This is a genomic window from Psychrobacter sp. H7-1 (assembly GCF_904846585.1).
Classification (GTDB): Bacteria; Pseudomonadota; Gammaproteobacteria; order Pseudomonadales; family Moraxellaceae; genus Psychrobacter; species Psychrobacter raelei.
The window spans coordinates 1-57,671 of the sequence record NZ_CAJHBH010000011.1 but is presented as its reverse complement, the minus strand read 5'-3'; the positions used below and the strand labels follow the sequence as shown (position 1 = coordinate 57,671).

At 45.9% G+C, this 57,671-nt stretch carries 50 protein-coding genes and 2 tRNA genes (1 of these 52 running past the window's edge); 22 read left to right on the top strand and 30 right to left on the bottom strand.

Annotation, left to right across the window (positions count from 1 at the left end; all coding sequences use genetic code 11):
• From glp to JMX92_RS05435, 8 genes are all read right to left on the bottom strand, one after another.
• On the bottom strand, window positions 1–640 hold the beginning of the coding sequence (glp, locus tag JMX92_RS05470; RefSeq protein ID WP_201544376.1) for a gephyrin-like molybdotransferase Glp. 671 nt of this gene lie to the left of the window's left edge; only the first 640 of its 1,311 coding nucleotides appear in the window; it begins with the start codon at window positions 638–640; its stop codon lies beyond the left edge, outside the window.
• Window positions 641–706: 66 nt separating this feature from the next.
• A complete protein-coding gene (torD, locus tag JMX92_RS05465; RefSeq protein ID WP_201544375.1) occupies window positions 707–1,372 on the bottom strand; it encodes a molecular chaperone TorD in 666 nt (221 codons plus the stop codon).
• Between the two features lie 120 nt (window positions 1,373–1,492).
• On the bottom strand, window positions 1,493–4,015 hold the full coding sequence (gene torA, locus JMX92_RS05460) for a trimethylamine-N-oxide reductase TorA (protein ID WP_201544373.1): 2,523 nt from the start codon (window positions 4,013–4,015) through the stop codon (window positions 1,493–1,495).
• A gap of 56 nt (window positions 4,016–4,071) precedes the next feature.
• Window positions 4,072–5,307 carry a pentaheme c-type cytochrome TorC gene (gene torC / locus JMX92_RS05455; protein WP_201544371.1) on the bottom strand — a complete coding sequence of 412 codons (1,236 nt, stop codon included), beginning with the start codon at window positions 5,305–5,307 and terminating at the stop codon, window positions 4,072–4,074.
• 154 nt (window positions 5,308–5,461) lie between these two features.
• Complete coding sequence (locus JMX92_RS05450; RefSeq protein ID WP_083757354.1) at window positions 5,462–5,614, bottom strand: periplasmic nitrate reductase, NapE protein; 153 nt, start codon at window positions 5,612–5,614, stop codon at window positions 5,462–5,464.
• 588 nt (window positions 5,615–6,202) lie between these two features.
• Entirely contained in the window at window positions 6,203–7,171 is a 969-nt protein-coding gene (locus tag JMX92_RS05445; protein ID WP_227523112.1) for an IS4 family transposase, read from the bottom strand.
• Window positions 7,172–7,743: 572 nt separating this feature from the next.
• A tRNA-Gly gene (locus JMX92_RS05440) sits at window positions 7,744–7,819 on the bottom strand.
• A 136-nt stretch (window positions 7,820–7,955) separates the two neighbouring features.
• Window positions 7,956–8,031: transfer RNA gene (locus JMX92_RS05435), tRNA-Gly, on the bottom strand.
• A gap of 285 nt (window positions 8,032–8,316) precedes the next feature.
• On the opposite strand from JMX92_RS05435, the gene JMX92_RS05430 reads away from it, so the two are divergent.
• The 6 genes from JMX92_RS05430 to JMX92_RS05405 all read left to right on the top strand — a co-directional run bounded on the left by JMX92_RS05430 (window position 8,317) and on the right by JMX92_RS05405 (window position 12,872).
• The gene (locus JMX92_RS05430) at window positions 8,317–9,120 is read left to right on the top strand and encodes a M48 family metallopeptidase (protein WP_011959505.1); all 804 of its coding nucleotides are present in this window, start codon (window positions 8,317–8,319) and stop codon (window positions 9,118–9,120) included.
• Between the two features lie 221 nt (window positions 9,121–9,341).
• Window positions 9,342–9,674 carry a BolA family protein gene (locus JMX92_RS05425; protein WP_201544369.1) on the top strand — a complete coding sequence of 111 codons (333 nt, stop codon included), beginning with the start codon at window positions 9,342–9,344 and terminating at the stop codon, window positions 9,672–9,674.
• A gap of 64 nt (window positions 9,675–9,738) precedes the next feature.
• The gene (locus tag JMX92_RS05420) at window positions 9,739–10,098 is read left to right on the top strand and encodes a SirB2 family protein (protein WP_011959503.1); all 360 of its coding nucleotides are present in this window, start codon (window positions 9,739–9,741) and stop codon (window positions 10,096–10,098) included.
• Window positions 10,099–10,168: 70 nt separating this feature from the next.
• Window positions 10,169–10,579, top strand: a complete 411-nt coding sequence (locus JMX92_RS05415) for a hypothetical protein (RefSeq protein WP_110815960.1) — start codon at window positions 10,169–10,171, stop codon at window positions 10,577–10,579.
• A 72-nt stretch (window positions 10,580–10,651) separates the two neighbouring features.
• Window positions 10,652–11,977, top strand: a complete 1,326-nt coding sequence (gene fabF / locus JMX92_RS05410; protein ID WP_201544367.1) for a beta-ketoacyl-ACP synthase II — start codon at window positions 10,652–10,654, stop codon at window positions 11,975–11,977.
• Between the two features lie 73 nt (window positions 11,978–12,050).
• Window positions 12,051–12,872: a hypothetical protein gene (locus JMX92_RS05405; protein WP_201544365.1), complete on the top strand. Its 822-nt coding sequence runs from the start codon at window positions 12,051–12,053 to the stop codon at window positions 12,870–12,872.
• A gap of 72 nt (window positions 12,873–12,944) precedes the next feature.
• Here the strand turns inward: JMX92_RS05405 and uvrC are convergent, their stop codons facing one another.
• From uvrC to rpsP, 6 genes are all read right to left on the bottom strand, one after another.
• Window positions 12,945–14,789, bottom strand: a complete 1,845-nt coding sequence (gene uvrC, locus JMX92_RS05400) for an excinuclease ABC subunit UvrC (protein WP_110815958.1) — start codon at window positions 14,787–14,789, stop codon at window positions 12,945–12,947.
• A gap of 143 nt (window positions 14,790–14,932) precedes the next feature.
• Entirely contained in the window at window positions 14,933–16,447 is a 1,515-nt protein-coding gene (locus JMX92_RS05395; RefSeq protein WP_011959497.1) for a DUF3360 family protein, read from the bottom strand.
• Window positions 16,448–16,734: 287 nt separating this feature from the next.
• On the bottom strand, window positions 16,735–17,151 hold the full coding sequence (rplS, locus tag JMX92_RS05390; protein ID WP_011959496.1) for a 50S ribosomal protein L19: 417 nt from the start codon (window positions 17,149–17,151) through the stop codon (window positions 16,735–16,737).
• 273 nt (window positions 17,152–17,424) lie between these two features.
• The gene (trmD, locus tag JMX92_RS05385) at window positions 17,425–18,186 is read right to left on the bottom strand and encodes a tRNA (guanosine(37)-N1)-methyltransferase TrmD (RefSeq protein WP_011959495.1); all 762 of its coding nucleotides are present in this window, start codon (window positions 18,184–18,186) and stop codon (window positions 17,425–17,427) included.
• Between the two features lie 90 nt (window positions 18,187–18,276).
• Window positions 18,277–18,807, bottom strand: a complete 531-nt coding sequence (gene rimM / locus JMX92_RS05380; protein ID WP_011959494.1) for a ribosome maturation factor RimM — start codon at window positions 18,805–18,807, stop codon at window positions 18,277–18,279.
• 88 nt (window positions 18,808–18,895) lie between these two features.
• Window positions 18,896–19,159, bottom strand: a complete 264-nt coding sequence (gene rpsP / locus JMX92_RS05375; protein ID WP_011959493.1) for a 30S ribosomal protein S16 — start codon at window positions 19,157–19,159, stop codon at window positions 18,896–18,898.
• Between the two features lie 121 nt (window positions 19,160–19,280).
• Here rpsP and JMX92_RS05370 point away from each other — a divergent pair, with 121 nt between their 5' ends.
• Window positions 19,281–20,741 carry an ATP-binding protein gene (locus JMX92_RS05370; RefSeq protein WP_155586727.1) on the top strand — a complete coding sequence of 487 codons (1,461 nt, stop codon included), beginning with the start codon at window positions 19,281–19,283 and terminating at the stop codon, window positions 20,739–20,741.
• Between the two features lie 56 nt (window positions 20,742–20,797).
• Here the strand turns inward: JMX92_RS05370 and JMX92_RS05365 are convergent, their stop codons facing one another.
• The 12 genes from JMX92_RS05365 to JMX92_RS05310 form a co-directional block, all read right to left on the bottom strand.
• On the bottom strand, window positions 20,798–22,489 hold the full coding sequence (locus JMX92_RS05365; RefSeq protein ID WP_155586728.1) for an ATP-binding protein: 1,692 nt from the start codon (window positions 22,487–22,489) through the stop codon (window positions 20,798–20,800).
• Between the two features lie 489 nt (window positions 22,490–22,978).
• Window positions 22,979–23,695 carry a response regulator gene (locus JMX92_RS05360; protein WP_110815954.1) on the bottom strand — a complete coding sequence of 239 codons (717 nt, stop codon included), beginning with the start codon at window positions 23,693–23,695 and terminating at the stop codon, window positions 22,979–22,981.
• A 340-nt stretch (window positions 23,696–24,035) separates the two neighbouring features.
• Window positions 24,036–24,452 (bottom strand): F0F1 ATP synthase subunit epsilon, encoded by a 417-nt coding sequence (locus JMX92_RS05355; protein WP_011959487.1) that lies wholly within the window; start codon window positions 24,450–24,452, stop codon window positions 24,036–24,038.
• 130 nt (window positions 24,453–24,582) lie between these two features.
• Window positions 24,583–26,010 carry a F0F1 ATP synthase subunit beta gene (gene atpD / locus JMX92_RS05350; protein WP_011959486.1) on the bottom strand — a complete coding sequence of 476 codons (1,428 nt, stop codon included), beginning with the start codon at window positions 26,008–26,010 and terminating at the stop codon, window positions 24,583–24,585.
• Window positions 26,011–26,048: 38 nt separating this feature from the next.
• Window positions 26,049–26,930: a F0F1 ATP synthase subunit gamma gene (gene atpG, locus JMX92_RS05345; RefSeq protein WP_011959485.1), complete on the bottom strand. Its 882-nt coding sequence runs from the start codon at window positions 26,928–26,930 to the stop codon at window positions 26,049–26,051.
• A 95-nt stretch (window positions 26,931–27,025) separates the two neighbouring features.
• Entirely contained in the window at window positions 27,026–28,570 is a 1,545-nt protein-coding gene (gene atpA, locus JMX92_RS05340; protein ID WP_011959484.1) for a F0F1 ATP synthase subunit alpha, read from the bottom strand.
• A 163-nt stretch (window positions 28,571–28,733) separates the two neighbouring features.
• Window positions 28,734–29,363: a F0F1 ATP synthase subunit delta gene (locus JMX92_RS05335; RefSeq protein WP_201544363.1), complete on the bottom strand. Its 630-nt coding sequence runs from the start codon at window positions 29,361–29,363 to the stop codon at window positions 28,734–28,736.
• 214 nt (window positions 29,364–29,577) lie between these two features.
• Complete coding sequence (locus tag JMX92_RS05330) at window positions 29,578–30,048, bottom strand: F0F1 ATP synthase subunit B (RefSeq protein WP_011959482.1); 471 nt, start codon at window positions 30,046–30,048, stop codon at window positions 29,578–29,580.
• Between the two features lie 104 nt (window positions 30,049–30,152).
• Entirely contained in the window at window positions 30,153–30,398 is a 246-nt protein-coding gene (atpE, locus tag JMX92_RS05325; RefSeq protein WP_007394515.1) for a F0F1 ATP synthase subunit C, read from the bottom strand.
• A 34-nt stretch (window positions 30,399–30,432) separates the two neighbouring features.
• A complete protein-coding gene (gene atpB / locus JMX92_RS05320; protein WP_011959481.1) occupies window positions 30,433–31,299 on the bottom strand; it encodes a F0F1 ATP synthase subunit A in 867 nt (288 codons plus the stop codon).
• Window positions 31,300–31,654: 355 nt separating this feature from the next.
• Window positions 31,655–32,104 carry an ATP synthase subunit I gene (locus JMX92_RS05315; protein WP_227675274.1) on the bottom strand — a complete coding sequence of 150 codons (450 nt, stop codon included), beginning with the start codon at window positions 32,102–32,104 and terminating at the stop codon, window positions 31,655–31,657.
• 154 nt (window positions 32,105–32,258) lie between these two features.
• On the bottom strand, window positions 32,259–33,236 hold the full coding sequence (locus JMX92_RS05310; RefSeq protein ID WP_201544361.1) for a metal ABC transporter substrate-binding protein: 978 nt from the start codon (window positions 33,234–33,236) through the stop codon (window positions 32,259–32,261).
• Between the two features lie 206 nt (window positions 33,237–33,442).
• Here JMX92_RS05310 and JMX92_RS05305 point away from each other — a divergent pair, with 206 nt between their 5' ends.
• The 6 genes from JMX92_RS05305 (at window position 33,443) to gluQRS (ending at window position 38,513) form a co-directional block, all read left to right on the top strand.
• The gene (locus JMX92_RS05305) at window positions 33,443–34,021 is read left to right on the top strand and encodes a transcriptional repressor (protein WP_227535356.1); all 579 of its coding nucleotides are present in this window, start codon (window positions 33,443–33,445) and stop codon (window positions 34,019–34,021) included.
• Between the two features lie 117 nt (window positions 34,022–34,138).
• A complete protein-coding gene (locus JMX92_RS05300) occupies window positions 34,139–34,972 on the top strand; it encodes a metal ABC transporter ATP-binding protein (protein WP_201544394.1) in 834 nt (277 codons plus the stop codon).
• 113 nt (window positions 34,973–35,085) lie between these two features.
• Window positions 35,086–35,880, top strand: coding sequence for a metal ABC transporter permease (locus JMX92_RS05295; RefSeq protein WP_011959476.1), 795 nt, complete (start codon window positions 35,086–35,088; stop codon window positions 35,878–35,880).
• 39 nt (window positions 35,881–35,919) lie between these two features.
• The gene (locus tag JMX92_RS05290) at window positions 35,920–36,942 is read left to right on the top strand and encodes a metallophosphoesterase (protein ID WP_201544360.1); all 1,023 of its coding nucleotides are present in this window, start codon (window positions 35,920–35,922) and stop codon (window positions 36,940–36,942) included.
• Window positions 36,943–37,105: 163 nt separating this feature from the next.
• Complete coding sequence (dksA, locus tag JMX92_RS05285) at window positions 37,106–37,540, top strand: RNA polymerase-binding protein DksA (RefSeq protein WP_011959474.1); 435 nt, start codon at window positions 37,106–37,108, stop codon at window positions 37,538–37,540.
• 31 nt (window positions 37,541–37,571) lie between these two features.
• Window positions 37,572–38,513, top strand: coding sequence for a tRNA glutamyl-Q(34) synthetase GluQRS (gluQRS, locus tag JMX92_RS05280; protein WP_201544358.1), 942 nt, complete (start codon window positions 37,572–37,574; stop codon window positions 38,511–38,513).
• Between the two features lie 206 nt (window positions 38,514–38,719).
• On the opposite strand, the gene ftsW is transcribed toward gluQRS, so the two are convergent.
• Both ftsW and murD read right to left on the bottom strand, forming a co-directional pair.
• Window positions 38,720–39,928 carry a putative lipid II flippase FtsW gene (gene ftsW, locus JMX92_RS05275; protein ID WP_110815947.1) on the bottom strand — a complete coding sequence of 403 codons (1,209 nt, stop codon included), beginning with the start codon at window positions 39,926–39,928 and terminating at the stop codon, window positions 38,720–38,722.
• 121 nt (window positions 39,929–40,049) lie between these two features.
• Entirely contained in the window at window positions 40,050–41,612 is a 1,563-nt protein-coding gene (gene murD, locus JMX92_RS05270) for a UDP-N-acetylmuramoyl-L-alanine--D-glutamate ligase (RefSeq protein WP_227675272.1), read from the bottom strand.
• A gap of 574 nt (window positions 41,613–42,186) precedes the next feature.
• On the opposite strand from murD, the gene JMX92_RS05265 reads away from it, so the two are divergent.
• The 4 genes from JMX92_RS05265 (at window position 42,187) to JMX92_RS05250 (ending at window position 46,793) form a co-directional block, all read left to right on the top strand.
• On the top strand, window positions 42,187–43,689 hold the full coding sequence (locus JMX92_RS05265; protein WP_110815946.1) for a SulP family inorganic anion transporter: 1,503 nt from the start codon (window positions 42,187–42,189) through the stop codon (window positions 43,687–43,689).
• Between the two features lie 156 nt (window positions 43,690–43,845).
• Entirely contained in the window at window positions 43,846–44,706 is an 861-nt protein-coding gene (locus tag JMX92_RS05260) for a universal stress protein (protein ID WP_201544354.1), read from the top strand.
• 386 nt (window positions 44,707–45,092) lie between these two features.
• On the top strand, window positions 45,093–45,431 hold the full coding sequence (locus JMX92_RS05255; RefSeq protein ID WP_007394533.1) for a P-II family nitrogen regulator: 339 nt from the start codon (window positions 45,093–45,095) through the stop codon (window positions 45,429–45,431).
• 108 nt (window positions 45,432–45,539) lie between these two features.
• Window positions 45,540–46,793: an ammonium transporter gene (locus JMX92_RS05250; protein ID WP_201544352.1), complete on the top strand. Its 1,254-nt coding sequence runs from the start codon at window positions 45,540–45,542 to the stop codon at window positions 46,791–46,793.
• A 144-nt stretch (window positions 46,794–46,937) separates the two neighbouring features.
• On the opposite strand, the gene JMX92_RS05245 is transcribed toward JMX92_RS05250, so the two are convergent.
• Window positions 46,938–47,414: a YcgN family cysteine cluster protein gene (locus JMX92_RS05245; RefSeq protein ID WP_011959466.1), complete on the bottom strand. Its 477-nt coding sequence runs from the start codon at window positions 47,412–47,414 to the stop codon at window positions 46,938–46,940.
• A gap of 269 nt (window positions 47,415–47,683) precedes the next feature.
• Between JMX92_RS05245 and JMX92_RS05240 the strand changes: the two genes are divergently transcribed.
• The 4 genes from JMX92_RS05240 to JMX92_RS05225 all read left to right on the top strand — a co-directional run bounded on the left by JMX92_RS05240 (window position 47,684) and on the right by JMX92_RS05225 (window position 52,522).
• Window positions 47,684–48,424: a dienelactone hydrolase family protein gene (locus JMX92_RS05240; protein ID WP_201544350.1), complete on the top strand. Its 741-nt coding sequence runs from the start codon at window positions 47,684–47,686 to the stop codon at window positions 48,422–48,424.
• Between the two features lie 222 nt (window positions 48,425–48,646).
• A complete protein-coding gene (gene ylqF / locus JMX92_RS05235) occupies window positions 48,647–49,618 on the top strand; it encodes a ribosome biogenesis GTPase YlqF (protein ID WP_201544348.1) in 972 nt (323 codons plus the stop codon).
• A 129-nt stretch (window positions 49,619–49,747) separates the two neighbouring features.
• Window positions 49,748–51,022, top strand: coding sequence for an A/G-specific adenine glycosylase (mutY, locus tag JMX92_RS05230; protein WP_201544347.1), 1,275 nt, complete (start codon window positions 49,748–49,750; stop codon window positions 51,020–51,022).
• 162 nt (window positions 51,023–51,184) lie between these two features.
• Entirely contained in the window at window positions 51,185–52,522 is a 1,338-nt protein-coding gene (locus JMX92_RS05225) for a lytic murein transglycosylase (protein ID WP_201544346.1), read from the top strand.
• 153 nt (window positions 52,523–52,675) lie between these two features.
• Here the strand turns inward: JMX92_RS05225 and JMX92_RS05220 are convergent, their stop codons facing one another.
• Complete coding sequence (locus JMX92_RS05220) at window positions 52,676–53,569, bottom strand: acyl-CoA thioesterase (RefSeq protein WP_011959461.1); 894 nt, start codon at window positions 53,567–53,569, stop codon at window positions 52,676–52,678.
• 587 nt (window positions 53,570–54,156) lie between these two features.
• On the opposite strand from JMX92_RS05220, the gene plsB reads away from it, so the two are divergent.
• Window positions 54,157–57,009: a glycerol-3-phosphate 1-O-acyltransferase PlsB gene (plsB, locus tag JMX92_RS05215; RefSeq protein ID WP_227675271.1), complete on the top strand. Its 2,853-nt coding sequence runs from the start codon at window positions 54,157–54,159 to the stop codon at window positions 57,007–57,009.
• Window positions 57,010–57,671 lie beyond the last annotated feature (662 nt).

Below are 57,671 nucleotides of genomic sequence, written 5' to 3'. Positions count from 1 at the left end.
CGACCGCGACCAGCTCATCTCCTGTGGCTAAGATACCCACCGTCAGCGGCTGATACACCTCGACTTGGGCCACGCCCAAATTGGCAAGTAAGCTAATATCAGCAGGGTTCAAGCGTTTGCCAGCGTGCAGCACCACCTCACCGGATTCAATCTCCTCGCCTTGGCGGCGGATATTATTGCCGGCCACCGCCGTTTTGGTGAGCTGAATCTGATAGCTTTGGGATTTATCAATGCCGTCTTTGATAGCCGCAAAATTGGTGTTCTCTTGCATCACCACGGTATCACAGTCGCTGGGCACGACGGCTCCGGTAAAAATACGCACGCCTTGGCCTGGCTGTAATTGTATCTCACTAGTTACACTACTGCCGCTAAAAGGTGCGCCAGCTTGTGACTCGCCCACAATCTCAATGTAACTGCCCGCGTCAAGAGTACTGCCACCGGCAAGCGCATAGCCGTCCATGGCCGATAAATTCTGACGCGGCACATCAAAGGGCGAGATGATATCGGTCGCTAAAATATGATGCTGACTGGCCAATAGATCACGGCGCTCAGTGGTGCGCTGCGTCAAGCTTGAATCGGTTTGATTGTAACTATTAATACGCTTAGTAATGGCAGCTTGTAGCTCAGCAACAGTGATCATAAATACGCTCTCTTTGATTAATCGGGTTATTCACAGGCTTAATAAGTCCTAACATCATACCCCATTCTACTCGGCCTCGGCCATGTCTTCCAAGGCTTGTCTGTCTTCTTGTACAAAATGCAGCAGCAAGTCAATGATGGCGGGATACACTTGGGTTTTTACCCGAATGTGTTGGCAACGCGCCGCAAACTTAGGCAGCCAGCTGAGCAAAGCATCCTCTAAAAAATGCTGTTGCTGTACAGCCATCTCGATGAGGTTCGCCTGCTCATCGACGCTGCTTTTAATCCACAGGTTCATCACTTGCAAATAAATACTTAAATGATCTTTGGGCTCACGAAACTCAGGGTGTAGGTCGAGCTTATGACTGGCCAAAAACTCACTCATTTGCTGCGCCGGCTTGCCATAAAGCATCTGATCGGACTCAAGATAATAAGAGGCGTACGGCGGCGCACTTTGATGACCACTTAATAAAAACAGGTGGGCAAAGTCCGCAGCGAGCTCTAATGCTCTATCTGGCGCTGGGATAACGTGTAGATTATCCAGTGCTGTTTGTAGCGCCGCACTTTGCGGCTCAAGATTAAGATCACTAAAAGCGGCATGCAGGCTTGGGTATTGGGCTTGCAGCTGCGTTAAATTGGTCTTAGTTAACTCACGGGCGAACAGCTCGGCAAACCAGCGATAAAGCGTGGCACGGGCAGTATTGGCTGCCTGCCATTGTTGACTATTATTCATTTTAATTCCATTACACTAAAGAGTTATGGGTGGTCGCAACAAGCGGCATAACCACAAAGTAAGGGCCCTGCTTAGCGCTTAAGCAAAGCCCTTGTCAGCACTGACCGCTTATATCAGCAACTAGCCTTTGTCTTCTGCCGCTGGCGTGCCGTCTGGATTGACATAAGTGGGACCACCAAAGGAGGTCACCGCTGGCGCTTTGCCGATGAATTTTTCAATCTCAACCAAGCAGGTATTGGCACTTGGGCCCTGCGCCAACATCGAAGTCCCGATATCTAAGGTCAAGGTATTGGGATCTCCATAGGTATCCAGGGCGCCAATTTCAGGGCCGGTCGGGCCATACCAAGCGCCTTCTTGAATACGAATGACGCCAGGTGGGAAGTTATCAGAGATGACGGCGCCTGCAAGCAGCTGCCCTCGGTCATTAAACACACGGACTAAGTCACCATCGCTAATCCCTCTTGCTCTGGCATCTTCAGGGCCGATATAGCAAGGTTCACGGTCTTGAACGGTATACGTAGCACGGCGCTCCTCAGACTCACAGGTCTGTGAGTGCAAGCGGGTGTCTGGGTGCACCGATTGTAGCCATAACGGATACTTATCTGAGCCTGGGCCACCGTGTGAGCGCTCGGCTTTTTCCATCCAAATAGGATGACCTTTACAGTCTGCATAACCGTAGCTGGCAATCTTGCGGCTGCTGATCTCGATAAAGCCTGATGGTGTGCCCAGTGCGTTGACTTCAGGGTCTTCACGGAAGTCTGCGTGACGTACCCAGTTTTCCCCTTCTGGGAACAACACATAGCCTTTTTCCCAGAACTCTTTGAACTCCGGCATAAAGAAGTCTTTTTTTAGGTTCTCAGCACGGCAGTCCTCATAAATCTGCTCAATCCACTGCATCTCATTCATCGCCCGGCTATACTCAAGCTCGCGGCCCATACGCTTGGTGAACTCATACCAGATTTCAAAGTCAGACTTAGAGTGGTACAAGGGGTCTACCAGCTTGTGCATCGCAATCACGCCTCGGTTACTGTACGAGCCATAAGCGTCAATGTCGTTACGCTCATAAGGGGTACAGGCCGGCAATACGATATCAGCGAAGCGGCAGGTGGCGGTCCAGTTATAATCAACGGATACCACAGTCTCCATATTGCGATAGCCTTTTTTCATGCGGTTGCGATCTTGGTGACGGTGCCACTGGTTACTGCCCGTAAAGATTCCCATTTTCAGCGGTGGTAGGGTCACTTCATGGCCATTGAAGTTAATCTTCTTGCCAGGCTCAAGCAGACAATCCACCATACGCGCGACCGGAATGACAGAGCTGTAGCCATTATAATTGTTATTGTCATACTTAGGCTTACGGCCAGTGTCTAAGTTTAGTGGGAACGCGCCTGGCATAGAGGCGCCAGAGGTCGGCACACCCACAGAGCTGTAGTGGTGTGAATAACTGATACCACCGCCTGGCAGACCTATTTGACCCAGCATCGCTGCGATAATCGCCCCCATCCAATACGGCTGCTCACCGTGCTGCTGACGCTGAATGGCCCAGCCAAAGCAAAGCTGAGTACGGTTTTTGGCCATTTTACGTGCCAATTCGCGAATTCTATCGGCTTTTACGCCGCAGATTTTCTCAGCCCACTCAGGGGTCTTATCCACCTTGTCTTCGGTCTTACCCATCAAGTAAGGGGTGAATTCTTCTAGCCCCAACGCATACATGTCGATGAACTTTTTGTCATACAGCTTCTCGGTGTATAACGTGTGCGCCAGACCCAGCATAAATGCCACGTCTGTCATAGGGTTGACGAATTGATGCTCACACTCTAGGTAGTTTTGCGTCTTGCTCTTTACCGGATCGATACAGATGACTTCGATCTCTTTGTTGCGAACCTTGTCACGCAAGATCTCGTAGTATTCATAAGCTTCGTGGGTCTCAGTGTTCCAGCCGACCTGTAAGTTTTTGATCGGGTCGTTGGCCCAGAAGATAATCACTTTGGCATTTTCTAAAATCAGTGGCCAAGACGTGCCTTGCGAATACACCTCAGTGGAACCTAAGATATATGGCAAAATCATCTGACCGGCGCCAGTTGAGTAATCCCCTGCTGTCCCTACACTGTGGCCGTGCATGGCGATGGCACGCAGCATATGGTTACCACAGCTGTGCACGTTACCTACCGAGCGCCAGCCCACGTTCGCGGTGTGTAGTGCCCAAGGCCCGTAGTCTTTTTGAATGCGCTCAAGCTCTTGATACAAGATGTCTAACGCTTCATCCCAGCTGACACGCACAAAGCGGTTGTCGCCGCGCTGTGAGGTGTCGCTGTTTTGACGGTTTTTGTACCAGTCGACGCGAATCATCGGATAGCGTACCCGTGAAGGGCTGTAGATAATGCCCGGTACGCCATCTAAAATCTTAGTGGGATATTGATCAAACTCAAATGGTTTGATTTCCACCAGCTTGTCCGCCTCGACTCGAGCACGAAAAGCACCCCAGTGTGCGCCGGACATTTTCCAGCCACTAAAGTCCTGCGGTTTGTCACCTGTGGCTGAGGTCAATACGCTGTCATCGGCCAACAGCGGCGTAGGGAGTAGCGCCGTACCCGACAAAGCCGCCAGCGATTTTAAAAAGCCCCTGCGATTGATATTTTTCATAATATAACCCTTATTATTCTGCCTATTCTTGTGTGTCTTATTATGCGCATGGTGCCTTATGGACGAGCCATCTGAGGCGTATTCTCAGGTGAGCCTGGGGCATTTTTGGCACCCGCAAAGTCAGATGAGTTCAGCTGTAGGTATTTGAGTACTAAGCCGCCAGTATCTGCGTCAAGGTTGGTAAATCCAACCATACCACTCCATAGCCCTGGCCACTGGTTGGCATCATGTGAGGCTGGGTTTGGTTGACGGTGACACACACTACAGTTCTCTGCATAAGTCTGTCCGGCGATGTCCCAAGCGGGCTCTAGACTCTTCATTAATAGGCCATCTTCTACCCAGAAGGTACCGCTGACTTTTTGCCATTCAAGACCGGTTAAAGGATCCTCTTTGGACTCTTTTACCTTCACAATACTCTCATCACGAGACAGCTCTTTTTCAATGACGGCATCGACAATGTTTAGGCCAAAGTGGGTGTACCAAACTCGGCCGAAGCCCTTGTTCTTACGCCACATATCCAGCTCAATTTGAGTCATGCCTTTTTCGTGGGCAATAACTTTTGCAGGAGCCGCCACTTCAATGGTGCCCGCTTGCTTGGTTTTTTCAGCATCTAAATATAAAGGTTGCGGCACGATGTTATAGTAAGTCTCGCCCACATTAATCTTGGTGCTGCCCGCCTCAGATACCAAAGAGTCGAACGCGGGGTTGTGCATGCCTTCCATAACTGGTAATTCGTGCGCAATCCCTTTGTGACAGTCAACACAGCTGGCATCACGCTCAGCGGCGCTACGCATAATCATCTGTGAGGTCACGCGCATTTTGCTAAAGTCCATGCTGTCATAGTCGTGACAAGCGCGGCACTCTTTTGAGTTGTTCGCCTTAAACCGAGCCCATTCACGCTGCGCCAATACCCCGCGGTGTGCCAAGAACTTATCGCGTGTACCGATATCGCCCATAACGTGTGACAACACTTCACGCGAGGCCTGCATCTTACGGGCAATCTTATCAGTAAACTGGTGTGGCACGTGACAATCTTGACACTCAGCACGCACCCCAGTGCGGTTTTGCCAATGCACCGTTTTTTGTAGCTCAGGCAGCATGTTGTCTTTCATGGTATGACAAGACAAACAGAACTCTTCGCTATTTGTCGCTTCTAGCGCTGAGTTAAAGCCTGCCCAAAACCATACCCCGCCTACGAAGCCGATGATAATTAATACACCAAGCCCAATTTTTGCAGCCGGTTTAAATAGAAGCTGACGCAGCCAACCAAATAGGCGTTTAATTGCGTTCATGATGATTCCTTGCCATTGTTTGCATCAATTACTATCCGTAAATAGCTCGCTCGCTGATTAGGTGCTTGATGCCTTTTAATAATCAGTAATGCGCATTGGCCAAAGCCGATACGCGCTCATTGATAGCCCATTTATCTTAATAAACTGGCTGCATTTACGTGGGTGGTCCCCAAAAAAACATCTGGCCAAACCACACAATAAAGCCATACGCACAGACAAATAATATGGCCAAAAATGGCAAGGCGATAAAAGACATAAGTAGCGCGGTAAGCCACTCACGCTTGATGGGTTGCTCTTTTGATTGCATACAACTCCCCTTTTTGTTTCTTTATTTTCGATAATGTTTCTTGTCGATAATGACTGCTGATTGGCTAATGGCTGTCTGATAGCGGCTAACCGATAAGGTCAAAGATGACGACCCGTCAGTGTTAATAATTCATAAGCGCGAGAAGGCTTACTGTGACGGCAGATAGCAATTGCCGTTGGAGATAACATTGCTTAGCCAATAAATGAGGCGCGGTATTGGAGCAGAAGGCTTTAAGACGCGCTAAGCGCAGTCCTTGCGAATGCGCTGTAACCACATAAAGTTTAAAAACTATAAATGTTACTTTATGTAATCTTTAATTTTAAACTAAACTTATGATTAATATAAGTTTAGATAGATTAAAGCGACGCTGACAGCCTGTGATAAAACTCGATGACGCTGTGACAGTTATCCAATCTATTTGGCTTGTCTGATAATCACTTATTTTTTGTGCCCTGACCGCATATAGTTATAAAATATATATACAATTTGATAATATCCTTATTATAATTAAGGTAATAGTAAATAGCCACCAAATTTTGCCATTTTTGTGAAAAGTTGCTTAATTTTTCTCTGCACACGACAAAAAAATCATCCCCACCCGATTTTCATAGGTTTAGGGGTTAAAAAGCTAACTAACTGTCGAAATACAGTCTTATCATTGTTAAAGAACACCAAGTGAAGGCCCTCAATCAACACATCCAGGCCAAGCGCAAACAAACTGGCTTGAGGTCGAGCGTTTGACTTTAACTTGCGCTTTAACGGCTTATCTTTGTCTTTATAAATACCGACATGATAAGCCCAACAAAATGCTAAGGCGTTCACTGCGACTAATTTACTGACCCGATCAAGATGGGTTAAGTGGGTATCTTCAAGATTAAAGCCACGGCCCTTTAGACAAGCAAATAAAGTCTCAATTTCCCAACGCTTAGCATAGCTTGTCATCGCATCCACTGTTTCTAGTTGATTGGTTGCGACAATCACTAAACCATAGTCTTTATCACGCTTGGCAAATACTCGAACCAAACAACCATCGACAGTCAGTATTCGCCCATGTCGATATGTTTCTTGGTGGCTAACATGGCGTAATAACTCTTTAATCTGTACCAACTTGCCATGATGATTCTTAACTTTACTGTTCTTCTTAATCCGTATGGCAAAGGGTATGTGATTATTGGTGAGCCAGTTAAACCATTTTTCGCCAACAAACTCTCTGTCTGCTACTATCATCTCAAGGTTATCTTTGCCAAATTGTTTGATAAACCGCTCAATAAGTTCACAGCGTTCAAGATGGTTTGTATTACCTCGCTTATCTAGCATTTGCCAGTATAAGGGGATGGCTATCCCTTTATATACCACCCCTAGCATAAAGATGTTGAGGTTACTTTTACCCCATTTCCAGTTGGTGCGGTCAATGGTTAAGGTGAGTTTGCCTAGCCCAAATAGTCGATATATCATTAAAGCCAGTTGATCGTAGTCTATCCTCGCTTCGGCAAAAAATCGCTGTAGTCTGCGATAGTGACTGTCGGTCTTGCCACCCTTAGGAAGGTGTCTTGCTATTTTTTTTAAGATTACTGCTTTGAGCAGTAATCAGGGCTATTATCATTAGGCTCAAACATGTGATTCTTGCCTTGTTCATACTCAGGTTTTGGGTTAAAGTTTCACTAAGTCTGTTAAAGTTTGGCATGGTCTGATTCGTCTTAAAAATTACTATTATGCCTTTGCTTTAACAGACTTTTTTGTTTTTTTGTCGTGTGCAGAGTTAATTTTTATAGAAAAACACCAAGCATAAATATTTCTAATTTGTGAACGAAATAGTAAGGTTGTATTGCACATCGTGTGTATTTCGCAAAACTGCTATAAACACACCCCGTCAGGCAGCGTTGTTGTATGGATGAGTAGATGTATGGATGAGTAGGTATGTGGGTGGTTAGAGGTATGGACGGTTAGGTATGTGGCTGGGTAGATAAAGTGAGATAGAAAGAGAGTAAGATAGAAAGAGATACGTAATTAAAAAATATCGAATAGACTGGGTGTGAGTAGTAGATGGGATCAGACAGGCTCAAAAATTGGGCATAAAAAAAGCCCCACATAGTGAATATGTGGGGCTTTTTTTGCTCTAAGAGCGAATTTGGAGCGGGAAACGAGATTCGAACTCGCGACCCCGACCTTGGCAAGGTCGTGCTCTACCAGCTGAGCTATTCCCGCATTTGGTAAGATCGTGCTGACTAGCTAAGACAGGTATTATAGATTAAAAATAGAATCTGTCAATACCGGCCGTTTGAAACGTGTGCTTAAGGCTAAAATAACGTATTACTAAATAGGTAATCGTATTAAAGCAAATTGGAGCGGGAAACGAGATTCGAACTCGCGACCCCGACCTTGGCAAGGTCGTGCTCTACCAGCTGAGCTATTCCCGCTTAATCAGTCGCTTAGACCATAGTCATTGCTGCGTCTTGATAGGTGGGCTATTATAGATTAATTTTGTACAGTGTCAACACTTTTTTTTGGTTTATCGCATTTTTTCGGTTGAAAGGCGAAAAATTCTGTCAAACCGTAACTCTACATTTACAATAAACCGCTGTTTTATTACCTTACCAGACATAAAATTTCGTTACTATAGCGACAATATTGATGACTTGGATACTCATTGCGCCTTGGCTATTAATGGCTTGCGCAGTACTTTCCTTATTGAGAGGATAATAATGAAAAACTTTTTAATTCGCAGCACCCTTGCCGCCTCTTTATCGGTTATGGCATTAACCGGCTGTAGCTCAACCACCAATTCAGGCCTTATCGGCAGTGACCGTCAGCAGCTGTTATTGGTCTCAAGCGATCAAGTACTACAAATGTCAGCGCAAAGTTACAATCAGCTGCTGCAAGAAGCAAGCAAACAAAAAGTACTCGATACCAATGCCGCCCAGCTTGCCCGCCTAAACAGCATTGCACGTAAGCTCATTCCACAAGCAGAAGCTTACCGCGGTGATGCCAAAAACTGGCAGTGGGAAGTGCATACCATTAACTCACCTGAGTTGAATGCTTTTGTGTTACCCGGTGGTAAAATCATGTTTTACTCAGGCATTATCGATAAGCTAAAGCTGACTGATGCTGAGATTGCCGCCATTATGGGCCACGAAATGGCACACGCCTTACGTGAACATGCCCGTGAGCGTATGTCGAGTCAATATGCTACCCAGACCGGCATTGGCCTTGCCGCCAGCATCTTTGGTCTATCACAAGGTCAAGCTGAGCTGGCCAATATTGCCGGTGATCTAGGTATTGCCCGTCCGCACAGCCGCACCCAAGAGTCAGAAGCGGATCAGATCGGTCTGGTGCTGATGGCCAAAGCTGGCTATGATCCAAATGCGGCCATCAGCCTATGGAAAAAAATGCAGGCAGCCAGCCAAGGCGAGCCACCACAATTCTTAAGCACTCACCCTTCAAGCTCTAGCCGTATTGCTACCTTGCAAGCGCTTATCCCCCAAGTAATGCCTTACTACAAAAAGTAAGCGCTTAACCTACCCTGCTACGCTTATTATAACCACAGCCAACTGCCTTGCATTGGCTGTTTTTTTGTCCAAATAACGCCTCAGTGATAAACTCGTAGCAATTTGTTTGCACTTGTACACTGGAGTATAAGACCCATTAACTGCTAATATAGGCATATTAAAACTGTGCACATTTAAATTAATGACCACAGTTATAGGCCGTATCGTTTAGGAGATATACTTTGCAAGTTCATAAGCAGCTTATTGAACGTCTTAACGCACTTAGCCCTACGCATGTCGATCTGGTTAACGAGTCTATGAATCATGCCGGCTATTTTGAAGGCAAAGAAAGCCACTTTAAACTCACCATAGTCAGCCCTGAGTTTGTGTCAAAAAGAGCCGTGGCACGTCACCAGCTCATCTATGCACAGGCCGGTGAGTTAATGACCTCTCAAGGTGGCAGCATTCATGCCCTAGCGATTCATGCGTATACCCCTGAAGAGTGGGATAGCTTATTACAAGAGCAGCAATCTGTACCTGCTAGCCCCTTGTGTGCAGGACAAAACAAAGGTTAGCGTCTTTATTTTGGCTTAAATCTAATTATCTATACCGTCCCATACCCGTCGGCTTGAGGAACTTATGAAACACATGCACATGTTGATGGCCTTTATAACCATTGCATTATTTTTGTGGCAAAGTTATTTGGTGTTGGCCAAAGGTGAGCGTTTCGATAAAAAAGGCAAAATTGCCACTCACATTGTCTACACGTTATTGATTATTTCAGGCGCAATCACGGTGATGCCACTTCTGTCTACTGGGGCGCCCTTACAGTGGGTGGCGGCCAAAATTATATTACTCCTTGCGGCAATAAGTGCTAGTATTAAGGCCTTTAGAGCCACAGCGACAGTTGCACAAAGTAAGGCGGGCATCTTCATTGCCTTAGTGGCTTATATCGGTATTGTTACCTTAGCTTTCGTAAAACCGGGTAACTTTTTTTAGCCGTTAACAAGTTAGCCGTTAACACAATGGTTACCCCGCGACGAACCCAACAGCAAATCTAGGAACCCTTATGCCAAAACTTACTCTTAATGCGCTACTGGCCTCAAGTGCTCTGCTCGGCACCTTGGTATTAACCGGCTGTGCCAGCACTGGCAATGTCACCCCGCAGTACATTCCGCCCAGCACCTATCAAAACTATGACTGTGCAAGCTTGTCTCAAGAATACAATCGAATCAACTCTTATATTAATAATGAAAAATCCAGCGCTTCGGGCATCACGACCACAGGTGTGGGCGTCGGTGTATCGGCAGGACGCTGGGGCATTTCACCCAACATAAATATCGGCCTGGGCAAAAGCAATAACAATGCTGCCCGTGATGCCAAGCTCTCTCGTCTTTATGGCGAAAGCGATGCGGTCGTACAATCTGCCCGTATCAAAAACTGTGCCTTTGCGGCCAAATTAAAGGTGTATGGTGAATAAACACCAACATTAAACAAAAACTAGGCAATAAATAAACAACAAAGCCAAAGCTAAGGATAAGGCGATACCATCATGAGTCTACCTATAAATAATAATAATCCAACAACCAAAGCCCCCCATTATGAGCGCAGCGACCATCAACGTGTGGTCATCACAGGCATGGGCGCCATCACGCCTCTTGCCCTGGATGTGGACAGCACTTGGCAGCGCCTCATTGCGGGTGAAAGTGGTATTAAGCCCATTACCCATTTTGATGCGTCTACTTATCGCTCACAATTTGCCGGTACTATTGAAGGCTTCGATGTCAACCAATATATGGCCGTAAAAGAAGCACGCCGTTATGACAGCTTCGTCCACTACGGCGTAGCGGCAGCGGGTATGGCCTTAAAACAAGCCGGTTTTATCGATACCCTGTCTGCTGAGCCTGCTCCAGTGCAAAACGTAGACCCTGATCGCTTCGGTGCCATCATTGGCTCAGGTATCGGTGGTATCCAGATTATCGAGGACAACCGCGATGCGCTGGCCAATCAAGGCGTGCGCCGTGTGTCTCCGTTTTGCTTGCCAGGCACCATTATCAATATGGCCTCAGGTATGGTGGCCATTAAGCACAACTTACGTGGCCCAAACTTAGCCACTGCCACTGCATGTACCTCAGCCTCACACGCCATTGGTCTGGCCGCCCGTCTTATCGCTTATGGCGACTGTGATGTGATGCTCGCTGGCGGTAGCGAAAAAGGCTCAAGCCCGCTGGGTATGGCAGGTTTTGCTGCAATGGGCGCTTTGTCTACCCGCAATGATGAGCCAACTCGTGCCAGCCGTCCATTTGATAAGGACCGTGATGGCTTCGTATTGGGTGATGGCTCAGGGGTACTGGTGTTAGAAAGCTTGGCCCATGCCAAAGCACGCGGCGCTAAAATCTTAGCAGAGCTTGTGGGCTTCGGTATGAGCGATGATGCGCATCATATCACTGCGCCGCCGACCGATGGTAACGGTGCTGCCCGCTCTATGGTTATGGCCATCAATGATGCGGGTATTAAGCCCTGTGACATTGGCTATATCAATGCGCACGGTACCAGTACCCCAGCCGGTGATATCGCTGAGTCCCAAGCCATCGAGACCGTCTTTGAAGCCTGTAAAGACAGCATCTTGGTCAGCTCCACTAAGTCTATGACCGGACATCTACTGGGCGCTGCCGGGGCTATTGAAGCGGTATTTAGTGTTAAGGCTCTATTAGAGCAAGAAGTGCCGCCCACCATTAACCTTGATAATGTCGATGAGCAGTGCCGTCTGGACTATGTGGCGCACAAAGCCCGCTCTGTCACAGATCTTAATTACACCATGTCCAATAGCTTTGGCTTTGGCGGTACCAATGGTACATTAATCTTCGGGCGCTGGTAGAGTAGCTTTACACGCCTGCTGCTTAATGGCTTGATTTACCCTTATTGTCTAATCCAACAGGAGACCTGTTAGCATGTCACAAGTCGCGTTCTCGCATCAATTTTCACACCGCTGGAGCAATGCGCCTCAGCCTGTGAAAGAGGCCTTATTTCAAGAGTTTGATGATATCGTCCGTCTGTTAGAGGCTGAGACCGACTTAGACAGCTTTGAGTTTACTGTGCCGGATTTGCATGAGCATATTGAAGCCATTTATGCCGAGGTCGAAGCTGAGCGTGCGGCGGCTCGCCTGCAGGCAGAGCAGTTAGAAGCTGAGCGCCTAGAAGCCGAGAGACTAGAATATGAAAAGCTTGAAGCTGAGCGCTTAGCGTTTGAAGCACAGGCAGCTAAGCAGCATGCTTTAAGTCAGCAACAGGCTGAGCAGGCTGCCGAAGCACAGATTGAGCAAGACCATTCGGCAGATAACTTAGCCGAAAGCCGCTTATTAGACACCGTCTCAGAGTCTAGCCTAGCTGCTGACAGCACAGCTGATACCCTCGATACCCTCTCTGACTTGGATCAAGAAGGCTTAAACCAGACCAAGCTAGATCAGAGCAATCTAGACCAGAGCGAGATTGAAACCGAGGCGTATCAGCAAGCGGCGGAGGTAGCAAGCCCGGTTGCAGCTGACACGGCAGCAACCGATAAGGGTGAAACGAGCAAGCACGTCACTGCCCCCGATACCAGCACCCCGCCCGCTTTTGAATTTGCGGCGCTCAAAGGCGAGCTCGATGAGGAGTTTATCAAAGGTCTTGAGGCGCATATCGATGACTACTTAAGTGAGCAGTTGGCCGATATGTCAGAGAATTTAAAAGCTTGGCTGCGTGATCAAATCATGCACCGTTTAAGCAGCAAGTAAGTCTTAATCACAGCACAAACAACAAAGCGGTAGGCCTCAAGCCTACCGCTTTGTTATTTCTTGCTGCTCAGTCTACTCATGCAATACTTTATAAATGGTATTGGCCATCACTTTACCAATACCGTTTACCCCTTCAAGCTCTTGCTGCGATGCGCCCAGTAGCTGTTGCAGCCCGCCAAAGTGGTTGAGTAAATCACGGCGGCGCTTCTCTCCCAGACCTGGAATGGCTTCAAGTACCGATGATGAGCGGCGTTTATCGCGTTTTTTGCGATGCGCCGTGATGGCAAAGCGGTGCGCCTCATCACGAATATTCATAATTAAATGCAGCGCCTTAGAGTCCATCGGTAAGTCGAGCGGCTCATGCTCAATAAAGTGCAGCACCTCAAGACCCGCTTTACGTCCCTCGCCTTTGGCTACCCCAATCAGCAAGGTGTCATTTAAAAGGCCAAGCTCAGTAAGCACATTTTTGGCCATAGACAGCTGACCCTTACCCCCATCGATGAGCAGTACATCTGGCAAAGGATGCTTCTTATAACGACGGGTAATCGCCTGCGCCATAGCAGCATAGTCATCGCCATCTTGCACCCCATGAATGGCGTATTGTCGATAATCACGTTTACGGGCGCCGCCTTGATCGAATACCACACAGCTGGCAATGGTCGCCTCACCCATGGTATGCGAGATATCAAAGCACTCTATGGTGTCTATGCTGCTTTGGCTGACCGGCTCGAGCACCTCTTTTAACGCGGCAAATCTGGCATGCAGCTCCAGATAATCGCCAAGCTTGGTCTTTAACGCATTGTGCGCATTTAGTTTGGCCAAATCCAGCCACTCTGCACGGTGCTCGCGCACATTGGTTTTGATGACCGTCTTAGCCTCAAAGTGGGTGCTTAGCGCCTCTTGCAGTGCCATCTGATCCGGCAGCTCGTGGCTAATGATAATCTCTGCTGGCAAGTCATCGGTAACTTGGAAATAAAATGAGGTGATAAAGGCGGATAAGTTGTCATTGATCGGCTCATTGCTATCGACATCGGGGAAGTAGTTTTTGCCGCCCAATACCCGCCCGCCACGCACGGTTAACACATTAACGCAGGTCATGCCCGCTTGACTGGCAATGGAGATAACATCGGCCTCCCCTTGCACCGTATATACCGCTTGGCGTGATTGTACTTCACGCAGCATGGAGAGTTGATCACGATAAAAGGCTGCTTTTTCGAAGTCTAGCGCTTCAGCAGAGTGTTCCATCTTCTCAATCAAGGTGGTGTGAATGTCGCTTGAGTCCCCCTTTAAAAAGCGGATGGTGTTTTGTACATCGGCTGCGTACTCTTCAGCAGACACCAAGCCGACGCATGGGGCGCGGCACCGCTTAATCTGATACTCAAGGCAGGGGCGTTTGCGCTGACGAAAAAAGGTATTGGTACATTGGCGCATCTGAAACATCTTTTGCATCAGCACCAAGGTTTCTTTGGCAGCGTGTGCTGAGGGGAAGGGTCCAAAAAACTTGCCCTTTTGATGCTTGGCCTTACCGCGGCCATAAGCCAGACGCGGATAAGGCTGGTCAGCGGAGATAAACACATACAGATAGGATTTGTCATCGCGCAGCAGCACGTTATAAGGCGGACGATGCTCTTTAATTAGGTTTTGCTCAAGCAATAACGCTTCAGTCTCACTGCGGGTAATGATGGTCTCGATGTCATGAATACGAGACACCAGCGCACGGGTCTTAGGGTGGTCAATGGTTTTGGCAAAATAGCTATTGACGCGGCTTTTAAGCGATTTGGCTTTACCGACATACAAAATATCGCCGTTTTTACCCAGCATCTTATACACCCCTGGTAAATTAGGCAGTCTTTTTATCAGATGCTTTAGACGGGCTTGCTTGTCATCGGCTTGAGCCGTTAACGACGGAGTCACCATAACGTATTAAACCAAAAATTATTAAAGATACCTTTATTTATGGGGCTTTTGGGGCATTATTACAAGCACAAAAAAAAGCTGGCATAACGCCAGCTTTTTATAACCTTTTTGCTATACGTGAGGCTTAGACTTATGGTGAGGCCTTAGTGTCTAAAGCTTGGCATCAATGCAGGGATACCTGGCAACATACCTACCATGGCCATAACCACTGTCAATAGCACGAACATAAAGGCGGGAATAATCCAGCGGCTCATTTTGCTTAGGCCTGCGCTGCGCTCTTTTGAGCCAATAAGCCCTAAGTTGTCTAGTAGCATAGTTAAAGACCAACCAAAGGCTGGGTTTACCAAGGCAGAGGCGAATACTACGATGGCTGCAGATTGAGTGGTTTTGCCCTCACGTGTCATCTCCATGCCCGCCTCAAGTAGCGGAATGAATACGCCCACAATCAGCGCCACACACATCACAGGCTCCCAGATGGCCAAATCCATAGGATAGCCCCAAATCGCTGCGATCACACAAAAAACAGCGGTCAAAATAGCGCCTGCTGGAATAGGACGCTTCGCAATTGCTGCAGGCACAATATAAGTTCCCCAAGATGAGGTAAAGTTTGCGCCGCCTAACACCGAGCCCACCACCTGACGGATAGAAGCACTGGTCATGGTGTCATCAATGTTCATCACCACACGCTCCGTGCGCTTGGGATAGCTGATCTTTTGGAACACCTGATGGCCCAAGAAGTCAGGTGACCACATGGCTACTGCCAGTACTGCGAATGGCAGTACCACCATAAAGCTCTCTAAATTGGGCAGACCCAACATCCATCCTGTGTTTTCACCCCACCAGTACATCGGACTCATATGCGGCATACCTGGCGCAGTCTCAAATGCAAAAGGCGCACCCAGTAAGAAAGCAACACCGCCGCCCAATAAGCAGCTTAAAGGAACCGCAAGCCAGCGCTTATTGTAGTTTTCCAGTACCGCATACAACACAATGGTGCTCAAAATTACCACAAAGGCAATGTGCGGCATATTGATGTCTTTGGACCAGTTAAGCAGCTTGGTCACCTGAGAGGTGGTACCAATAAAGCCCAAGTATAATAGCAGACCGCCACACACCCCTTTACTGGTCAAGTTGGCCAGCAGACTCCCCCCTTTACTAATGGCGAGTAAGATACCAAACAGACCAATTAGCAGACCAAAAGCCATCGGGTGACCGCCTGCCAATACCACAATAGGAATAAGCGGAATTAAGGGGCCATGGGTACCGGCCAAGTTGGCGGTAGGAAGAATAAATCCGGAGAATAGCACCACGAAAAACGAGACAATAAGTAACTCATAGCGCACGTTTTCTAGAATAAAGGCATCACCCAAATTAAGAGCACCGGCGAAAGTCGCGGCAATGGCGCCCACCATAACCACTTTACCAATGGTGGCTGCTAAAGCAGGAATGGTATCTTCGAATTCAAAGCGATAATCACGAAACGGCAAGTTGGGTTTCCAGCGCTTAGGCTGCATGATTTGTAATTCGTGATTAAGGTAGTCATCGCGACTGGCGAAACTTGAACTGGGCTTGTGCAGCTGCTCATAAGTACCGGTTAAAACAGGACCCTCGTCAGTGATAGAGTCGTGTCCTGAATTAGGCAATGAGTCATTACTCATAGTATCTCCTTATACTAATAAAAAAATATCTTCCGTACGCTTAGGATGTTAAAAAGAATAGATGTATAAATTCATACAGTACATGTGTAAGCTTATTGTATTCTAACTGCACAAATAATACGAGTGCTATTTATCGCTAAATCACTGATTTATAGAATAAAAATTGTCTAGTCAAATGAAAAAGCCCTAATCAATTAAGACTGGGGCTTTTTCCTAATGGCTGTTAAGGGCCATTAGCTCTTTTTGGTATACAACTAATTAATGCTTTAACCTAAAGTAGGATCAGCTTAGATGCCTGGTGCAGTTTCTACTGCTTCTGGAACGTTCGCGCTAGTTTTAGTCTGAACGCGTGCAGATAATTTCTCACGGATACGTGCAGATTTACCAGAACGCTCACGTAAGTAGTAAAGTTTCGCACGACGTACAGCACCACGACGCTTCACTTCAATGCTATGAATGATTGGTGAATGTAATTGGAAAGCACGCTCAACACCGATACCGCTTGAGATTTTACGAACGGTAAATGCAGAGTTAAGACCACGGTTACGCTTAGCGATTACCACACCTTCAAAAGCCTGAAGACGCTCACGGTCACCTTCACGAACTTTTACTTGAACAACAACTGTATCACCAGCAGAGAAGTTAGGACGCTCAAGTAGTTGTGAATTTTCAACTGCTTGTACTAATGGATGTACATTACTCATGAGATTGCTCCTCACATGGGATGGCATAGGCTAACACGCATACCACCCGTTTATAATAATCACCCCTTAAGCTCAATACGAGCGGACTGGGGAAACAGGAATAAGAAATCGGTTTTCGATTGTTATTGATATTGAACCAATAACCCTAACGGCTTAGGCCATGATATTAAGTTGGTTTATCATCGGGTTTAGCCAGCTAGTTTAGAATCTGGGATAATAAAAAATAGTAAAGTTAGCACTTAGACAAAGCATATTGAAAGTTCTATCGGCTCTCTACTTCATCGTTTTGTTAACTTTTTTGAGCAAGCGGGCTTGCTCGGCGTTTGGGGTAAAGGATTGCCACAAGTCAGGACGCCTTTGTTTGGTGCGCTCAACTTGCTGCATAAACCGCCACGTTGCGATATTGGCATGGTGTCCAGATAATAACACCTCTGGCACTTGTAGCCCCTCAAAGTCATGAGGCTTGGTATAGTGCGGACAATCTAGCAACCCTTCAACAAAGGAGTCTTGCTCAGCCGACTTTGCATCACCCATAACATCGGGCAATCGGCGTATGACACTGTCCATCAATACCATCGCAGGTAGCTCACCACCGGTCAATACAAAATCTCCAATAGAGATCTCCATATCAACATAACGCGCTAACAGTCGCTCATCAATGCCTTCATAGCGACCACACAACAGAATCATAGCCTCATAATGACGCATAGAAACCACTGCAGCTTCATCTAATTTATCCCCTTGCGGAGACAGATAGACAACCGGACAGTGCTCTGAATCTGTGATACAGCCGTGTAAGCTTGCTTGCGACTTGGCATACGCTATGGCTTTTGCCAAAGGTTCTGCCATCATCACCATACCCGGACCACCACCAAAAGGGCGCTCATCGATACGGCGATAATTGTCTGTCGTAAAATCGCGAGGATTTATGCAGTCGATAACCACTTGCTTATTTTGAACCGCTCTACCGGTGATGCCATACTCACTTATCGCGGTAAACATCTCAGGTAAAATGGTGATGACAGCGAAATACATTAGGTCACCTCCATCTTATTAATGCGTCAAAATACAGACAATCGTTGAATAACTAGGAGTCATTGTTAAGCCTTAATCTAAATTATGGGCTTAAAAATCACGTTCCCAATCTACAACCATCCGTCCGGCAGCCAAATCAACCACATCGACAGTTTGTTTGTGCCAAGGAATCATGCGCGGCTCATCATCGATACTGTCTTGACTCGGCACTACCTTCATAATCGGGTGTGCACCAGTTTCGAACAGCTCTTTGACCGTGCCTAGGCACTCATCTTGCTTATTAATGACACTTAAGCCCACCAAATCAGACCAGTAGTACTCGTCCTCTTCAGTGCTAGGTAAGCTGTCTTTATCAATCCAAATACTAACCCCGTTCATCGTTTCGGCGACATTGCGATCAGGGACTTGCTCAAATTGAGCCACAATACCTGTGCCTTGTCGGCGCCACTGAGTCACGGTCAGGGGTTTAAAGCCTGTAGCCGTTTTCATCCACCAAGGCGAATAACTAAAAATAGCTTCTCGTTCCTCAGTTTCACTAAAAACCCATAACCAGCCTTTAATGCCGTATGGTTTTTTTAGTTGTCCTATTTTCATAAGACTGTCAGCGTTTGGTTTGGTCATAAGACTTGCTCAGCCACAATTAATAAAAAACAATTACTCAAAACTTGGTTGCAATGAGATACACTCCCATTGCAAGGCAAATGATGTCTTAAGCAGTTGCTTCTTCAGTTGTTGGCTTATAACCTTTAGCCAATGCTTTAACGCGATCTGAAGGCTGTGCGCCTTTTTCGATCCAAGCATTGTAAGCGTCCATGTCTAGACGAAGTTCAACTTCTTGACCTTTCGCTAGTGGGTTGTAAAAACCTAAGTTTTCGATGTAACGGCCATCGCGTGAACGACGTTGATCAGCTACAACAACTTGATAGAATGGGCGTTTTTTGGCACCGCCCCGTGCTAAACGAATAACAACCATTTGAGTTCTCTCTTCCGTAGGTATACCAAAAAGGGCATAATTATATCAGAATACTAATGACTTGGAAACCTTTACCTTAATTAAAACTGTAACCAACAATAAACTACTAAGCGATATCCCAATGACCCACTCAGCCTCTCGTTCCATACGCTCACGTTTTAGACTGAAGCCTTATTCCAACACTTGGCAGACCACCCTTGCTGTGATGCTGGTAGTGACCGTCAGTGTGGCGGTTTCAATCTGGTTTTTTTGGCGCAGTTTGTATTTGCCCGAGCTAAAAAACCATGCTCGTTACCTAACCACTGAGTTGAAGCTCGTCAATGCAACGCGTCAGGATTGGGCAGACAATGAGGAGGTTAGCCGCTGGATTTTCGCCCACAATCATATTGCGGTGGTTGAAGATCCCAGTCAGTTTCCTGATGTTTCAGATAAAGCTGTGGTTGAGTTTTTTACCGATGTTATTCAGCAAGAAATCAGCCAGCAGCTAGGCCGTGACAGTGTGGTTTATTTTAAGTTTAAACCCACGCCGCAGCTCTGGGTTCAGGATACAGCATCACCGGAGTTTTGGATACGTGAACCTGTTATATTTTATGCACAGTATAGCCCAAGTTCGCTGATTTTCTTCTTATTGGGCATTCCGCTATTGGCATTGGTGACCATTTTATTATTGGTACGTCAATTAAACCGTCCGCTGCGTAAGCTACAACAAGCGGCGACCAACTATATCAGTTTGGGCAGCGCCACCACCCTACCCACCAAGACAGGCACCACTGAGATTCGCCGCGTAAACATGGCCTTTAACCGCCTATTTACGACACTAAATCAGGCTCAAAAAGAGCGCACCATTATGCTTGCCGGTATTTCACATGACTTGCGCACGCCCCTGACTCGAATGCGGCTTACCGCTGAGATGCTGCCCGATGAGTTTTTTCGAGAAGGGCTGATTTACGATATCGAAGACATGGATGCCATTTTAGAGCAGTTCATCTCCTTTATGAAAGATGGCTCCGATGAGGCGGTCAGCTTGACCAATTTGGACAGTATTTTTAAAGAGGTGATGGTGCAATTTGCGCCCCTTGAATTCATCTATCAATCCGATGGACTGCGCGAGGTGGCGGTCAGACCCATGTCTATCAAGCGTCTTATTATTAATTTAATCGTAAACGCTCAGCGCTATGGTAAGCCGCCCATTTATTTGACCGCTACCATTACCCCAACCTTTAATTCGCAACAGGTGGATCCAGATGACGAAACCTCAGTGTCTACGCCAGGTATGGTACGCAAGGCTAAGGAGCAATTAATCATTTGTGTGCGCGACTGCGGCCCTGGGGTAGCAAATGATCAATTAGAGCGCATTATGCAGCCCTTTGAGCGTGGAGAATCGGCTCGGACGACTCAAGGTAGCGGACTGGGTCTTGCCATCGTACAGCGCATTACAGGGCTGCATCATGGCACGGTAGAAGCCATCAATCATCCTGAAGGCGGATTGCAAGTATGTGTGCGTATCCCACTGCTATCTCAGACCCAGCCTACGGACTGGGAGCCTAACGATGAGGATGACGTAGAAGCCTATCATGAATAAGGCCCGCATCAGCAAGACCAGTATGAGTAAGACCAGACAATAGGACAGCTAATGGATTAGCTGTCGCTGTCTATCAGTTTACGAGCGCCTTTTTCTTGCGTTAATTGATCGGCTGAAATGGTCTGGGTTAACGGCTTAATCGGCCAATTCATGGTAAAGCGAGCGCCGCCCAATTTCGGACTTTCATCCACAGACATGGTGCCATTAAACCAAAACGCAATACGTGACACGATAGATAGCCCGAGGCCATAGCCCCCTGAAGCGCGCGTGCGACTGTCATCTAAGCGCGCAAAAGGCACGAACACCTTATCGCGATCTTCTTCAGGAATACCGTGGCCATCATCTTCTACCGACACAAAAGCCTCGCCTTTACGTACGCCGGCACTAATAACAATCTTCGACTCAGCATAACGCAAGGCATTACCCGCCAAGTTCTGCACAACACGGTGTAGGTAGCGTCTGTCTGCCACCGCAGTCACCTTGGCTGTCGGTGCTATACCCACTATCTCAATGGGCTTACCTAACGCATTGGTCTCACGCACAATCTGATCGACCAGCTCTTTTAGGCTCACCGGCTCAAGGTCTAGCTTAGGCGAGCCTTCTTCTAACTTAGCGTAAGTTAAAATCTCATCAATAAGACCATTTAACGATTCAATATCTTCATCGATATAGTCGCGCTGCATCTCTCGAGATTCTTGATCTTCAGTATCTGCCAACATATCTACCGCAAAGCGAATACGTGCCACAGGGGTGCGCAGCTCATGTGACACCGCTCGGGTTAGCTCCCGCTGTGACTCAATAAGGCGCTTGATGTGCTCAGTCATGGCGTTGAAGGTGGCCGCCAATCGGGCAATCTCATCTTGACCCACCACCTGCACACGGGTATCTAAATTACCATCGCCGACTTCATTAACACCGGACTGAATCAGTTGCAATTTGCGCTCAAGTGGGAAAATCAGTGCATAAACTCCCAAACTAATAAGGAACATGCTAATAAGCACCACACTGATAATCAGATTAAAGGGGAACCACTTAAACAGACTAACCGGCCCAATAACCAACGCCATATTCTCAAGCTCAGAGGGCGCTATAATCTTAATAGAGGAGTCATCAGAGCGGGTACTGTCACGAAACAGCATGACCACTTCATCACGGTCTAGCCGGCGCAGTTGATCATCATCTAGTTCAAGCTTATCGACATTTTCAATGCTAAGTGGAAACGCGAATTTTTCTGAAATTTCACTAAGACGCTGACGCTTGCTTTCAAGGTCAGGAAAGTAGGACAAATCATTTAAAAGCAGCACTGCCATGGCACGCACTTGTTGCTCAGTGACTTTGCTAATACGCACAGTAATCACATTATCTTCACCCTCGATAGGATGAAAGATGTCGGCATAGGCCGGCTGAGCGACATAACGTACCACTGTTTTTTGTTGCTCTAAACGCTTAAGCTCACTAGCCTTAAAGTCGATACTTGACTCTGGCTGAATACTAAAATTATTACCAAATAATTGACTGATATCATTAAGCCAATATTCGCGCTGGGTCTCAGAAGCTTGCTGCTTTAGACCCGAGCTGACCAAATACAAAGCGCCTGTGGCCACGTTTTCTCTATAGGTTTGAATACGCTCTTTATTGATGGTGTCCACCAACAGCTGGGCAAATAAGGCAACAAAAAGACAAACCAATAATAAGCCGGCATAGATGCGCAGAAAAATACTATGTTTTAAGGATGAGAATATTGGCATATGACATCTAATAAAATTAATTTTATCCTAGTTTACCCTAATTTGGATTTTTAACCTACCGATGACCAAGCTGCTACCAGTGTCTACTAAAGCTACCCGTTTATGAGTTAATATTGGTAGTTAACAACATAGATGAGTGGATAAAAGACTTAAAAAATAATCGGTTGGCGTTAAGTGGTCGCTTAGGAGGAAATGATACTCAATTATAAGGGCAGTTCCGACTACTATGGTTTGAAATTTTGTTGTCAGGGCACAAGTTTTGTAAAAAAACTGTCAAAATAGGCCATTAATTAGCACAAAGTACACAAAAACCAGTCGAACACGACCGCTATGCTAAAAATCACTCAAAAGCCAAACACAAAAAAGCCAGCTATTATAGCCGGCTTTGTGATAAATCAAAGCTAATCAGACAGCAGATAGCAATTAGGCCTATGTCAGCTTTATATCACCGCATGAGCAACGCCATCTGCAGCAACTATTTAGGTAAAATTAGTTGCCTTCTTTAACGAACAAGTAGCCTTTACTGCGTACTGTTTTAATGCGTTTTGGATTTTCTGGATCATCACCGATTTTTGGACGAATACGTGAGATACGTACGTCAATTGAACGGTCTTGACCATCATACTCAATACCACGCAGACGCTCAAAGATGTCTTCACGTGATAAGATGCGACCTGCATTTGAGGCCAACAGCCATAGTAGGTCATATTCAGCACTGGTGAAGTCAACCAATTCGCCATTTAGGGTTACTGAGCGGCCACCATTGTCGATAACCAGCTCACCAAACTCTAAGCGCTGTGGTACTTCTTCTGAAGGTGCATTCTCCGAGCGGCGTAATAAAGCGCGGATACGAGCCAATAATACGCGAGGCTGAGCGGGCTTAGCGACATAATCGTCAGCACCCATCTCAAGACCCAAGACTTGGTCCATGTCTTCTGTACGCGCAGTCAGCATCAAAATTGGGCTGTGGTAATGTGGACGTACTTCACGGCAAACGGTTAGACCATCGCTACCTGGTAACATCACATCTAATACAACCAAATCAGGCTGTTCATTGATAATGCGGCGGATAGCACGGTTACCGTCAGTTTCGATGGCGACATCCATGCCGTTTTTAACCAAGTAATCTTGGGTTAACATAGCAAGACGTTCATCATCTTCTACAATTAAAATCCGTGGGGTTTGTTCTTCTTCAATATTAGACATTATTCTTCCTCAAAACAGTTATCAATGTTTACTGTGATTGCCTTCTCTACTTAAAAGTATGCATTACATTTAGTATATAGATTAACTATATTGTCATCAATCAGTATAGCCATAAAAGCCTTTATTAATCAGGCTTGAGTTTATTATGTTAGCCCAAAAGCCTATTTATTCATACCTTAGTCTATTCAAATACTAATGCCACTTCAGCGCGTTAGCTTTATTAATAAACAAACTAATAGTTATCGACTTAATCTTAACACATAAAAAAACAGCCTAGTATAGGCTGTTTTTTTATTTTAATAAGTATTTAATATGTATACACTACTAGGCAGTATAAGCCTTAAGCACGGTTACGATATTTTCTAATCGTTTGTAGCTGGGCAACAGATTCTGCCAAAGAGGCCAATGCCGCATTGGTCTGTAAAGTCTCAGTCTGATTAGCCAGCATTTGCTCTGCTTTTTTACGAGCTTCAACAATCTTAGCTTCATCTAAGTCATGGGCACGCACTGCAGTGTCTGCAAGTACGGTCACAAGCTTAGGCTGAACCTCAAGAACACCGCCAGACACATAGATGACTTCTTCATTGCCATCAGGTGTTTGAATGCGCATTGAGCCCGGTTTTAATAGTGTGATGAGCGGGGTATGACCTGCTAATATACCAACTTCACCTTCACTACCCGTCGCAATTAACATACTGATTTCACCAGCATATATCTCTTCACGAGCACTGACTACTCGGCACTGTAAGGTTGCCATGCGACTCTCCGTTATTCACTCATTAACTTACTAATTTGATATAAATGTCTTAAATTGCGATAGCTGATCGCTAATCTGAGTGTGACATACTTTATATGAAATATGCCACACCCTGTTTAGCACTATCTCATTAAGCTGCAGACTTCATTTTCTCAGCTTTAGCAACCACTTCATCGATGCCACCTGCCATGTAGAACGCTTGTTCTGGAAGGTTGTCATACTTACCGTCTAAGATATCACGGAAGCTTGAGATGGTTTCACGTAGCGTGACATATTTACCAGGTGCGCCGGTGAATACTTCTGCCACGTGGAACGGCTGTGATAAGAAGCGCTGGATCTTACGAGCGCGGTATACCACCATTTTGTCATCTTCTGAAAGCTCATCCATACCAAGAATGGCGATGATGTCTTTAAGCTCTTTATAGCGCTGTAGAACTTCCTGAACACCACGAGCAACGTTATAGTGCTCTTCACCGATAACCAGTGGATCTAGCTGACGAGAAGTTGAGTCTAGTGGATCAATCGCAGGGTAAATACCTTGAGAGGCGATATCACGGCTTAGTACTACTGTCGCGTCTAAGTGAGCGAACGTCGTTGCTGGTGATGGATCGGTCAAGTCATCCGCAGGTACGTATACCGCTTGGATAGAGGTAATAGAACCTGTTTGAGTTGATGTAATACGCTCTTGTAGTACACCCATCTCTTCAGCTAGTGTCGGCTGATAACCTACCGCTGATGGCATACGACCTAATAGTGCTGATACTTCAGTACCGGCTAGTGTGTAGCGGTAGATGTTATCAACGAATAATAGAACGTCTTTACCTTTACCGTTTTCATCTTTTTGATCACGGAAGTATTCAGCCATGGTTAGACCAGTTAGTGCAACACGTAGACGGTTACCTGGTGGCTCATTCATCTGACCGTAAACCATCGCAACTTTAGAGTTGGTGAAGTTTTCAACATCAACAACGCCCGCTTCTTGCATCTCGTGGTAGAAGTCGTTACCTTCACGAGTACGCTCACCCACACCAGCGAATACTGATAGACCTGAGTGCTTAAGCGCGATGTTGTTAATTAATTCCATCATGTTTACGGTTTTACCAACACCGGCACCACCGAACAGACCAACTTTACCACCTTTAGCGAACGGACAAAGTAAGTCAATTACTTTAATACCCGTTTCTAAAAGGTCAGTGCTGTTCGCTTGCTCATCATATGATGGCGCTTGACGGTGGATAGACCACTTGTCTTCAGAATTAACTGGGCCTTGCTCATCAATGGGGCGACCCAATACGTCCATAATACGACCTAAGGTGGCTTCACCCACAGGTACGGTAATAGGGGCACCAGTATTGGTTACTGGTAGACCGCGTTTAAGACCTTCTGTCGATCCCATTGCAATAGTACGTACAACACCGTCACCCAGCTGCTGCTGAACTTCTAGTGTGGTATCAGTACCATCAACGACTAATGCATCATATACTTGAGGCACGTCAGTGCGGTTAAACTCGACGTCAATAACTGCGCCAATAATTTGTACTATACGACCGCTACTCATGGCGTTCTCCTTGAACTTCTAAAATATAGGTATGTCAATTAGGAAACAGCAGCAGCACCGCCGACAATCTCCGAAATCTCTCGGGTAATTGCCGCTTGACGCAGCTTGTTATAAACTAACTGTAAATCATTAATTAGGTCACCAGCGTTATCAGTTGCTGCTTTCATCGCAACCATACGTGCCGACTGCTCAGAGGCAATATTTTCCATGACCGCTTGATAAACAATTGATTCGATATAACGATTAAGCAAACCATCAATCAATGTCTTCACATCAGGCTCGTAGATATAGTCCCAGCTAAGCTCTGTATTGATGCCAGCATCTGCAGAGTCAATAGCACTGTCTGGTAGAGGAACCAATTGGGTAACAATAGGTTGTTGCGTCATCGCGTTAACAAACTTATTGTAAACCATGTAAATACGATCTAGACGACCATTAGCATAATCATCAAGCATGGCTTGAACAGGAGCATTTAACTGCTCAAATGTTGGATTATCGCCATAATCAGTGACTGCTGAAGTTACTTTACCGCCAAAGCTCTTAAAGAAGCTGACGCCTTTAGAGCCAATTACAGCAAACTCAGCTTCAACAGACTGATTTTGAAATTCTTGAACGTGGTGCATTAACTTTTTAAACAAGTTAATGTTTAACCCACCTGCCAAACCACGATCAGAAGTCACTAGAATATAGCCAACACGATTTACCGAACGGTTAGTCATATAAGGATGCTTATAATCTGAAGAAGCATTCACTAAGTGTGAGACCACACGGCGCATACTTTCAGCATAAGGACGACCAACTTCCATACGCTCTTGGGCACGGCGCATTTTACTGGCGGCTACCATCTGCATCGCACGCGTAATCTTCTGCGTACTTTTGATGCTGGTAACCTTAGCACGAATTTCTTTTAAACTTGCCATAACATTTCCAATTCGGCGGGGTTTAAATGAGGATTAATCTTGAAACGTCACACTTCAAATAGTGCGACCAGCTAAGCTGATCGCACCCTTGTTACTTAGAAAGTGTGGTTTTGTAAAAACGTTTCAACTGAAGATTTTAATCGGCCCGCAATATCATCATTATAGTTTGCAGTGTCGTTAATCTCTTGCATCAAGTCAGCTTGCTCGTCATACATGTAACGTAGGTAAGCCTCTTCCCATGCACCAATTTTCTCAACAGGAATAGCGCTTAAGTAACCTTCGTTCGAGGCGAAGATAACCGCGGCTTGTTCCGCAATTGACATTGGTTGATACTGCTTCTGCTTCATTAATTCGGTAACACGCTCACCGTGATCAAGCTGTTGCTTGGTCGCATCATCAAGGTCAGATGCAAACTGAGCAAACGCTGCCAATTCACGATACTGAGCCAATGCAGTACGAATACCACCAGATAGTTTCTTAATGATCTTAGTCTGAGCAGCACCACCAACACGTGATACAGAGATACCGGCGTTAACTGCAGGACGAATACCTGAGTTAAACAGACTTGATTCTAAGAAGATCTGACCATCAGTAATAGAAATTACGTTGGTTGGTACGAATGCAGATACGTCACCTGCTTGAGTTTCAATAATAGGTAGTGCAGTTAAAGAACCGGTCTGACCTTTTACTTCACCGTTAGTGAACTCTTCAACATACGCTGCGTTTACGCGTGATGCGCGCTCTAATAGGCGTGAGTGAAGATAGAAAACGTCACCTGGATAAGCTTCACGACCTGGTGGACGACGTAGTAGTAGTGAAATCTGACGATAAGCTACCGCTTGTTTTGATAAGTCATCATAAACGATTAGCGCGTCTTCACCACGGTCACGGAAGTATTCACCCATAGTACAGCCAGAGTATGGCGCGATGTACTGAAGTGCTGCAGGCTCAGAAGCTGAAGCCACAACCACAGTTGTGTAGGCTAAAGCACCAGTTTCTTCAAGCTTACGTACTACGTTTGCGATGGTTGAGCGTTTTTGACCGATGGCTACGTACACACACTTAATGCCAGAGTTTTTCTGAGCAATAATGGCATCGATGGCCATAGCAGTTTTACCGGTCTGACGGTCACCAATGATAAGCTCACGCTGACCACGACCGATTGGAATCATGGTATCAACCGCTTTATAACCGGTCATTACTGGCTCATCAACAGATTGACGAGCGATAACACCAGGGGCGATTTTTTCAACTTTATCAGTTAGCTTAGCGTTGATTGGGCCTTTACCATCAATAGGGTTACCTAAGGCGTCAACCACGCGGCCTAATAATTCAGGACCTACTGGTACTTCTAAAATACGGCCAGTACAGTAAGCTTTTTGACCTTCTTGAAGACCTAGGTAATCACCCAAAACAACCGCACCGACGGAGTCTTGTTCAAGGTTCAATGCCATACCATAGACATCGCCTTCAAACTCAATCATCTCACCGTACATCGCATCTTCAAGACCATGAATCTGAACAATACCATCAGATACTTTGACAATAGTGCCTTCATTTTTAGCGGTTGCACTCGTATCAAGGTCTTGAATACGCTGCTTAATCAGTTGACTGATTTCTGCTGGATTCAATTGTTGCATTGCCTTGTTTCCTTTAATTTGTGATTGCCTGCTTACTCGCCGGTTTATTAGTACTTAGTAACTGTTATTATTAGGCAAAAGTTACTGTTATAAGTACTTTAATAATAGCCTGTATGTATACAGTAAGCCGTGTTGGGCCACTATTATTATTTTTAATTATGCGTTAAGCAGTTAGCTGTGTTTTTAACTGTTTTAATTTTCCACGCACCGAGTCATCAACAAGCTTGTCGCCAATTTTAACAGTGGCACCCGCTAATAAACTAGGATCTACATCTTCATGAATAATAACAGATGCTTTTAAAGATTCTTCTAAGCGCTTTTGAATCATGACACGCTGTGTCTCACTTAGCGGATAAGCAGACGTCACATATGCGTTGACTTGTTTGAGTGCTTGAGCACGATGCAAGCGAAATTGCTCATATACCTGAGGTATTAAGCTCAAACGTTCTTGCTCGGCCAATTGGTGCACAAAGTTTTTGATTTGAGGGGTTGCGGCCGGAAGAGCTTGGTTAGACTGCGCCTCATCTTTATGATTTTGAGTGCTAAGAAGCAAAGACTTAAGCGGTGTCTCCTCAGTTGAGGTTACTTGCTCGTCATAGATGCTAACTAACATGTCAGCTTTTTGCTCAGCAGTAATAGCGGGGTTTTCTAGCATTTGCACAAAGGCAGAATCACCAACCACGCTGCTTGCGATAAACAAGAAATCTTCCCACTCACCAATGACTGAGTTTTCATGGGCATAGTCAAATGCTGCTTTGGCGTAGGGTCTCGCTAGTGTAGATAATTCAGCCATTATGTCCTCTTAGCCATATTTTATGTAAAACTTTATATAAAACAAACCAGGTATGAGAAATTGATTATTGATAAGAGTTAACCCCTACTGTGGACTAAGGTGATAACGAACAGTCAACAACATCGCTGTGGCAAACTGCAGCATTATTAGCGCTTAGCTCAGCCGATTGACATCAACTGAAAGAACAATAGTGCTTTTAATTTAACTCTATCAATTATAGCTTAGCAGCCAATTCATTAAGCATATTGGCGTGCGTTTGCTGATCAACTTTTTCTTTTAGAATTTGCTCAGCACCAAGTACGGCAAGCTCAGAAACCTGAGTACGTAAACTTTCACGTGCTTGATTGATCTCAAGATCGATTGATTCACGGGCTTGTTGACGAATACGTTCGCCTTCCACTTGGGCTTGCGCTTTTGCTTCTTCGATAAGCTGGTTAGCGCTTTTGTTCGCTTGCTCAATCAGTGCAGCAGCTTTCGCTTTCGCTGTCGCAAGTTCTTGCTCAACTGATTGTTCAGCACTTGCTAAGTCTGCTTTTGCCTTCTCGGCTGCATTAAGACCATCAGCTATCTTTTGCTGACGCTCACTAATAGCACCCATAAGAGCGGGCCAAATGAACTTCATGCAAAACAGAACAAAAATTGCAAACGCTATGGACTGACCGATTAGGGTAAGATTAATATTCACACGATCACCTCTTTATTAATAAAAATCAGTATCATTGACCACTCGGTATCTGATAAAAATTCAAAATTACTTCGAATGGTCAACAGGGGTCACTGATGTTTAAATTAAGCTAGAGGGTTTGCGAATAATAATAACATCGCAATACCAACACCAATCATTGGTACCGCATCTAGAAGACCGGCTACAATGAACATGCGAGTTTGCAACTGTGAGCCAAGCTCAGGCTGACGTGCTACGCCTTCTAGAAACTTACCACCTAAGATAGCAAAACCAATGCCTGTGCCTAGAGCACCAAAACCGATTAGTAATGCAACTGCGATAACTGTGTAACCACCTAATACTGGATCCATTGATGTATCCTCATTTACCTAAGAAAAACTTTAATTAATGTTCGGTTTGTGACGCTAGTGATAGATAAACTATCGTTAACATCATAAATACGAACGCCTGAAGGGTAATAATTAATATATGGAAAATTGCCCAAGGTACTGATAGTGCCCACTGAATCCAAAATGGCATTAAGGCAATCAATACGAAGATCAGCTCACCTGCGTACATGTTACCGAATAAACGTAGACCAAGTGAAATTGGTTTGGCAATTAGAGTAACAAATTCTAGGATGAAGTTGATTGGGATTAAAATAATCTTTGCAATTGGGTTTTTAGCGCTGAAAGGATGAAGGGTTAGTTCACCAACAAAACCGCCTAGACCTTTTTCTTTGATGCTGTAATAAATAATCAATGCAAAAACTGAGAACGACATACCTAAAGTGATGTTCGGATCAGTAGTTGGTACGATTTTAAAGAACACATGATGGGGATCATGGCCCATAGCAGCACCCACTTTTTGGGCAAGTACTGGAATGTAGTCGATGGGCATTAAGTCCATCAAGTTCATCAAGAAGATCCACACAAAGATTGTTAATGCTAATGGCGCAATTAACTTTGATGTGCCGTTATAAGAATCGCGAACGTTGGTGTCAACAAACTCAACAATCATCTCGATCGCTGCTTGTAGCTTGCCAGGAACACCTGCGGTCGCCTTTTTAGCAACCAACCAAAATAATGCGCAAAACACGATACCCAGACCAATTGACCAAAGCATTGAATCCAAATGGATGGCCATAAAGCCCATCTCACCGGCTTCTTTTGCAGTATGAGCTACTTTCCAGCCTTCGCCAGGCAAGTAGCCATAAGTCCAGTTGGTCAAATGGTGAGCAATATAATCAGTCGAGGTTATTTCAGCTGCCATAATCTTAGCTTCTTATAAGTGTGTGTTAACCTTTAATTTAATTAGCAAAAAATAGTAATTTCGAACTCTTTGCTAATTAAATTTCGGCGCTCAAAAAATCACTACTTATATTAAAGTAGAGAGGTAAAAGTGTAAAGAAAACGTTTATTTTATTTAATAAATATTTCCAGATTGTAAACCTGTTACTTTATCTTACTCAAAACTGCCAGCGTATCATACACTATTTACGCCTTTAATTGACACTTTAAAAGCAGATAATGCTAAGCACTAATTTAAGCTTAACTGTATTAAGCTTGCTCACCTTCTCTTTGATTACAAAGTTTAGACAGCGGTGAATGCTTTGAATACACAGACCCTAACGGATTTTCCATAAGGTTAAAAACTGCCCTATCTGCATGGTCATAAATCCCACGACGATAGCAGCGGCTGAAAGCGACTTAATAGTCATAAAAATAAGACTAAATCCAGCAATAACGATCACCCATTTAACAATTTGACCAAAATATAAACTGCCTACTATATTTTGTCTGGCTTGAGCACCGCTATAGCGAAATACAAACCAAGCAAAGACTGTTTGGGCTACCCAGTTTAGTAACGCCCCTAAAGCCACGCTTTTGGCGATAATAAACGCATAAGCGCTGTCATTGCTTGTCGTATTATTAAAAAAAGCAAAGTCAATTATCCAGGCAGCACCGATAATCACTAGAAGAACGAGGGCTCTAAGCCGAGCTTGTCGTCGTAGTTTTTGGCGTTGCAGCTCTTTTCTTTGCGATGCGCGTAGTGGCGCTTTTGATTGAATTGACATGGCTTTTCTGTAATACAAAACGCCGACTATTATAGAGAGCGCTTTTCCCTAAAGCAAGGAAAAAATATCGTTTTGTCAAATACTTTTTTTATACAACACTGTAAGCAATATTTAACAGCAACCTTAACAATACTCAACGTCAGCTTATACCGCTCTAGCCAATACACGTATTGATGTCTTTGGCCAAAGCTTGCCAGCCTGAGATAAAGTCGGTGGCGCCGCTCATGTCTTCTTGTTGCACTGTACTATTAATAGGTTTTAGTTTGCTGAGCACGCCTTGATTACTGTCTGCTTGCAACAGCATACACATGGTAGGCTTGGGGCGATTTTGTTTTAACCAATGAAATTGACTGGCTTTGGGTGGTAGGTGATGGTCTGAGGTAAGCGCCCCTGCTAAGCGTAAATTAAGGGCCGGCTCTATATAGTGAAAGGCATCATGATACGCCCAATAAGGTCGAGGCGATTTGCTGCTGACGAAAGCCTGTTGTACCGCACTGTCCATTTGCTGTGCGAAGCGTTGCACGTTGGCGGCATAAATCGCTTTGTACTCTGGATTGGCACGACTGTAAATTGCGCCCAGTGCTCGGGTGATGGCTTTGGCATTATTGGGATCTAGCCAAATGTGCGGATCTAAAGTGCCTTCAATGGGCTCTGCTTTGACATCACGCAGCGGCTCACGATGAAAAGCCTTTAGGCCAAATAAGCTAATGCTGTTATGAGTTTTTGCCAAAGGCTTGGCCAAATTGGACTCTAGCTGACTGCCAAACCAGATCACATAACGGCTGTCTTGTACCGTCTTCATATCGCTGGGGCTTAGGCTGCCATGATGGCCCACATCACCTGGATCTAATAAAAGCTTGCCTGAGGGCGCGCCCTTGGTGACCGCTTCACTGAGTAAAAACAAAGGATAGTTACTAATGGCAATCTGGGTATTGTCGCGTATGGCAGCAGGCAGCTGGTCAATCCCTATAGGGGCGGCGGCTGTTGATGGCGCCGCATTGGCAGAGGTTGTCAGTGCTGCGCTGGTTAATAACAGGGCCCCTACCCCGCGTGCTAACTGCTTTAAACGCACAGATAATGACTGTTTTGATAATAAAGAGTGTAAGGCGGTGTTAGGCTGAACTGGGAACATACTATTCTCTGTGATAAGGCAATTAATGATAAGCAGCTGGCAAATACTAATCAAATACTAATGACGCAGTGGCGAGCAGACGCGCGTAAGTAAGATAGCGTCAATAAACAGTATTCTCTATCTATACACAGATATGTTATACTATAACTAATATAATTTTAAGCATTTTTACAAATTTATTGAAAGGCCCACTTCTGAGGTGAGTTATGAGCGTATCTAGTAATGCCCCTGACGCAGTAATTAGCGCCCCCTGTGACCATCATGGCCCACACTTGCATGATGTGCATGCTTTAACTCAAGCCGAGATTGAGAATCGGCTATTGGCTGCTGAGCAACTTTGTGCGACTAAAGGCGCCCGTTTTACACCCTTAAGACGCACCGTTTATCAGCTGATTTTGCAATCTGATAAGCCGCTTGGTGCTTATGACTTAATCCAAAGCCTGCAAGACAGCCGCGCCCAAGATCAAGGCAATAAAGCCAAGATGGTGGCGCCGCCGACCATTTATCGAACCTTAGAGTTTTTGTTAGAATTCGGCTTTATTCATCAATTGACCTCACTGAATGCCTTTGTACCCTGTTGCCATCCCCGCGATGAGCACAATGCCGTATTCTTATTATGCAATGACTGTCAGCGGGTACAAGAATGTAGCGGCATGCCCGTTCAGGAGATTTCAAGCTACGTGAAGCAGCAAGCTGGCTTTGAGGTCAAACAAAGCGTGATGGAGCTTAAAGGGTTATGCCATACCTGCTCGCCAAGCCTAGCCGATGCGGTAGTGCAAGGATAGTCTATGAGCCTTATAAAAGAGCCTAACCCGCCTAAGGCCAGTGTTATACCCAGCGCTGGGATAAATATCACAAAGCTTGCCGCTGAGGTTAATGCTTCTGAGTCAACCTCAGTATTAATGCATTTGGACAACGTAGGCTTTAGCATTAGCGGCCGAGGCTTAGATAGACAAGAAGGTGTCTCTGAGCCGGCCAAAGGCAAACTCTCCGGCTGGCTTAACGGTGCCCGCTCTGCCAAAGCTAAGTCCTTAGCACTGGCTGATGACCCGGCACAAAAGGTGCTGCTAAGCAATATCAGTCTTAGTATTGAGCGCGGTGAGAAAATCAGCGTCATCGGCCCCAACGGCGCTGGCAAGTCCACCTTAATGAAGCTTATTTTGGGACTATTGACCCCCACTTCAGGACACATCAAACGCCATCCCAAGCTTGAGATTGGCTATGTACCCCAGAAATTTAGCATACCCGCCATACTGCCGCTACGAGTGCAAGACTTATTGGCACAGACCAAAAACCGGCTGACTGCTGAGCAGCAGGCCTTTTTGTATCAGCGTCTGTCCGTTACGCCTCTTCTTAAGAAGCAAGTTATTCATCTGTCAGGCGGTGAGACCCAGCGTATTTTGCTGGCACGCTCATTGCTCAGTAAACCCGACCTGCTTATCTTAGATGAGCCGATGCAAGGCTTAGATCCTGAAAGCGAGCGCTGGCTGTATGAGTTTATCGATGACTTACCACCTTTTTTGCAGTGTGCCATGGTGGTGGTCTCCCATGATTTACACTGGGTGATGCGTGGCAGTCGCCGAGTCATTTGTCTCAATAAACACATCTGCTGTGAAGGGCAGCCCAGCGATTTGGGCGTATCTCAAGAATTCAAAAAGCTTTTTGGTCATCAATACGAGCAGCCCTATATTCATCAGCCGCACGAGTGTCAGCATCATGCACCGCATGAGCATTGAGCCTAGGTACGATATATCTTTGGCCGTTTGAAACTGGGCTGTTTAATCATGGGCTGCCGCTTGCGTGTTGCGAGTCCTACTTCTTCTGTAACCTTTGTGGAATAACCGCGTTTATGCTAACTGAATGGCTTGATATCATTGCGCCTGCTTGGATTGCTGGCAGCTTATTGGCCTTATTATCGGCGCCTTTGGGCTGCTTGGTATTGTGGCGGCGTATGTCGTTTTTTGCTGATGCGCTCGCTCACGGTACGTTGTTTGGGGTGGCACTGGCCGCCTTGTGGCATCTGCCCTTTGGCATAGGGATTGCTTTGGTCAGTGTGTTGGTGGTGGTCGGCCTATTGTGGCTCGAAGATGTGCGCCTGCCCAATGATGCGCTACTGGCTGTCGTCTCGGTAACCTTATTGTGTCTGGGACTGCTCACCTTAACGCAGCTAACCCAGATGCAATCTAATGTGCTCAGTTATTTATTTGGCAACCTGCTTGAGGTAAGCTGGACTGATTTACCATTATTGTCGGCCTGTGTCGGCGTGGGTATTGTTGTTTTGGCTGTGATTTGGCGCCCGCAAGTGATTTTGGCCACCCATCCTGATTTGGCACAAGTGGCGGGTATTAAAGCCACCCGTCAGCGCTTGTTTTTTATGGGCGTGTTGGCTGGATTTTGTGCGCTGGCGCTCCAAGCGGTGGGCAGCTTATTAATTAGCGGTCTGCTTATTTTACCGGCGCTGACTGCCCGATTATTCGCCCATTCACCGAAACAAATGGTGATTATCGCCGTCATCTTGGCACAGCTTGCTGTCACCGGCGGGGTTTGGGGCAGTGTCTTACTTGATATTCAAACCGGTTTGGCCATTGTATTGGGATTGGCCTTGGCATTTTTTGCCGCTTTTGTCGCATCTCGCGCCCTCTAGTCGCCTTTTGGTTACGGTTTAATTTTTTGGGAGTTTGCCATGGCGCCATTGCCTCACTCTGTTAGCCCACGTCATACACAAGTCGCTGACAACGGTCGTCTTTCCGAGCCAACCGACTGTCATCCGCCCACTGAGATAAGCACAGACGATGGTATGGTCAATATATTACAGTTGACCGATTTACATCTGTATTTTGACACGCCCAAAGCTACCCATGAGCAAGATATCAACAAAGACTTGGCTCATCAGACCATAACCGGTATTTGTCAAAATAACAGCGCCAAGCGTGGCAACCCCCACAGTGCGGATGTGATTAACCATAGTGTCACACCAGTTATCCATAATTACGCAAGCTTCGAGGCATGTTTGACACAAGCGTTAAGCGAGGATGTGCGCTGTGATTTAATTGTCGTTACCGGAGACTTGGTGAGTGAGATCCATCCGCAGCTCTACCAGCATCTATATCAAAGACTACACCAAAGTGGCATTCCCTTTGCTTGTATCGCTGGTAATCATGATGTCACCGATGAGATTGGTAAGGATCTGCCTTTTGAGCAGCGCAGCTTTGAGCCGCATGAGCCTGACTCTAGATTGCTGTCTCGCTATAGTATGAAGCTTAATGGCTGGGAAATACTTTTTATAAATAGCTGTGTACCGGGGCAAATCTTTGGCCGTATAGGTAACAAAAATCTGTACTGGCTCTCTCAAAAATTAGCAAATAGTCATCATCCTGTCATAATTGCCATGCATCATCACCTGCTTCCAATGCACTCCGCTTGGATAGATGCGCACATTACCCAAGATGCTACTGAGTTTTGGCAAACCGTCGCCCCCTTTAATGCCTTAAAAGCTGTGGTAGGCGGTCATGTGCATCAAAGCTCAACGAGGAGCTACCAAGGCGTTCAGTTATATAGCACGCCCTCAACAGGCTATCAATTTAAGCCTGGCTGTGATGACTTTACTTTGGATGATGAGGCAAAACCCGGCTATCGCTGGCTGAGCTTAAAAGCCAATGGTACCTTGCAAAGCTGGGTAGTTAGGCTTGAAGATAATGCAGGATAATCAACTTCAAATTTATAGTCACTCCATGATAATTGCCGCCTTACTATTGAAAAAAGGGGCAAAAGACCTCATATAATTGTCCTAGTAATAAAAAAAGAAATGTGATATAAGAGTCAATTATTTTTATTTGGCACCCCCTACAAAATGGATATAGGAAACTGTCATGAATCAAACTGCTACTGACGACCTAACTTTTAAGCCTTATGAAGCTAAAGCAGATGAAGAGTACATGTCAGATGCCCAGCTTGAACATTTTGAAAATATTCTTAAGACATGGAAAGCACAGCTGGTAGGCGATGCTGAAAGTACTAAGACTTATATTCAAGATGAGTCGGCTTCATTATCAGACACCAACGACCGCGCCACTCAAGAAGAAGAGTTTGCGTTAGCACTGCGTACTCGTGATCGCGAGCGTAAGCTTATCCGTAAAATTGACAAATCATTGGCTGAGATTAACAGCGGCGATTATGGTTTTTGCCAAACTTGTGGTGTAGAAATCGGTTTGCGCCGCTTAGAAGCACGCCCTACCGCAACACAGTGCATCGATTGCAAAACTTTGGCTGAAATCAAAGAACGTCAAAACTGGGGCCATTCATAATCAATACCGATTGCCCCGTTAAGTTTTTGTGATGCCAGTATCAATACTCAACAGGCCTGCCGCTACTTTTACGAAGCCAGCTGTGGGCCGTTTTGCTCCCTCCCCCACAGGTGCGCTGCATTTGGGCTCGTTAACCACAGCCATTGCCAGCTATTGTCATATCAAATCTATCGGCGGCTGCTGGCTGCTACGTATCGAAGACACTGACCATCAGCGCTGTTTGCCTGAATTTAGCCACCAAATCTTACTCGATCTAGAGCGCCTAGGACTACACTGGGATGGCGAGGTGTGGTATCAATCTCAGCGTGAAGCCATTTATAATGAGCTGCTCGAAGACACCTTATTGCCGCGCGTTTATGGCTGCCAATGCTCACGTAAGCAGTTAGCGGGACATGAGATTTATCCCAGATACTGCTTGCCCGAGGCTTCCTTACGCCGCCATGTTGACCAAAAAAGCCAAAGCTTGGCAGGCAAAAAGGTACGCATTGAGCTGCCTGATTACAGTATTGGGTTCTTAGATGGCATTCAAGGCATGCAGTGGGCCAATCCGCAGCGACGCTTAGGTGATGTGGTACTGCGCCGCGCCGATGGCACCATAAATTACTTTTTGGCCGCCAGTGTCGATGATGGCCTACAAGGCATTACCCATGTGATGCGTGGCCTAGATATCTTGCCGCTCACCTCAGCCCAAATTGCAATTATGCAGTACCTAACGCTACCAGCAGTCGCACACTGGTATCACCTGCCCTTGGTGGAAAATCAGTACGGCCAAAAGCTGTCTAAACAGAATCTAGCCACCCCCATTGATACCTCAAGCAAGCACCATTGTCAGCGGTTAATCCAGCACGCACTGCTGTTGTTAAAACAGCCTAAAGTCGAGATAGATACCCCTGAGCTGATGCTCAAGCAAGCCACTCAGCAGTGGCAACATACCCCACTACACAACCAAAGCCGCTTAGGCCGCAGCTCATAAGCTGTGCCAAATGCAGCTCTCTATGCCCGATGATATGCCACCCTTAGCCCAGCCATGTGCGCTACCGGCGAACCGCTCTCCTTTATTTTAAAAATCACAGCAAAAAAATAAGCTTAATAGCAATCTATTAAGCTTATTTTTGTCTTGAACAAAACGGCTAATTTATCCCAGCATCCCCATTAGCACGGACACTTTAATAGCCTCTATTAATAGTGACGGCACTGTGCTGACGGGATTTGTGGACTGAGTTTATAGATGTTTAGTAGTAAGCCAACCATGATTAAACTCACCAACATAGAGGAACCACCATAGCTAAAGAAAGGCAGAGTCAAGCCCTTGGTCGGCATCAGCCCCATGTTCATACCTGAGTTAATAATGCCCTGACCGATAAAGATGGTCGCAAAGCCAAAGGCAGTATAACTTAAGCGCATCTGGCGATTTTTTAGCGCAATATAGCTGATGCGCATCGCACTGACAATAACCATCGCCTCCAAAAACAATACCGTCAATACGCCAACAAAGCCCAACTCTTCGGCAGTAATCGCCAATAAAAAGTCAGTGTGGGCCTCAGGCAAATGCGCCAATTTTTGGACACTCTCACCATAGCCTACCCCAGTAATTTCACCACGGCCAAAAGCAATCAAACTGCGGGCCAACTGATAGTCAGAGCCTTGGATATCATCAAAGGGATCTAAGAAGGAGCTGGCTCGCGTCATCCGGTATTCTTGGAACATAACCGCATAGGCGGCCCCAATTAATACCCCAATTAATAAGAAAATAGACTGACTGCGCGGCGCTCCCGCCACAAAAAATATGGCCAAGATGGTACCAATGATGATGACCAAAGACCCAAAGTCAGGCTGTGACAAAAACAGCGCCGCTAAGATTGTCACCACGATACCCATACGGGCAATACCACCATAGCCTTGACGCACTTCATTGCCACGGCGTACCACAAAGTCTGCGGTGAACAACACCATGACCAACTTAACCAGCTCAGCGACTTGGAAATTAAAAGAGCCCAGCTCAATCCAGCGCTTTGAGCCATTAATAGCATCACCAAACGCTAAAGTTGCCAACAGCAATAATATGACCACCACCAACGCTGAAGCCAGCGACAGCATGTCATAAATCCAAGGCAGGCGCACCTTATAGGCCATAAAGCCGGCCACCAGACCCATGGTCATATACATTAATTGGTGGTTAAAGAAGTACAACTGGTCAATATCGTGCATATTGGCAAAAGGAATGGAGGCCGATGCCACCATAATTAGGCTCAGTACCATCAAGCTACCGACACTGGCCAGCAGCACGCTACTGGCTGACGGCCATGAAAATACGCCTGTTTTGTCACGCTTACGTTTGGAGAGAGCATTGGGGGTATAACCCGATGCATTAGCAGTATTTTTTGCCATAGAAGATCAACTGTACTTAAAACTGTATGTTAAATGAGGATAAAGACCAAGCCTCTATCTTTTTATAAGTACCTAACACGTGATAAAGCGCGATATGTTAGGCAATTATTAAACGGTCAAACTAATCTTTGAGCTTACCCACCAGCTCACAAAAGTGCTCACCACGCTTAGCATAGCTAGGATACTGATCTAAGCTGGCACAAGCAGGCGATAATAAAACGGCAGTTACTTGTGATAGGCTGCTCGATAATAAGCTGTTTGCTTTCGTCATCGCCTGAGCCAAGTCGTGGCACTGATGAGTCTCGACATCACCACTTAAATTGGCCTGCTGCAAATGCGACTCTATTAGCTCGGCATCTTGTCCTATCAGTAGGATTTGGCTGACGTATTTATTAATTAAAGGCACAAGCTCGCCAAACTGCTGACCTTTGCCCTGCCCGCCTAAAATCAGCATCAACTTGGTCTTAGCGCCACTTTGATTGCCATACACTGAGCCTAAACCCAAAATGGCCGCCAAAGTTGAGCCGACATTGGTGCCTTTAGAATCATTGAAATAATCCACGCCCGCCACATTATCCACAAATTGACAGCGGTGTGGCAGTCCAGAAAACTCTTGTAACGTTTTTAACATGCTCTGTTTTGGCAAGCCAGCAAGCTCCCCAAGCGCCAAGGCAGCTAACGCATTAACCAGATTATGCTTGCCTTTAACTTTCAGCTGATCTGCGGCCAATAACTTCTCAGTGCCTTTGGCCAAATAAATGCGCCCATCGCCTTCTGTAATTAGACCATATTCGCCCAAATCAGGGGCGCCAGATCCGACACTTAGACGCGGCGTATTATCCGCAATTAAAGGGCGAGACAAGGCATCATCACGGTTAACCACGACCGACTGTGCCCCTTGGAAGATACGGTGCTTGGCTTGATGGTAGCCGAGCATATCACCATGACGGTCTAAATGATCCGGCGACATATTAAGCACAGTGGCCACTTTTGCGCCAAGATTGGTCACTGTCTCTAGCTGAAAGCTCGACAACTCTAATACCGCAAGCTGCATGGCCTCACCAAGCGCCTCATCTTCTAATAGGCTCAGCGCCGGTACCCCAATATTGCCACCAACGCCCACATTCACACCCGCATCTTTGGCCATTTTACCCACCAAAGTGGTGACGGTACTTTTGGCATTAGACCCGGTAATGGCAACAATCGGCGCCTTGCACGCTTCTTTAAACAGCTGAATATCACTCACAATGGCAATGCCAGCCTGTTTAGCCGCCGCCACAGCCGGTGTCGCCAGCGATACCCCTGGGCTAATAATGATACGTGAGGCTTGTAACAACAGTTCTGCATCAATGTCACCAAATGCACGAATGCTGATATTCGGCTCTAACTGCTCAGCAAGCTTAGGGGCGCTATTGCCATCAGTTACCGCCACCTTATAGCCGCGGCGGGCCAGATAGTTGGCTGTGGCCAAACCTGATTGACCCAGACCGATTACCACCTGTAGCCCCTCGCCTTTTTGAATCAGGCCACCACTTTGTGGCTCAGTTTGATCTGTGTGCGCAGGGGTGTAATGCGACACCGCATCTTTTTCGCTACTATGGCTTCGATGAGGCGTGCGGGTATGTGACACATAGTCTGTGCTTTGTTGGTTCTGGGATGGGGTAACGGTTGGGTCAGTACTCATGGTCTGTCCTTGTCTCTTTATTGTGATATGATGCACCCATTTTTTTGTAGCAATTGGTAACTATGACTGCCACAATAGCACTCATAACTTCCTAGGCTTACTTAGTTTGGCCAACTTGTGGCGCGCTGTGTGTTTCCACAGGGCGGCTTAATAATGATAAAATAGCCACATAGGTCAGGGTGTGGGCACAAGGTATTTATTCTACCATGACCCCTGCCTCAATAGACTTAATTTACTGACGTTTTGTTGCACTAAAAAGCGTTTTTTTTGGCATTAAGGTCAATAAAAATCTGCTTAAATGACAAAGCCTTTGTCCCATACTGGCGGATACTTCTCTTTGGCAGTCAACTGTAAAACTATAGTTAACTGTGAGTTGAACGTCATTTCATCTTAGCACCACTTTTGTGCTGTGAATATTTTATGAGAATCTTGCTGCCGGAGCGCATGCGCTATAAAACGTATGTTGCTTAATACAGTCTACCCTAAATTTGGAACACTGTTTAGCACCGCTACCTGATCTTATGAAAATCACAGTGATTTGATAGATAACCTAACAAATAATCGATTCAAACCTATGACAGTACTTTCAATAAATACGCTACGAGACGAGTGGTTTTCAAATGTGCGGGGCGATGTGCTTTCTGGACTGGTGGTCGCCTTGGCCCTCATTCCAGAAGCCATTGCCTTTTCTATTATTGCAGGCGTAGATCCGAAAGTGGGGCTATACGCTTCCTTTTGTATCGCCGTCGTCATCAGCTTCGTCGGTGGCCGCCCCGGTATGATTTCAGCAGCCACCGGAGCAATGGCCTTGGTCATGGTGACCTTGGTGGCAGATCATGGCTTACAATACCTGCTCGCTGCCACTTTATTGTGCGGTGTCATTCAGTTTTTTATGGGGGTATTTAAGCTCGGTAACCTCATGCGCTTTGTGTCGCGCTCTGTGGTTATTGGCTTTGTTAATGCGCTGGCCATTTTAATCTTTATGGCGCAGCTACCAGAGCTCAACCCTGCGGTAGATAGAGTCGGCTTACCGGTGTATATCATGACCGCAGCAGGTCTGGCCATTATCTATGGTTTTCCACTGATTCCAAAAATCGGTAAACTTATCCCCTCACCGCTGATTTGCATTGTTGGCTTGACTGCCGTGGCGTTGTACATGGGATTAGATATCCGTAACGTCGGCGATATGGGCGAGCTGCCTGATACGCTGCCGATGTTTTTGTTGCCTGATATCCCTTTAACCCTAGATACCTTGCTGATTATCGCCCCCTACTCCATCGCTTTGGCTATTGTCGGTCTGCTTGAGTCGATGATGACCGCAACCATCGTTGATGACTTGACCGATACCACCAGTGACAAAAACCGTGAGTGCCGTGGCCAAGGTATTGCCAACGTTGCGTCAGGTTTTTTCGGTGGTATGGCTGGTTGTGCCATGATTGGTCAGTCTGTGATTAACGTAAAATCAGGCGGCCGTACCCGCTTATCGACTTTTATCGCAGGCGTTGTGCTGCTCATTATGGTGGTTTTCTTAAGCGACTGGGTGAGTCAAATCCCAATGGCAGCGCTGGTCGCCGTGATGATTATGGTATCTATTGGTACCTTTAACTGGGAGTCGCTGCGTGAGTTTAAGACCCATCCTGTCTCTTTTAACGTGGTGATGGTGGCCACCGTAATCACCACAGTATTTACGCATAACTTGGCGTATGGGGTATTGGTTGGGGTGTTGTTATCTGCGCTGTTTTTTGCCAATAAAATTGGGCAATTTTTAAGCGTATTAAGTGAATACGATGAAACCAATAACACCCGTTATTACTATGTTCACGGCCAAGTGTTCTTCAGCTCCACCACTCAATTCTTAGACAGCTTCGACACCAAAGAGGCGCTTGATCAAGTGGTGATTGATGTGAGCCAAGCGCATTTTTGGGATGTGACTGCGGTTGATACCTTAGATAAGCTGGTGATTCGTTTTCAACGCGAAGGGATTGATGTTAAAGTGGTGGGACTCAATAGTGCAAGTCGCACCCTAATTGATAAATTCTCAGTGCACGATCGCCGTGATATTGGTCTGTTAGATTAATGACCATGAGCTTATTTATTTGATGCTTAATAAGATGCTTATAAATAGATAAACACTGAGTTTATTAAAGTTTTGGTTATAAATCCTGCTTTGGCATTGCCTGAGTGGGATTTTTAGTTTACGTTATCTCTATGCCTGTTAAGCTGAGTGAGTGATATGAGTAATTTACGCCCTGATAGTGTGATTGCCTGCCTAGATTGTCCCAGCCACGTCCAAGCTGTGCTCAATGCCAGTCTGTGGGCGGCCAAAATGCTGCAAGCACCCGTAGGCTTGCTACATGCTGCACCCAGCGTACACCGCAAAGCAGCTGTGGATTACTCCGGCTGCCTGGTGGCAGATGATGGCAATCACTTGCTAAACCAGTTGGCTTTAGAAGAAAAAGACAGCAATGGTAAGTTACGTGATCAAGGCAGACTACTGTTAAAGCAGGCCGAAAGCTACTGTGAGCAGCAGCAAGGTCGGTATCAGCACCATTTGTATACCGTGCACCGCCACGCTTCCATTGCCGAAAGCTTAGATTATGTCGATGAAAGTGCACAATTGGTGGTCATTGGTCATCAAGTCACCTGTAAAGACACGTTGTCACAATTGATACGTGCCAGCCGCTGCCCCACCTTGGTCACTCATGAAACCTTTAAAGCCCCCAAGACAGCTTTGTTCGCCTTCGACAATCGACCCACCTGTCATGCACTACTAGACTGGCTATGTAGCAATGCCTTGGTGCGCAATACCAGCTTACATGTGGTTATGGTTGGTGAAGAGAATGAGCGCAATAAAGATGCGCTACGGGAAGCCTATGCCCGCCTTACCCAGTCAGGTATCCAGTGTAAAAAGGCGCTGATTGAAGGCCGTGATGTGACGGCAGCCTTGATGTATTATCAGCAGCAACATGAGCTGGATATGCTCATTACTGGCGCCTTTGGCGAGTCAAGACTGCATGAGTTTTTGCATGGCAGTAACACTCGAAAACTCTTAAGTGCCAGTCGCACCCCTTATTTACTCTATCCTCGAATGTAGCCTGTGTGATGGCTTATAGGCCATCACCTTATCTAGGCTTGATTGAGTCTAAAACTAGACACTCCTTTATGATCTTTAATTTCTTAACAAGAAACAGCTAAATCTAGCTTTCACAAATTAGTCACTAATGGCTAACCTTATACAATCAAACTTCGCTATAATAATTCGGTTATTGGCTGATATGGTGCAACATATTTTGGTGCATTATAGGGTTTTATGCACTATTTTGATGCAATTTAAGCCCCAAAAACGTCTTCCCCCTTCGTTTTTGGTTGGCACAATTCTTGAAACAATGACATCAAAGTGATCAGTGCTTGTGGTATCGATAAATGGTGACATTCACCTATCACTCCAGACACTATCAGAATCATTAATAAGGACTTCCTATGAAATTGATTACAGCTGTATTAAAGCCTTTTAAACTAGATGATGTGCGTGAAGCACTCTCTGAAATCGGTGTAAAAGGTGTAACCGTCACTGAAGTTAAAGGCTTCGGGCGCCAAAAGGGTCATACTGAACTGTACCGCGGTGCAGAATATGTGGTCGACTTTTTACCCAAAGTAAAAGTAGAAGTTGCGGTGACTGACGAGATGGTAGAGCCTGCCATCGAAGCGATTACTCGCATTGCAAGCACTGGCAAAATTGGTGATGGTAAGATTTTTATATCCCCACTTGAGCAAGTTATTCGTATCCGTACTGGCGAAACGGGTCCTGACGCTATCTAAGCTGTGATTATGACAGCGCTCATTTCGGTTATTTAAGAGCAACGTCTTAAATGACCACTATAAATGATATTAAGCCACTATCCGATCGCATTCCAAGGGGGAATCATCATGGAAAACCAGATTTTTGAACTACAATACGCTCTCGACACCTTTTATTTTTTAGTGTGTGGCGCCTTAGTCATGTGGATGGCGGCAGGATTTGCCATGCTAGAGGCAGGCCTAGTTCGCTCTAAAAACACCACCGAAATTTTAACCAAAAACATCGGCCTTTTTGCCATTGCTTGTACCATGTACCTCATTTGTGGCTATCATATTATGTATGATGGCGGCTTCTTCTTAAATGGTATTTCTGGCGGCGAAACGCTCGTGGCTGATGCTTTAGCAGACTCTGCAAAAAATGGTTTTGAGGGAGATGCGGTTTATTCAGCTGCCTCTGACTTCTTCTTCCAAGTGGTCTTCGTCGCTACCTGTATGTCTATCGTATCAGGCGCAGTAGCAGAACGTATGAAGCTGTGGGTATTTTTCGCCTTCGCTATTGTGATGACCGGATTTATTTATCCTATGGAGGGTAGCTGGACTTGGGGCGGCAATGCGGTACCTTTTATTGGTGAGCTAAACTTCGTCGATTTTGCAGGCTCAGGCATTGTTCATATGGCGGGTGCAGCAGCGGCCCTAGCAGGCGTGTTGTTACTTGGCGCTCGTAAAGGAAAATATGGCAAAAATGGCGAAATCCGTGCCATTCCTGGGGCAAATTTACCCCTTGCTGCCTTAGGTACCCTTATCTTATGGTTAGGTTGGTTTGGCTTTAATGGTGGCTCTGTATTGAAGCTTGGTGATATTGCCAGCGCAAACTCGGTGGCAATGGTGTTCTTAAATACCAATGCTGCTGCTGCAGGTGGCGCTATCGGTGCTCTATTACTTGCACGCTTAATCTTTGGTAAAGCTGATTTGACCATGCTCTTAAACGGTGCGTTAGCAGGTTTAGTTGCCATTACTGCAGGTCCAGATACCCCAACACCACTACTGGCCACTGTGTTCGGTATGATGGCAGGTATCATTGTGGTTTGCTCAATTCTAATCTTAGACAAAATGAAAATTGATGACCCCGTTGGTGCTATCTCAGTGCATGGCGTGGCCGGCTTCTTTGGGGTGATGATTGTGCCACTGACCAATGATAGTGCCACGTTCCTAGGTCAATTAGGCGGCGCTGCGGTTATCTTCGGTTGGGTATTTGTGTGTAGCTTGATTGTTTGGAGCGTACTTAAAGCGGTGGTCGGTCTACGTATCTCTGAAGAAGAAGAGTATGAAGGCGCTGATATTGCTGAATGTGGTCAAGAAGCTTATCCTGAGTTTGTTAACTAGACTGCGTCATAACCCAGTTATTATCTACCAGTTATTATCTATAAGTCAGTTAACAACGACAGTCGATGACACCCAAATGTAAAACAAAAAAAGGCGCCTTAGGGCGCCTTTTTTTGTGCGTGACTTACTTAAACTTCATCACACCTAAGCCTGTATCCAGCGCACAATGCGCTCCTCCAACTCATCTTCATTCACAAAATCTTCACTGACACAGCGGCCTGCCACCCCCACGCCTGCCCGACGCATACCCTGTCGGGTCAATTCAATATCTTGGGTAAGCAGTAAGTGCCAGCTGGGCAGCCCCTCTCCCAAGTAAATACGTTTATAAGCACAATTGCTGGGCAGCCACATCATATCTGGCAGCTTATCTGCGGTCAAAGACACACACTCAGGCACGAACTGCTGACGGTGCTCATAGTTGGAGCAATAGCCGGTACTACAATCAAGTAGCTTACACGCCACATCCGTGTACTCTACTTCGTATGGCTCATCTGGATCGTCCAAAAACTTCTCCAAACAGCAGCCCCCACAGCCATCACATAAAGCCTCCCATTCAGCTGTGCTCAGCTCATGTAGCGGATAATGTTGCCAAAAATTAGCTCTTAACTGCGCTTCACTCACGATAATTCCTCGTTATATGGTTCAGATTAGTGCCACCTAACAACACCAGCACGATTTTTGTGATTGACATGTGGCCTAATTATAAACAGCAGCCTAATCGATTCACGCAGGCGAATCAATACAAACCGATAGCAAACAGTAAACCGTGTTCACATTTCTTTAATCGAAACAGGCCGCTATCTTTGTTATGTTATGAGGGGTTATAACGCAAATATTTAATCAACTGCTTCTCATAAAAACAATAACCCCATAATCAATAAGGAAATAACATGAGTATCAAAACCTACGAAATCAAAACCACAGCAGACTATGGCATGGAGCTTATCAGCTATATAGCACTACCTGAATCAGCCACTGATGAGAGCTCAGTGCCCGGTATTTTAGTAGCGCCCGAATGGTGGGGGGTGGTCGAGCACCCTCGCGAAGTGACTGAACGTCTGGCCAAGGCAGGTTTTGCTGCCATTGCGATGGACATTTATGGTGAAGGTAAACTGACCACTGATGCCGCCCAAGCCAATGAATGGATGACTCAAATGTTAGAGGATCAAGACAAGCTGATGGGCCGCTGCCGCGCTATTTTAAATGACTTTGCCGATCAACTGCCCGTAGATGGCAAACGCCTAGGCGTAGTGGGTTATTGCTTCGGAGGCAAAATAGCACTGGATATGGCCCGTGAAGGCATGCCAGTAAAAGCCGTCGCCACTTTCCATGGCAACCCTACCCCAAAACAGCCTGCCGAAAAAGGTAGGTTTACCGCCAAAGCTCTCATCGCTCATGGCCGTGATGACAGCATGGTGTCGATGCAGGCCATTGATGGCTTAAAGCAAGAGCTTGATAATGCGGGTGTGGACTACACCGTAGACGTCTATGATGATGCCAAGCATGGCTTTACCAACCCTAATGCGGACAAACGCGCTGAAGAAAACGGGGTAGACTTGGGCTATAACGAAAAAGCGGCGAACCAAAGCTGGGATAAGATGATTGACTTTATGACGGCAAATTTAAAATAAGCAGCTGTCGGGGCACTCTCTGACTTTGCCAAAATTAGCCATCTTACATTTTGGCTATATCTATCATGAAATAAAGGCGCTCGCTGCCACAGTTGAGCGTCTTTATTTTGTGCTGTATTTATCTTACATAGCAATGTGCCAACCTCAGCCACAGCGCATCTTAAAGCCGAATAGTGTAAACTTAAGCGAATGCGCAAAAACTAGATAAAGGTTAATTGAGTAATGATACAAAACCCGAGTATTCAGTGGTTCCCAGGCCACATGAACAAAGCCCGTAACGAAATCAAAGAAATCATGCCCGATATGGATGTGGTCATTGAAGTTATTGATGCCCGCATTCCATTTAGTAGTGAAAACCCCATGGTTGCTGCCCTACGTAGTAATGAGGCAGGCTTTCAAAAACCGGTGATTAAAATTCTCAACAAAGCGGATCTTGCTGACCCAGAACTCACACAGATTTGGATTGAACAATTAGAACAACAAAGCCAAGTTAAAGCCATCGCCTGTGATGACAACAAGGCTAATGACGTCAAGCGTATCATACAGATGTGTAAAGACCTGATACCCAATAAAGTCGGCACAGGACGTCAAATTAAAGTGCTGATTATGGGAATTCCTAATGTCGGTAAATCAACGCTGATCAATACGTTGGCAGGTCGTAGTATCGCCAGAACCGGTGACGAGCCAGCGGTCACCAAGTCACAACAGCTGATCAAAATTGATGACGACATCATGCTCTATGACACGCCAGGTATGCTGTGGCCAAAAATCGAAAACCCCAACTCAGGCTTTCGCTTAGCCGCCACAGGGGGTATCAAAGATACCGCTTTTGACTTCTCTGATGTGGCCGGCTACACCGCTGAATATCTCATTAAGGCCTATCCTGAGCTGCTAAAAGAGCGTTATAAAATTGATGAGCTGCCGCAGAGCGATTGGGAGTTCTTCGAGATGGCTGGGCGCAATCGCGGCTTTTTGAAAAAAGGCGGCTTGGTAGATACTTACCGGATGTCTGAGATTTTGATTAACGAGCTGCGTAGTGGTCAACTGGGGCGTATTACGCTTGAGACGCCTGCCATGCGTATCGAGGAGGACAAGTTGGTTGAGCAGCTGCGCGCCGAGGCCGAAGAGCGCAGATTGGCCAAGATTGAAGAAAAAAAGCTACGTAAAAAACGGGCGCGTAAGAACCGTAAATAGGTGGATGATGCGTTAACAGTTTTCGTATTCTGAGTTGGGTTATTGAGTTAACCCAGCTCTTTTTTGGTCATGCAAAATTCTAATTTGCCCCCATATAAGTAGCTTAACCTTAATAAGACAGTCGCCTTTATGAGCCAGCCAATCGCTAACGTAAACACCAATATTAATACCAGCACCAGTACTAATACCAACACCCATCTCAAGCCACACACCTTTAATCACAGTGACGCTGAGCTCACCGACTTTGCTCCGCGCATTCTAAATTGGTTTGATATAAGCGGTCGTCATGACTTGCCATGGCAACAGCATAAGACAGATACCCCAAACCCCTATATCGTTTGGTTGTCTGAGGTGATGCTACAACAAACCCAAGTCACCACAGTTATTCCCTATTTTCAGCGTTTTATAACGTCGTTTCCCACCGTACAAGATTTGGCCAATGCTCAGTGGGATACAGTGGCTGAACACTGGGCAGGGCTTGGCTACTATGCCCGTGCTCGCAACTTGCACAAAGGCGCCAAGCAGCTGGTCGAAATTATTAAGACAACAGGCCTCTTTCCACAAACCGTTGAAGATTGGGAGGCGATTTCAGGTGTGGGTCAGTCTACGGCTGGGGCGATTGTGGCCATGGGCCTACATGGCTATGGGGTGATCTGTGACGGTAACGTCAAACGGGTGATTACCCGCTGGGCCGGTATTGATGGCGATATCACTAAGTCTGCGACCAATAAAGCGTTGTGGGCATTAGCTGAGCGTCTGACCCCTACTGAGGATAGCGGACATTTTGCCCAAGCGATGATGGATATGGGCGCCACCTTATGTACCCGCCGTCACCCAAGCTGCGAGGTCTGCCCTATAAATAGTGATTGCATTGCTTATGCAGAGGGTAAGCAAGACTTTTATCCTGTTAAAGCCAAAAAGAAAGCCAAACCGAGCAAGTTTAGCAAGGTGATATTGATTCAAAATGTGCAGGGCGAATTATTATGGTTACAGCGTCCTGATAGTGGCATTTGGGGCGGTCTATGGGTATTGCCGATGCAATTTGAAAAAAAGACACAGGGTAAAACAGTGATTAGCACCAGCTTGCAAGAGGCAGCATATGAATCAGAAAATACGTTGGCCGAGCAGATTATCGATAAATGGATAGCCGATAATAACGGACAGCTACAGCTGCAATCCATCAGTGCAGAGCTATTTGATGACGCACCTATCAAACATACGCTGACCCACTTTCATTGGTATTTGCAGCCGCAAGCACTGCCTTTGACGCCCGCTCAAAGCCAAGAGCTGAGTGCAACACTGGCGGACGCTGGCATTCACTTTGTTTGGCAGACTGCCACGCATGCCAAGGCCCATCTAGGACTGCCTAAGGCGATGCTCAAAATATTACAAAGCTTAGCGTAGGCTGTTTCAGAGCGGCAGCCCTTATGAGCGCCGCCTCTAGGCTCATAATCACAGTTACTTTAACATACTGAGTCGCCATCGACTTTAACGGTATTTATTGTTAAAGTGTTTTGACCACAAACTTAAAAAATATTCAGTGACAAACAATTGAGACTCTTTAGTATGTTAAACAGCCCCTCTCTACCTCATCAAATCGACACTCAGCCCAGCAAAAAGTTGACCTTATTAAAAAGCACCTTGGCGTTGGTACCCGCCATTATTTTGGCCAGTTGTGCCAGTCAAGCACCAATACAGCAAGTGCCCATTCAAAAGCCAGCCCCTGTGATTGTGGTTAAACCGCAGCCTACCCCGCAGCCAAAACTCCAGCCTGCGCCGCAGCCACAAGCTAGCTATAGCAGCTTCTCAGAGTGGAAATCAAATTTTAGCCGCCGTGCGATGAGTCAAGGCTATAGCGCTTATGATGTCAGCCGTATTTTAGACTCTGCTCAATTAAATCAACAGGTTATTTCACTGGATTCAAACCAAGCAGAATTCGTTAAAATGCCTTGGGATTATGCCGATTCGGCAGTATCGGGCGGCCGAGTTAGCAGTGGTAAGAGCAAGTTTAATGAGCAAAGAAGCCTATTGTCCCGCCTTGAGTCACAATATGGGGTCAATGCAGAAATCATCGCTGCCATTTGGGGCATGGAGTCCTCTTATGGTGCAGTCACCGGCAACAGCTATATCCCAAGCTCGCTGGCCACGCTCGCCTTTGAAGGCCGTCGCCGTCAGTGGGCTGAAGATCAGCTATTGGTCTTAATGCAGCTTATCCAGCATGGTGATATCTATCCCTCTCAGCTGAATGGGTCTTGGGCCGGTGGTATGGGTCATACCCAGTTTATCCCTGGCACTTGGCTGGCCCAAGGCGTAGATGGTGATGGCGATGGCCGTCGTAGCCCTTGGGTTACTGCTGATGCCTTATCTTCAACGGCCAACTACTTAAGCAACTCAGGCTGGATGCGCGGCTTATCGCCATTTTATGAAGTGACTTTACCCGCCTCATTTGATTACAAGCTGTTGGGTCAAAAAATGCCCGGTTCAACGTGGCGCTCTATGGGCATTACCCCTATTGACGGTGCCTATTTAGATGCAGGCACGCCATTTGAGATGTGGCTACCTGCCGGTAAAGACGGCCCTGCGCTACTATTAAGCCCAAACTTTGATGTGATTAAAGTGTATAACAACTCCTCCAACTATGCGCTGGGTGTTAGCTTATTGGGCCGCGCCATCAATGGTCAGCCGGGTATCCAAAAAGCTTGGCCTCGTTATGAACAGCCGTTAACCAGCGCTCAAGTACGCAACTTACAGCAGCGTTTAACCAGTGCCGGCTATGACACCAAAGGTATCGACGGTATCATGGGCACCAATACCCGTAACGCTTTTGCCAAATGGCAGGCGGCCAATGGCCAAACTGCAGATGGCTTTGTCACTCAGCGCAGTGCATCCGCTTTAATCTGGTAATACTGTAACCGTTATCAGCTAGCCCCATCGTCAAGGCTTTTAATCGCTAAAATCGGGGCAAAAAAAAGCCGCTTATCTTGATTTAAGATAAGCGGCTTTTTCGATGCAGTTTTATGATGACACACAGAGTAGATTGTCTAAAAGCTTGTATTACTATCCGCGAAGGCGCATTAGACCCTCTTGCTGTACGGTCGCTACCAGATTGCCATTTTGCCAAAACTGACCATGGTTTAAGCCTTTAGAATGAGAGGTGGTGTCACTCCACATGTCATACAACAGCCACTCATTAATATCAAAAGGGCGGTGAAAATGCATTGAATGATCAATACTGGCAGCCTGCAAACCTTTGGTCATAAAGCTGATGCCATGTGGCATAAGGCCTGTGCCTACCAGATAATAGTCTGATGAGAACGCCAACAGTGCTTGCTGGATGGCGACCGGCTGTTCGCCAAGCTCACGAATTCGTAGCCAATTGGCCTGTCTTGGTACCATAGGCTCAGGATATACGGGATCACGCGGCTTAACCGGCTTAATTTCCACATGACGCGGACGCATAAAGCGCTCACGTAACGGTTCAGGCACGCTGCCCACGTGATGCTCTTTTAGCGACTGCTCAGACTCTAAATCCTCCGGCGGCGGATAGGCAGGCATTTCTTCTTGATAGTCTAAGCCACCTTCCATGGGAGAAAAAGAGGCAATCATAGAGAACACCACTTGCTCAATCATATTGCCATCATTGTCTTGTTTCATCTGTACCGCGGTTACTTCACGCGCTGACAGACTGCGCCCATCACGTAAGCGTCGTACCTGATAGATAACTGGCTGACCGATACTGCCGCCACGCAAAAAATAGCCATGCAAAGAGTGACAAGGCTTATCCTCATCTAAAGTTTGAGCGGCTGCCATTATTGCCTGTGCCAGTACTTGACCGCCAAAGATACGCTTCCCTACGTAGTCATAACTTTTGCCTTCAAAGATATTTTCCGAAATCTCGGTCAGTTTTACCGTATCTAATAGTTGATCTACCAGCTGTTTATAATCAGGCATTTATCTCTCCAATGACCCTAAATTGATAAGACCCCGGCCTACTAAAGCAAACCAGATGCCTTGGAATAATCGACAACATGGTCGCCTATTTTAAGTGAGCAAACAAAGCAAGTGGGCAAACAAAGCCATGACGTTGACCCTAGCCTGTCCGTGTGGATAGGCTTATCTACTAACCCCTATCTTTTAGCTTACTTGCCTAAATACGGCTGCTAAGACTGCCATATATCACTTAAAAAAGGATAATGATAATGCTTATCATAGTGGTTTTTTGCCACTGAATAAAGACGTTTGTTGCCTTACTAAACCCAGTAGCATATCGGTATTGAGGTCAGTGTTGTGCTAAAAAGTGTAACCTCATCGCCTACTATTGGCTAATCCCTACTTATTTCGACGGACAAATCACTGAAATAATTACCAATTATTTGGGCTGTTTTTGCCCAAAATTTTAGTCAGGATATAACAAGCAGCAACCGAATCAATCCTCTATAATAAGAGGGTAATTAAGCAATTTGAGAGTACAAGTGTACTACTTTATTTATTTTCATGGCAATATAGCCCAATCTTTTTTATAGGTTTAACTAAGACTTATGCTACCTTCTCGTTTAATGCATTCTTTAAAGCAGCGCCTAAAAAAACAGCGCCAGACCCAAAAAAGTAACCGAGATAACTCGTCGGATGCTCAGCGCTCAGCGCTTAGCTTTCAAGAGCAAGCGGCGCAGGCCGGTGCGGCCATCTCACGCTCAGGTCGCTCAGTAAACCAGCTTTACCGCAAGCTATCTGGAAAGAGCTTAGAGCTTGCTGTAAAGCCGAAAGTTATCGGAGAGCTGCCTGAAATTAATACTGAAGAGGGTGCACTGACCTTTTATGTCTTACGTGAGTACTCTCGCTCTAATAGCGTCTTAGTTGACTTACAAACCAAAAAGCATGGCTTCCCGCCCGCCTTGGTTGGAGTAGAAGACAGCGTGCATCATATAGATGAGAATGCGGCTGTCATTTTCCTTAATCACCCTGATGCCAAAGGTCGAAAAGTATCTCCAAGACTGGCCAGACTGGTCTCTGCTTGCCGCCAGAATTCAGCACCTAAGATTAACTTAGTGCCAGTATCTATTCTTTGGGGACGTGCACCAGAAAATGAAGACTCCTTATTTAAACTACTAATGGCTGATAACTGGGAAGAGCCCACCATTGCTAAGCAGCTGTTTAATATTGGGGTGATGGGCCGTGATACTTTTGTGCAGTTTCATCCACCCCAGTCTTTGCATGACATTATTGAGACTTTCTCGCAATCAGGTGCCGACCATATCCCAGGCGATGAGGCAGAAAAAGTGGCCAATGATCTCTTTGATGATGCCAAATTGGCCGATACAGCTCTGCCAAAGAGCGAAAAAGAGCTACTACTACAAGCCAAAAAGAACATCGAGGCTCTACCCACCTCGACGGCTTTGCTCACTGCCACTGAGGCCAACTTTAGCTTAACCTTATTGGTACAGCATAAGCTCAATGGATTCTTAGACAGTCAGCGTCAAAGCATGATTGGCCCTGACTTATCAGACAAACGTAATTTGGTCGATAAATTGATCCGTTCACCGGCCATCAATCATGCCTGCGAACAAGAAGCAACCGCCTCTAATATCAGTATAAACGAAGCCCGCCAGCTGGCGCGTGGCTATGCCAATGAGATTGTAAACGACTACAATTACTCTGTCGTCAAATTCTTCTACAAGTTTTTAGACTGGCTGTGGACTCAGCTGTATGACGGTGTAGAGGTACATCACTTCGAGCGGGTACGCAGTCTAGCTGCCACCCATGAGCTGATTTATGTACCCTGTCACCGTAGCCATGTGGATTATCTGCTATTGGCCTATATTATTTTTGAAAAGGGGCTGGGCCTCCCCTATGTGGCCGCAGGGAACAATTTAGATGTGCCTGTCATCGGTCCCTTATTACGTAGTGCAGTGGCGTTTTATATTCGCCGTAGCTTTAAAGACAATGAGCTTTATAAGGCTGTATTACGTGAATATCTACACACACTTATCCAGCGCAACACGCCTATTGAGTACTTCATTGAAGGCGGACGCTCACGCTCAGGCCGTCTACTGCCACCCAAGTTAGGTATGCTAGCGATGACGGTGCACAGCCATCTGCGTGGCTCCAACAAGCCATTGGCCTTTATTCCGACCTACATCGGTTATGAGCGTATTATGGAGGGTGGCACTTATATTGGCGAGCTTAAAGGTAAGCCAAAAGAATCTGAGTCGCTATTAGGCTTATTAAAGGTCAGTCGTAAGATTGAGCGTATTTTTGGCCATGTACATTTAAGCTTTGGTACCCCGCTGCATATGGAAGACTTTATGCAAAAGTTCGATGTGGCGCCCAACAGCTTGCCGGCCGATCGCACCAATACACCATTAGACACCAAAGCTGCGGCTATGGTGGATAATTTGGGTGTGAAAATTATGCAAAACATCAACAAGGCTGCGGTAATTAACCCCATCTCTTTATTGTCTTTGGTGTTATTGTCTACGCCCAAAGCCGCTTTAGATGAAGAAAGCTGCCGTGAGCAGATTGCCTTGTATCAAGCCATTGCCAATGGCTCTCCTTATGCTGAGGACACCATTATTACGGATATGTCGGCTCAGTCGATTATCGATTATGGCATTAAGCTTAAGCTTATCGAGCGCACCCCGCATATCTTAGGTGATATGATTAAAGTGATGCCCAAGCAAATTGCTATTTTAAGCTACTTCCGCAATAACATTTTGCACGTGTTTATTATCTCCTCCTTCTTAGCTGCGCTTATCTATCGTAATGGCCGCATCGAGCGCAAACACTTAGACAGTATCGTCACTCAGTTGTATCCCTTCTTACAAAGTGAGCTGTTCTTATACCGTGCTGCCCGTAACTTACCAAGCTTAATTGATGAAAAGCTGAGTAACCTAATCGACTTGGGTATCATTGTTGACTTGGGCAATGGCATCTTGGGCACCCCTGAGAAAAACAGTGAACAGTATCAGCAACTTGATATGCTTGCCTCTCCAGTTTCACAAAGCCTTGAGCGCTACTTTATGTCACTGGCGCTATTGGCTCAGCAAGGCTCAGGTAATTTAACTGCTGATCAAGTGGTCGATTTGTGCCATCTTTTAGGTCAGCGCTTATCGGTACTGTACGCTGACGATATCCCTGACTTTTTTGATCGTGCCTTATTTACCAGCTTCTTAAACGCACTCATTCGTCTAGATTATGTGCAAAAAGATGCCGAAACTGGGGTATTAACATTTGATGAGCGTATTAATAACATCGCCCGTCATGCTCATTACATTTTAAACCCAGACATCATGCAAATTTTGCAGCACGTGGCAAGCTTAGATGAAGAAGAAATCAACCACGCCATTAGCGAAATTAATAACAAAAAACTGATTAAATTTAGTCGTAAGCGTTAGTGGATTTTTTGCGATATGAACGGAACCTAAATCCATATCTTATTTAAAAAAAGGACAGTCTATAGGCTGTCCTTTTTTTTATTTTATAAGCAATGCTTAATCATAAATTATTGATATAAAATGATTTTTATATTTCTAGTATATATTTATTGCAATTTTATGACAGTTGTGTGATTATCGACGCCATAGCGGTGGAATGATTCCCATTTAAACAGTTATTTAATATCAATTTTAAAGATATCGGGTGTCAGTATGCAACATATAATAAATACAACAGAAAGGACTCTCATTAGCGATATTGCTAACAGCCTAGAAAAGCACTCAATGCAATGCCGATGTGGCTCTCTAGCAGCACCGCTACACAAACAGGGCCACCTTTATAAATGCTTATCCTGTGACAAGATCTATGATGGTATAAGCTACAATTTTACGCGCTTAAGCCCGATTTGCTCAGGTGAACCCCCATCCATCTATAGCGACATCATTCAGATAGACTGCTTTGATGAAGCCATTAAACTGCTCAAACAAAAGGTAGGGTAATCACCCCGAAAAACAATAACACGTAAAAGTAGAAACTAACTGCTAAAATACCAGCAGGAGATTTCGACATGAAAAAATCAAGATTTACCGACACTCAGATTGTTAATATACTCAAACAAGCA

Excerpts from the sequence above, each read along its gene's own strand:
- torD (WP_201544375.1), bottom strand. The coding sequence starts at position 1,372 with ATGAATAATAGTCAACAATGGCAGGCAGCCAATACTGCCCGTGCCACG.
- torA (WP_201544373.1), bottom strand. The coding sequence starts at position 4,015 with ATGAAAAATATCAATCGCAGGGGCTTTTTAAAATCGCTGGCGGCTTTG.
- torC (WP_201544371.1), bottom strand. The coding sequence starts at position 5,307 with ATGAACGCAATTAAACGCCTATTTGGTTGGCTGCGTCAGCTTCTATTT.
- JMX92_RS05450 (WP_083757354.1), bottom strand. The coding sequence starts at position 5,614 with ATGCAATCAAAAGAGCAACCCATCAAGCGTGAGTGGCTTACCGCGCTA.
- JMX92_RS05430 (WP_011959505.1), top strand. The coding sequence starts at position 8,317 with ATGAAAAACTTTTTAATTCGCAGCACCCTTGCCGCCTCTTTATCGGTT.
- JMX92_RS05420 (WP_011959503.1), top strand. The coding sequence starts at position 9,739 with ATGAAACACATGCACATGTTGATGGCCTTTATAACCATTGCATTATTT.
- JMX92_RS05415 (WP_110815960.1), top strand. The coding sequence starts at position 10,169 with ATGCCAAAACTTACTCTTAATGCGCTACTGGCCTCAAGTGCTCTGCTC.
- fabF (WP_201544367.1), top strand. The coding sequence starts at position 10,652 with ATGAGTCTACCTATAAATAATAATAATCCAACAACCAAAGCCCCCCAT.
- JMX92_RS05405 (WP_201544365.1), top strand. The coding sequence starts at position 12,051 with ATGTCACAAGTCGCGTTCTCGCATCAATTTTCACACCGCTGGAGCAAT.
- uvrC (WP_110815958.1), bottom strand. The coding sequence starts at position 14,789 with ATGGTGACTCCGTCGTTAACGGCTCAAGCCGATGACAAGCAAGCCCGT.
- JMX92_RS05395 (WP_011959497.1), bottom strand. The coding sequence starts at position 16,447 with ATGAGTAATGACTCATTGCCTAATTCAGGACACGACTCTATCACTGAC.
- rplS (WP_011959496.1), bottom strand. The coding sequence starts at position 17,151 with ATGAGTAATGTACATCCATTAGTACAAGCAGTTGAAAATTCACAACTA.
- trmD (WP_011959495.1), bottom strand. The coding sequence starts at position 18,186 with ATGTATTTCGCTGTCATCACCATTTTACCTGAGATGTTTACCGCGATA.
- rimM (WP_011959494.1), bottom strand. The coding sequence starts at position 18,807 with ATGACCAAACCAAACGCTGACAGTCTTATGAAAATAGGACAACTAAAA.
- rpsP (WP_011959493.1), bottom strand. The coding sequence starts at position 19,159 with ATGGTTGTTATTCGTTTAGCACGGGGCGGTGCCAAAAAACGCCCATTC.
- JMX92_RS05370 (WP_155586727.1), top strand. The coding sequence starts at position 19,281 with ATGACCCACTCAGCCTCTCGTTCCATACGCTCACGTTTTAGACTGAAG.
- JMX92_RS05365 (WP_155586728.1), bottom strand. The coding sequence starts at position 22,489 with ATGCCAATATTCTCATCCTTAAAACATAGTATTTTTCTGCGCATCTAT.
- JMX92_RS05360 (WP_110815954.1), bottom strand. The coding sequence starts at position 23,695 with ATGTCTAATATTGAAGAAGAACAAACCCCACGGATTTTAATTGTAGAA.
- JMX92_RS05355 (WP_011959487.1), bottom strand. The coding sequence starts at position 24,452 with ATGGCAACCTTACAGTGCCGAGTAGTCAGTGCTCGTGAAGAGATATAT.
- atpD (WP_011959486.1), bottom strand. The coding sequence starts at position 26,010 with ATGAGTAGCGGTCGTATAGTACAAATTATTGGCGCAGTTATTGACGTC.
- atpG (WP_011959485.1), bottom strand. The coding sequence starts at position 26,930 with ATGGCAAGTTTAAAAGAAATTCGTGCTAAGGTTACCAGCATCAAAAGT.
- atpA (WP_011959484.1), bottom strand. The coding sequence starts at position 28,570 with ATGCAACAATTGAATCCAGCAGAAATCAGTCAACTGATTAAGCAGCGT.
- JMX92_RS05335 (WP_201544363.1), bottom strand. The coding sequence starts at position 29,363 with ATGGCTGAATTATCTACACTAGCGAGACCCTACGCCAAAGCAGCATTT.
- atpE (WP_007394515.1), bottom strand. The coding sequence starts at position 30,398 with ATGGATCCAGTATTAGGTGGTTACACAGTTATCGCAGTTGCATTACTA.
- atpB (WP_011959481.1), bottom strand. The coding sequence starts at position 31,299 with ATGGCAGCTGAAATAACCTCGACTGATTATATTGCTCACCATTTGACC.
- JMX92_RS05315 (WP_227675274.1), bottom strand. The coding sequence starts at position 32,104 with ATGTCAATTCAATCAAAAGCGCCACTACGCGCATCGCAAAGAAAAGAG.
- JMX92_RS05310 (WP_201544361.1), bottom strand. The coding sequence starts at position 33,236 with ATGTTCCCAGTTCAGCCTAACACCGCCTTACACTCTTTATTATCAAAA.
- JMX92_RS05305 (WP_227535356.1), top strand. The coding sequence starts at position 33,443 with ATGAGCGTATCTAGTAATGCCCCTGACGCAGTAATTAGCGCCCCCTGT.
- JMX92_RS05300 (WP_201544394.1), top strand. The coding sequence starts at position 34,139 with ATGCATTTGGACAACGTAGGCTTTAGCATTAGCGGCCGAGGCTTAGAT.
- JMX92_RS05295 (WP_011959476.1), top strand. The coding sequence starts at position 35,086 with ATGCTAACTGAATGGCTTGATATCATTGCGCCTGCTTGGATTGCTGGC.
- JMX92_RS05290 (WP_201544360.1), top strand. The coding sequence starts at position 35,920 with ATGGCGCCATTGCCTCACTCTGTTAGCCCACGTCATACACAAGTCGCT.
- dksA (WP_011959474.1), top strand. The coding sequence starts at position 37,106 with ATGAATCAAACTGCTACTGACGACCTAACTTTTAAGCCTTATGAAGCT.
- gluQRS (WP_201544358.1), top strand. The coding sequence starts at position 37,572 with ATGCCAGTATCAATACTCAACAGGCCTGCCGCTACTTTTACGAAGCCA.
- ftsW (WP_110815947.1), bottom strand. The coding sequence starts at position 39,928 with ATGGCAAAAAATACTGCTAATGCATCGGGTTATACCCCCAATGCTCTC.
- murD (WP_227675272.1), bottom strand. The coding sequence starts at position 41,612 with ATGAGTACTGACCCAACCGTTACCCCATCCCAGAACCAACAAAGCACA.
- JMX92_RS05265 (WP_110815946.1), top strand. The coding sequence starts at position 42,187 with ATGACAGTACTTTCAATAAATACGCTACGAGACGAGTGGTTTTCAAAT.
- JMX92_RS05260 (WP_201544354.1), top strand. The coding sequence starts at position 43,846 with ATGAGTAATTTACGCCCTGATAGTGTGATTGCCTGCCTAGATTGTCCC.
- JMX92_RS05255 (WP_007394533.1), top strand. The coding sequence starts at position 45,093 with ATGAAATTGATTACAGCTGTATTAAAGCCTTTTAAACTAGATGATGTG.
- JMX92_RS05250 (WP_201544352.1), top strand. The coding sequence starts at position 45,540 with ATGGAAAACCAGATTTTTGAACTACAATACGCTCTCGACACCTTTTAT.
- JMX92_RS05240 (WP_201544350.1), top strand. The coding sequence starts at position 47,684 with ATGAGTATCAAAACCTACGAAATCAAAACCACAGCAGACTATGGCATG.
- ylqF (WP_201544348.1), top strand. The coding sequence starts at position 48,647 with ATGATACAAAACCCGAGTATTCAGTGGTTCCCAGGCCACATGAACAAA.
- mutY (WP_201544347.1), top strand. The coding sequence starts at position 49,748 with ATGAGCCAGCCAATCGCTAACGTAAACACCAATATTAATACCAGCACC.
- JMX92_RS05225 (WP_201544346.1), top strand. The coding sequence starts at position 51,185 with ATGTTAAACAGCCCCTCTCTACCTCATCAAATCGACACTCAGCCCAGC.
- JMX92_RS05220 (WP_011959461.1), bottom strand. The coding sequence starts at position 53,569 with ATGCCTGATTATAAACAGCTGGTAGATCAACTATTAGATACGGTAAAA.
- plsB (WP_227675271.1), top strand. The coding sequence starts at position 54,157 with ATGCTACCTTCTCGTTTAATGCATTCTTTAAAGCAGCGCCTAAAAAAA.